The sequence below is a fragment of the Pelagibacterium sp. 26DY04 genome, assembly GCF_031202305.1.
Classification (GTDB): Bacteria; Pseudomonadota; Alphaproteobacteria; order Rhizobiales; family Devosiaceae; genus Pelagibacterium.
This window is the reverse complement of the sequence record NZ_CP101731.1, coordinates 856,704-913,775: the sequence shown is the minus strand read 5'-3', so window position 1 is coordinate 913,775 and position 57,072 is coordinate 856,704. Positions and strand designations below refer to the sequence as shown.

At 63.5% G+C, this 57,072-nt stretch carries 49 protein-coding genes, 1 tRNA gene and 2 pseudogenes (1 of these 52 cut by a window edge); 19 read left to right on the top strand and 33 right to left on the bottom strand.

Annotated features, from left to right (window positions below):
• The first annotated feature begins 133 nt into the window (after nt 1-133).
• Complete coding sequence (locus tag NO932_RS04270; RefSeq protein ID WP_309209845.1) at nt 134-967, top strand: 3'(2'),5'-bisphosphate nucleotidase CysQ; 834 nt, start codon at nt 134-136, stop codon at nt 965-967.
• 10 nt (nt 968-977) lie between these two features.
• Nucleotides 978-1,214, top strand: coding sequence for a DUF4170 domain-containing protein (locus NO932_RS04265; protein ID WP_309162386.1), 237 nt, complete (start codon nt 978-980; stop codon nt 1,212-1,214).
• On the opposite strand, the gene NO932_RS04260 is transcribed toward NO932_RS04265, so the two are convergent.
• Both NO932_RS04260 and xseA read right to left on the bottom strand, forming a co-directional pair.
• Nucleotides 1,215-1,436: a DUF2093 domain-containing protein gene (locus NO932_RS04260; protein ID WP_309209844.1), complete on the bottom strand. Its 222-nt coding sequence runs from the start codon at nt 1,434-1,436 to the stop codon at nt 1,215-1,217.
• Between the two features lie 46 nt (nt 1,437-1,482).
• Nucleotides 1,483-3,033, bottom strand: coding sequence for an exodeoxyribonuclease VII large subunit (xseA, locus tag NO932_RS04255; protein ID WP_309209843.1), 1,551 nt, complete (start codon nt 3,031-3,033; stop codon nt 1,483-1,485).
• A gap of 104 nt (nt 3,034-3,137) precedes the next feature.
• On the opposite strand from xseA, the gene purD reads away from it, so the two are divergent.
• Nucleotides 3,138-4,403, top strand: coding sequence for a phosphoribosylamine--glycine ligase (purD, locus tag NO932_RS04250; protein ID WP_309209842.1), 1,266 nt, complete (start codon nt 3,138-3,140; stop codon nt 4,401-4,403).
• Nucleotides 4,404-4,432: 29 nt separating this feature from the next.
• Here the strand turns inward: purD and NO932_RS04245 are convergent, their stop codons facing one another.
• Nucleotides 4,433-4,798: a hypothetical protein gene (locus NO932_RS04245; RefSeq protein ID WP_309209841.1), complete on the bottom strand. Its 366-nt coding sequence runs from the start codon at nt 4,796-4,798 to the stop codon at nt 4,433-4,435.
• Nucleotides 4,799-5,017: 219 nt separating this feature from the next.
• Between NO932_RS04245 and NO932_RS04240 the strand changes: the two genes are divergently transcribed.
• A complete protein-coding gene (locus tag NO932_RS04240; RefSeq protein WP_309209840.1) occupies nt 5,018-5,881 on the top strand; it encodes a patatin-like phospholipase family protein in 864 nt (287 codons plus the stop codon).
• On the opposite strand, the gene NO932_RS04235 is transcribed toward NO932_RS04240, so the two are convergent.
• Nucleotides 5,853-6,302, bottom strand: a complete 450-nt coding sequence (locus NO932_RS04235; protein ID WP_309209839.1) for a nucleoside deaminase — start codon at nt 6,300-6,302, stop codon at nt 5,853-5,855. The two genes, NO932_RS04240 and NO932_RS04235, sit on opposite strands and share 29 nt — an antisense overlap.
• Before the next feature lie 75 nt (nt 6,303-6,377).
• Between NO932_RS04235 and mutL the strand changes: the two genes are divergently transcribed.
• Together mutL and NO932_RS04225 are read left to right on the top strand one after the other, a co-directional pair.
• Complete coding sequence (mutL, locus tag NO932_RS04230) at nt 6,378-8,201, top strand: DNA mismatch repair endonuclease MutL (RefSeq protein ID WP_309209838.1); 1,824 nt, start codon at nt 6,378-6,380, stop codon at nt 8,199-8,201.
• Nucleotides 8,202-8,217: 16 nt separating this feature from the next.
• Nucleotides 8,218-8,757 (top strand): GNAT family N-acetyltransferase, encoded by a 540-nt coding sequence (locus NO932_RS04225; protein WP_309209837.1) that lies wholly within the window; start codon nt 8,218-8,220, stop codon nt 8,755-8,757.
• A 7-nt stretch (nt 8,758-8,764) separates the two neighbouring features.
• Here the strand turns inward: NO932_RS04225 and NO932_RS04220 are convergent, their stop codons facing one another.
• The 10 genes from NO932_RS04220 to NO932_RS04175 form a co-directional block, all read right to left on the bottom strand.
• Nucleotides 8,765-8,887 (bottom strand): hypothetical protein, encoded by a 123-nt coding sequence (locus NO932_RS04220; RefSeq protein WP_309209836.1) that lies wholly within the window; start codon nt 8,885-8,887, stop codon nt 8,765-8,767.
• Nucleotides 8,888-9,006: 119 nt separating this feature from the next.
• A complete protein-coding gene (gene rsmD / locus NO932_RS04215; protein ID WP_309209834.1) occupies nt 9,007-9,564 on the bottom strand; it encodes a 16S rRNA (guanine(966)-N(2))-methyltransferase RsmD in 558 nt (185 codons plus the stop codon).
• A 5-nt stretch (nt 9,565-9,569) separates the two neighbouring features.
• Nucleotides 9,570-11,150, bottom strand: a complete 1,581-nt coding sequence (locus tag NO932_RS04210; RefSeq protein ID WP_309209833.1) for a pseudouridine synthase — start codon at nt 11,148-11,150, stop codon at nt 9,570-9,572.
• Nucleotides 11,151-11,238: 88 nt separating this feature from the next.
• Complete coding sequence (locus tag NO932_RS04205; RefSeq protein WP_309209832.1) at nt 11,239-11,811, bottom strand: hypothetical protein; 573 nt, start codon at nt 11,809-11,811, stop codon at nt 11,239-11,241.
• Nucleotides 11,812-11,935: 124 nt separating this feature from the next.
• Nucleotides 11,936-12,427, bottom strand: a complete 492-nt coding sequence (gene lspA, locus NO932_RS04200; protein WP_309162401.1) for a signal peptidase II — start codon at nt 12,425-12,427, stop codon at nt 11,936-11,938.
• Nucleotides 12,424-15,534, bottom strand: coding sequence for an isoleucine--tRNA ligase (locus NO932_RS04195; RefSeq protein ID WP_309209831.1), 3,111 nt, complete (start codon nt 15,532-15,534; stop codon nt 12,424-12,426). Before NO932_RS04195 ends, lspA begins: the two co-directional genes overlap by 4 nt.
• A gap of 240 nt (nt 15,535-15,774) precedes the next feature.
• Nucleotides 15,775-16,758, bottom strand: a complete 984-nt coding sequence (locus NO932_RS04190) for a bifunctional riboflavin kinase/FAD synthetase (protein ID WP_309209830.1) — start codon at nt 16,756-16,758, stop codon at nt 15,775-15,777.
• A gap of 17 nt (nt 16,759-16,775) precedes the next feature.
• Nucleotides 16,776-17,465 carry a 50S ribosomal protein L11 methyltransferase gene (locus NO932_RS04185; protein WP_309209829.1) on the bottom strand — a complete coding sequence of 230 codons (690 nt, stop codon included), beginning with the start codon at nt 17,463-17,465 and terminating at the stop codon, nt 16,776-16,778.
• A gap of 168 nt (nt 17,466-17,633) precedes the next feature.
• On the bottom strand, nt 17,634-18,497 hold the full coding sequence (locus tag NO932_RS04180) for a TIGR01459 family HAD-type hydrolase (protein WP_309209828.1): 864 nt from the start codon (nt 18,495-18,497) through the stop codon (nt 17,634-17,636).
• Between the two features lie 11 nt (nt 18,498-18,508).
• Complete coding sequence (locus tag NO932_RS04175) at nt 18,509-19,723, bottom strand: EAL domain-containing protein (RefSeq protein WP_309209826.1); 1,215 nt, start codon at nt 19,721-19,723, stop codon at nt 18,509-18,511.
• Nucleotides 19,724-19,903: 180 nt separating this feature from the next.
• Between NO932_RS04175 and NO932_RS04170 the strand changes: the two genes are divergently transcribed.
• From NO932_RS04170 to NO932_RS04160, 3 genes are all read left to right on the top strand, one after another.
• Nucleotides 19,904-21,286: a sigma-54 dependent transcriptional regulator gene (locus NO932_RS04170; RefSeq protein WP_309209825.1), complete on the top strand. Its 1,383-nt coding sequence runs from the start codon at nt 19,904-19,906 to the stop codon at nt 21,284-21,286.
• 292 nt (nt 21,287-21,578) lie between these two features.
• Complete coding sequence (locus NO932_RS04165; protein ID WP_309209824.1) at nt 21,579-22,787, top strand: hypothetical protein; 1,209 nt, start codon at nt 21,579-21,581, stop codon at nt 22,785-22,787.
• Between the two features lie 276 nt (nt 22,788-23,063).
• On the top strand, nt 23,064-23,600 hold the full coding sequence (locus tag NO932_RS04160) for a DUF805 domain-containing protein (RefSeq protein WP_309209822.1): 537 nt from the start codon (nt 23,064-23,066) through the stop codon (nt 23,598-23,600).
• Between the two features lie 35 nt (nt 23,601-23,635).
• On the opposite strand, the gene NO932_RS04155 is transcribed toward NO932_RS04160, so the two are convergent.
• The 4 genes from NO932_RS04155 to NO932_RS04140 form a co-directional block, all read right to left on the bottom strand.
• Nucleotides 23,636-24,124, bottom strand: coding sequence for an SRPBCC family protein (locus NO932_RS04155; RefSeq protein ID WP_309209820.1), 489 nt, complete (start codon nt 24,122-24,124; stop codon nt 23,636-23,638).
• A 42-nt stretch (nt 24,125-24,166) separates the two neighbouring features.
• Complete coding sequence (locus NO932_RS04150; RefSeq protein ID WP_309209818.1) at nt 24,167-24,316, bottom strand: YetF domain-containing protein; 150 nt, start codon at nt 24,314-24,316, stop codon at nt 24,167-24,169.
• Nucleotides 24,317-24,368: 52 nt separating this feature from the next.
• The gene (locus NO932_RS04145; RefSeq protein ID WP_309209817.1) at nt 24,369-25,901 is read right to left on the bottom strand and encodes a glycosyltransferase family 39 protein; all 1,533 of its coding nucleotides are present in this window, start codon (nt 25,899-25,901) and stop codon (nt 24,369-24,371) included.
• 471 nt (nt 25,902-26,372) lie between these two features.
• Nucleotides 26,373-27,509 carry a glycosyltransferase family 2 protein gene (locus tag NO932_RS04140; protein WP_309162413.1) on the bottom strand — a complete coding sequence of 379 codons (1,137 nt, stop codon included), beginning with the start codon at nt 27,507-27,509 and terminating at the stop codon, nt 26,373-26,375.
• A gap of 260 nt (nt 27,510-27,769) precedes the next feature.
• On the opposite strand from NO932_RS04140, the gene NO932_RS04135 reads away from it, so the two are divergent.
• Both NO932_RS04135 and groL read left to right on the top strand, forming a co-directional pair.
• Nucleotides 27,770-28,060 (top strand): co-chaperone GroES, encoded by a 291-nt coding sequence (locus NO932_RS04135; RefSeq protein ID WP_309162414.1) that lies wholly within the window; start codon nt 27,770-27,772, stop codon nt 28,058-28,060.
• Nucleotides 28,061-28,110: 50 nt separating this feature from the next.
• Nucleotides 28,111-29,751, top strand: coding sequence for a chaperonin GroEL (groL, locus tag NO932_RS04130; protein WP_309209816.1), 1,641 nt, complete (start codon nt 28,111-28,113; stop codon nt 29,749-29,751).
• A gap of 325 nt (nt 29,752-30,076) precedes the next feature.
• On the opposite strand, the gene NO932_RS04125 is transcribed toward groL, so the two are convergent.
• Nucleotides 30,077-30,424, bottom strand: a complete 348-nt coding sequence (locus NO932_RS04125) for a DUF1428 domain-containing protein (RefSeq protein WP_309209815.1) — start codon at nt 30,422-30,424, stop codon at nt 30,077-30,079.
• 511 nt (nt 30,425-30,935) lie between these two features.
• Here NO932_RS04125 and NO932_RS04120 point away from each other — a divergent pair.
• The gene (locus tag NO932_RS04120) at nt 30,936-31,715 is read left to right on the top strand and encodes a sulfite exporter TauE/SafE family protein (protein ID WP_309209814.1); all 780 of its coding nucleotides are present in this window, start codon (nt 30,936-30,938) and stop codon (nt 31,713-31,715) included.
• On the opposite strand, the gene NO932_RS04115 is transcribed toward NO932_RS04120, so the two are convergent.
• The gene (locus NO932_RS04115; protein WP_309209813.1) at nt 31,712-32,461 is read right to left on the bottom strand and encodes a TSUP family transporter; all 750 of its coding nucleotides are present in this window, start codon (nt 32,459-32,461) and stop codon (nt 31,712-31,714) included. The two genes, NO932_RS04120 and NO932_RS04115, sit on opposite strands and share 4 nt — an antisense overlap.
• 244 nt (nt 32,462-32,705) lie before the next feature.
• On the opposite strand from NO932_RS04115, the gene NO932_RS04110 reads away from it, so the two are divergent.
• Complete coding sequence (locus NO932_RS04110; RefSeq protein ID WP_309209812.1) at nt 32,706-33,089, top strand: DoxX family protein; 384 nt, start codon at nt 32,706-32,708, stop codon at nt 33,087-33,089.
• 411 nt (nt 33,090-33,500) lie between these two features.
• Here NO932_RS04110 and hisG read toward each other — a convergent pair whose 3' ends face one another.
• The 3 genes from hisG to hisS all read right to left on the bottom strand — a co-directional run bounded on the left by hisG (nt 33,501) and on the right by hisS (nt 37,575).
• Entirely contained in the window at nt 33,501-34,211 is a 711-nt protein-coding gene (gene hisG / locus NO932_RS04105; protein ID WP_309209811.1) for an ATP phosphoribosyltransferase, read from the bottom strand.
• The gene (locus NO932_RS04100) at nt 34,208-35,281 is read right to left on the bottom strand and encodes an ATP phosphoribosyltransferase regulatory subunit (protein WP_309209810.1); all 1,074 of its coding nucleotides are present in this window, start codon (nt 35,279-35,281) and stop codon (nt 34,208-34,210) included. The genes hisG and NO932_RS04100 overlap by 4 nt, the downstream gene beginning before the upstream one ends.
• A 758-nt stretch (nt 35,282-36,039) precedes the next feature.
• Nucleotides 36,040-37,575 carry a histidine--tRNA ligase gene (gene hisS / locus NO932_RS04095; RefSeq protein ID WP_309209809.1) on the bottom strand — a complete coding sequence of 512 codons (1,536 nt, stop codon included), beginning with the start codon at nt 37,573-37,575 and terminating at the stop codon, nt 36,040-36,042.
• Nucleotides 37,576-38,124: 549 nt separating this feature from the next.
• Between hisS and NO932_RS04090 the strand changes: the two genes are divergently transcribed.
• Complete coding sequence (locus tag NO932_RS04090; RefSeq protein WP_309209808.1) at nt 38,125-38,370, top strand: hypothetical protein; 246 nt, start codon at nt 38,125-38,127, stop codon at nt 38,368-38,370.
• 304 nt (nt 38,371-38,674) lie between these two features.
• On the opposite strand, the gene NO932_RS04085 is transcribed toward NO932_RS04090, so the two are convergent.
• Nucleotides 38,675-39,283 carry a DNA-3-methyladenine glycosylase I gene (locus NO932_RS04085; RefSeq protein ID WP_309209806.1) on the bottom strand — a complete coding sequence of 203 codons (609 nt, stop codon included), beginning with the start codon at nt 39,281-39,283 and terminating at the stop codon, nt 38,675-38,677.
• A gap of 129 nt (nt 39,284-39,412) precedes the next feature.
• On the opposite strand from NO932_RS04085, the gene NO932_RS04080 reads away from it, so the two are divergent.
• Both NO932_RS04080 and NO932_RS04075 read left to right on the top strand, forming a co-directional pair.
• A complete protein-coding gene (locus tag NO932_RS04080) occupies nt 39,413-40,033 on the top strand; it encodes a L,D-transpeptidase (RefSeq protein ID WP_375142840.1) in 621 nt (206 codons plus the stop codon).
• A 98-nt stretch (nt 40,034-40,131) separates the two neighbouring features.
• A complete protein-coding gene (locus NO932_RS04075) occupies nt 40,132-41,625 on the top strand; it encodes an SLC13 family permease (RefSeq protein WP_309209803.1) in 1,494 nt (497 codons plus the stop codon).
• A 91-nt stretch (nt 41,626-41,716) separates the two neighbouring features.
• Here NO932_RS04075 and NO932_RS04070 read toward each other — a convergent pair.
• A pseudogene (locus NO932_RS04070) lies at nt 41,717-41,905 on the bottom strand (helix-turn-helix domain-containing protein); the annotation flags it as partial.
• Nucleotides 41,906-42,054: 149 nt separating this feature from the next.
• Nucleotides 42,055-42,131 (bottom strand) — tRNA-His (locus NO932_RS04065).
• A 261-nt stretch (nt 42,132-42,392) separates the two neighbouring features.
• Here NO932_RS04065 and NO932_RS04060 point away from each other — a divergent pair.
• Complete coding sequence (locus NO932_RS04060) at nt 42,393-44,723, top strand: PAS domain-containing sensor histidine kinase (protein WP_309209801.1); 2,331 nt, start codon at nt 42,393-42,395, stop codon at nt 44,721-44,723.
• A gap of 465 nt (nt 44,724-45,188) precedes the next feature.
• On the opposite strand, the pseudogene NO932_RS04055 reads toward NO932_RS04060, so the two are convergent.
• Together NO932_RS04055 and NO932_RS04050 are read right to left on the bottom strand one after the other, a co-directional pair.
• A pseudogene (locus tag NO932_RS04055) lies at nt 45,189-46,181 on the bottom strand (ABC transporter ATP-binding protein); the annotation flags it as partial.
• Nucleotides 46,182-46,201: 20 nt separating this feature from the next.
• Entirely contained in the window at nt 46,202-47,884 is a 1,683-nt protein-coding gene (locus NO932_RS04050; RefSeq protein WP_309209800.1) for an alpha-glucosidase family protein, read from the bottom strand.
• A gap of 297 nt (nt 47,885-48,181) precedes the next feature.
• Here NO932_RS04050 and NO932_RS04045 point away from each other — a divergent pair, with 297 nt between their 5' ends.
• Nucleotides 48,182-49,270: a substrate-binding domain-containing protein gene (locus NO932_RS04045; protein ID WP_309209798.1), complete on the top strand. Its 1,089-nt coding sequence runs from the start codon at nt 48,182-48,184 to the stop codon at nt 49,268-49,270.
• A 301-nt stretch (nt 49,271-49,571) separates the two neighbouring features.
• Here NO932_RS04045 and NO932_RS04040 read toward each other — a convergent pair whose 3' ends face one another.
• The 4 genes from NO932_RS04040 to NO932_RS04025 all read right to left on the bottom strand — a co-directional run bounded on the left by NO932_RS04040 (nt 49,572) and on the right by NO932_RS04025 (nt 53,895).
• Nucleotides 49,572-50,777 (bottom strand): carbohydrate ABC transporter permease, encoded by a 1,206-nt coding sequence (locus NO932_RS04040; protein ID WP_309209796.1) that lies wholly within the window; start codon nt 50,775-50,777, stop codon nt 49,572-49,574.
• A complete protein-coding gene (locus tag NO932_RS04035) occupies nt 50,777-51,781 on the bottom strand; it encodes a sugar ABC transporter permease (RefSeq protein ID WP_309163646.1) in 1,005 nt (334 codons plus the stop codon). The genes NO932_RS04040 and NO932_RS04035 overlap by 1 nt, the downstream gene beginning before the upstream one ends.
• Nucleotides 51,782-51,926: 145 nt before the next feature.
• A complete protein-coding gene (locus tag NO932_RS04030) occupies nt 51,927-53,297 on the bottom strand; it encodes an ABC transporter substrate-binding protein (protein WP_309210979.1) in 1,371 nt (456 codons plus the stop codon).
• A 220-nt stretch (nt 53,298-53,517) separates the two neighbouring features.
• The gene (locus NO932_RS04025; RefSeq protein WP_309162431.1) at nt 53,518-53,895 is read right to left on the bottom strand and encodes a helix-turn-helix domain-containing protein; all 378 of its coding nucleotides are present in this window, start codon (nt 53,893-53,895) and stop codon (nt 53,518-53,520) included.
• Nucleotides 53,896-53,984: 89 nt separating this feature from the next.
• On the opposite strand from NO932_RS04025, the gene NO932_RS04020 reads away from it, so the two are divergent.
• Entirely contained in the window at nt 53,985-56,234 is a 2,250-nt protein-coding gene (locus NO932_RS04020) for an LLM class flavin-dependent oxidoreductase (RefSeq protein ID WP_309209795.1), read from the top strand.
• A 143-nt stretch (nt 56,235-56,377) separates the two neighbouring features.
• Here NO932_RS04020 and NO932_RS04015 read toward each other — a convergent pair whose 3' ends face one another.
• Nucleotides 56,378-57,072, bottom strand: the 3' portion of a protein-coding gene (locus NO932_RS04015; RefSeq protein WP_309209794.1) for a GH1 family beta-glucosidase. It continues 637 nt past the right edge of the window; 695 of the gene's 1,332 nt are visible here — the last part of the coding sequence; its start codon lies off the right edge, out of view — the gene reads right to left on this strand; the stop codon is at nt 56,378-56,380.

The window sequence follows — 57,072 nt, the reverse complement described above, 5'->3', positions numbered from 1 at the left end:
GCGGAATCTCACCCTCTGTAAGAAGCAATTAACCGCTCGACTTGCGCGGGCCGGGCGAAACGCATAACAAAGGCCGCAATGCTGCCCGGGCGGGGCAGAAGAGGGTCTTTTCCAATAACCGGTCTGGAGTGGCATGCCCGCTGCTATCCCCCAAGGCATAGAGGACGATCTCAAGCTGCTGAAATCGGCGGCCGTCCATGCGGGGATCATTGCGCTCGGTTTTTTCCGCACCGAGTTGCGCACCTGGACCAAGAACGTCACCTCGCCGGTGAGCGAGGCCGATATCGCGGTCGATCATTTCCTCATTGGCGCCCTGAGGGGCGCCCGCCCCGACTATGGCTGGCTGAGCGAGGAGACTGCGGATTCACCAGCCCGGCTCGAGAGCGAACGCGTTTTCATCGTCGACCCCATCGACGGCACGCGCGGCTTCATCAAGGGCGAGGATAGCTGGACCATCTCGCTGGCCGTTGTGGAAGCGGGGCGTCCGATCGCCGGCGTGGTCTATGCCCCGGTGCGCGACGAGATGTATGTGGCCGGCCTGGGCCTCGGCGCCAGCCGCAACGGCGTCCCGATGCGGGTTGAAGGCCCGGCACCGGCCTCCCCCATCATTCCTGCGCCTGCTGCGGTTCACAACGAGCTTGCCGCGCACGGCGTCGACCATGTTGCCGGCCCGGCGTATCCCTCGCTCGCCTATCGGCTGGTGCAGGTGGCGGCGGGAACGCTCGATGCCGCAGTGGCTCGGCGCGGCGCTCAGGATTGGGACATCGCGGGAGCCGACATCATCCTTACCGAAGCGGGCGCGCGGTTCGAGGATGTCTGCCTGGGCACGCCGCTCTATAACGGTTCGGACACGCGCCATGCCGCGCTTGCCGCCACCGCCGACGCCTCGCTATTATCGCCCTTGCGTGACGCCCTGCGCGTCGTCTATGGCTGCCCGCAATCCCAACCCGACGCTCAAAACCGATAGGCTAAAGCTCATGACCGAAACGCCGGCCAAGCAGTTGCTCCACCTCGTGATCGGAGGGGAATTGTCCCAGATCAAGGGTGTCGAGTTCAAGGATCTCGACGCTGTCGATATCGTTGGCGTCTATCCCAACTATGCGGCTGCCTATGCGGTCTGGAAGCAGAAGGCGCAGATGACGGTCGACAATGCCGAGATGCGCTATTTCATAGTGCATCTGCACAAGCTGCTCGACCCGGCGCAGGACGGCTGATCAGGCTTCGCCGATCGAGCGCTTATAAGCGGTAAAGGCCGCCTCGGCATTGGCGTAGGGCTCCTGCCGGTCGACGCTCCAATAGGCCAGATCCTCGATGGGAATGGGTGTGCCTGTGATGGCGCAGCGCACGAAGGTGCCTGGCTTGATCACCACATAGTCGGCATCGAGATAGCGGATCTGGGCTTCGGAGGGGGAAAAGCCTGAATCGAGGATGTTCATGCGCTCTGTTCCTTTGCCCTCAATCTAGTGGCCTTTGCCGGCATCGTCAAAACAGACTCTCCTGCGTGCCGGTTCCCTCCTCCGAGCGAGCTTTGCGCTTAGGGATCGGCGGCGCGCCGGCCACGGTTGCCGCAATCGAGCCCTGCGCCACGTCGATCGTGAGCGCATCGCCGGGTTTGACGTCAGTGGATGTGCGGACGAGATTTCCCTCAGCGTCTTTTACAAGCGCGAAGCCCCGCGCCAAGACTTGCTGATAGCTGACCGAATTGAGGAGCTTGGCGATCCCGTCCAGCCGCGCCCGGCGCGCTTCGACGATGCGGACATAGGCAGGCTCCATGCGCGCCGTTGCGGCCTCGAGGTGCCGGCGCCCCTGGCTGATCGGGGTAGAGAGCAGGCCGGGACGCAAGCGCCCCGCGAGGGGAGAATAGGCCACCCGCGCGCGACCGGCTCGCGTTTGCAGGCCGTGGCGGGCACGCGTGGCGGCGTTTTCGAGCCGGTTCGAGGCCGCTTCGAGACGCCCGCGCAGGAGGCCAATCGCGAGGCGTCCAGCGATCCGCTGGTGATCCATGGCCTTGGCGTGCTGCTCGGCCCTGAGTGCCGACCCCAATCGTGCCGTCGCCATATCGAGACGCTGACGCTGGGTCGAGATCAGATCGCCGGGGCGAGGCATGCCGGCCGAGGCAGCCCGGAAGCGGTCCTTGAGGTTGGCGGCAATGCGCCGCGCCGCCATGCGCTGGCGAGAACCCAGATCCTCGACATAGCCGATGAGTTCGCTGCGTACGGGAACGGCCATTTCCGCCGCGCCAGTGGGCGTCGGGGCGCGTCGGTCGGCGACGTAGTCGATCAGCGTTATGTCGGTTTCGTGCCCCACCGCTGAAATGACCGGAATGGCGCTGCGCGCGACGGCGCGGACAACGCTTTCCTCGTTGAAGCCCCACAAATCCTCGATCGAGCCGCCACCGCGCGCGACGATCAGCAGGTCGGGACGCGGGATCGGGCCATCGGGCGCGAAAGCGTTGAAGCCGTCGATAGCGGCAGTGACTTCGGGCGCGCAGGTATCGCCCTGCACGCGGACAGGCCATACGATCACGTGGGACGGAAAGCGATCATCGAGGCGATGAAGGATATCGCGGATCACCGCGCCAGTGGGCGAGGTAACGACGCCGATGACGCGCGGCAGATAGGGAAGTTGGCGCTTGCGCTCGGGTGCGAACAAACCTTCGGCCAGGAGCTTCCTGCGCCTCTCCTCGAGCAGCGCCATCAACGCCCCGGCGCCGGCGGGCTCGATCTGTTCGATCACGATCTGGTATTTGGACGAGCGCGGATAGGTCGTCAGCCGCCCCGTCGCGATGACTTCGAGCCCTTCCTGGGGTTTGAAGGTCAGTCGGGCATAGCTGGTCTTCCAGACGACGGCATCGATGCAGGCGCCATCGTCCTTCAATGTGAAATAGCTGTGGCCCGAACTGTGCTGCCCGCGAAATCCGGAAATCTCTCCGCGCACTCGCACGTGGCCGAACTGGTCTTCCACGGTGCGTTTGACGGCGCTGGAAATTTCCGAGACCGTGAACTCGTAGGCATTGGTTTGCTGATCGCTCATAACCCGTTGGTGGCCGAGACTCAGGGCTTCGTCAAGGGTAGCGGGCATGGGGCGCGCGTGATATGGGGCGGCCTCAATTGCCGGATATCGAAGGGAAGTGCGTCATGCGGGTTTTGCTGATCGGATCGGGAGGACGCGAGCACGCGCTGGCCTGGAAGATGACTCAGTCCCCGCGACTCGAAAAGCTCTTTGTCGCGCCGGGGAACGGCGGCACGCAAACGATCGCTGAAAATGTCGCGCTCGATATCGCCGATCACGCAAAGGTCGTCGAGTTCTGCATAGCCGAACGCATCGATCTGGTCGTCGTGGGCCCGGAAGTTCCACTGGTCGCCGGCATCGCCGACGATCTGCGGGCGGCCGGCATTGCGGTGTTCGGACCATCAAAGCTGGCGGCACAGCTTGAAGGCTCCAAGGCCTTCACCAAGGAACTCTGCGACGAGATGGGCATCCCCACGGCGTCCTATGCCCGCTTCGGTGCTCTTGAACCGGCGCTCGAACACGCACGGGTGACCGGTGCTCCGATCGTCATCAAGGCCGATGGCCTGGCGGCCGGCAAGGGCGTGACGGTCGCCATGACGCCCGAGGAAGCCGAGTCGGCCCTCAATGACTGCTTCGGCGGTGCGTTTGGGGCGGCGGGCGCGGAGGTGGTGATCGAAGAATTCCTCGAGGGCGAAGAGGCGAGCCTTTTTGCCATCTGCGACGGCGAGCATACGGTGCTTATGCCGCCGGCGCAGGATCACAAGCGTGCCTATGACGGCGACGAAGGGCCGAATACCGGTGGCATGGGCGCCTATGCTCCCGCCCCTGTGATGACCGACGCCCTGATCGAACGCGCCTACCGCGAAATCGTCGCTCCGGCGATCAAGGGGATGGCAGCGCGCGGAACGCCCTTTTCCGGCGTGCTGTTCACCGGCCTGATGATAACGGCTGACGGCCCCAAGCTCATCGAGTTCAACACCCGCTTCGGCGATCCCGAATGCCAGGTGCTGATGATGCTGCTCGAAAGCGATCTCCTCGACATTCTCGAAGCGACCGCGCTCGGGCGGCTCGACACGGTGACGCCGCGCTGGAAGCGCGATGTCGCCATGACAGTGGTGCTGGCGGCCCAGGGTTATCCCGGCGACTACGAGAAGAACACGGAGATCGGCAATATCGATGAGCTTGACAGCGAAGCCGTTCGCATATTCCACGCCGGCACCCGGCGGGAGGGCCACAAGCTGCTGGCCAATGGCGGGCGCGTGCTCAACGTCACCGCGATTGGTGAAACCGTGACGCAGGCCCGCGAGCGGGCTTATGCGGCCGTGGATGCCATCGAATGGCCGGAAGGGTTCTGCCGCCGCGACATCGGCTGGCGCGCTCTGGAGAAATAGGGAGGGCGCAAGCGTCCTCCCCAACGCCCTTAGCGGCTGAACACCATATAAGCGAACATCAGCACGCTGACGGCGACGATAATCGAGCCTAGCGCCACGACCATCTCCAGGCCGGTCGCGCCCTGGAGCAGGAAGTAAAGTGCGGTGACCATGATCACCACGCCCACCATGTGCGTTCCGAACTGGATCATCGCCAATGGCCGTGTGGCCTTGGCCGGTGCCAGCGCGAAATAGGCACCGAACAGCGCGCTCGTCGCCCAGCCCACGAGGTTGAGATGGGCATGGGCGCCCATGGCGCTGTGGTTGCCCGAAATGGACATCAGAATGCCCATCCCGATGCCGACGATCAAAAACAGTATTGCGGCCTTGAAATAGAAGTCGGAAACTTTAGGCATGGTTTTCCCCACCAAAACCGTTTCGCCGAAAGAAAGTGGGAGCCGATCACTTGCCGAAAATTCGTCCTGCAAGTCTAGCATCGGCTTCCACTGGCCAATTATCGCCTTTTTACAATTGTTGCCAAGCAGATTAAGCATCACCGGCAACAAGGAGCGGCAGCACCTTCTCAACCCGCCCACGCTGGGCTAGCTTGGCGATCCAACAGGAGGTCGATAGCTGTGGGGACGATCACCGATCCAAAGATCGGCATTGCCTTGGGCGGCGGCGCAGCGCGCGGACTGGCCCATATCCCGTTCATCGAAGCGATGGACGAAATGGGGCTCGTCCCGCACCGGATCGCAGGCACTTCGATTGGCGCACTGATCGGCTCGGGCTGGGCGGCGGGACTCAAGGGCTCCGAGATCCGTGAGCTCGCCTATGAGATGCTGGGCACGATGAACGGGTTGTTCGGCCGGCTGCTCTCCACCCAAGTCCGCTCCATGGCCAAGATTTTCCGCGAGGGCATCTCGATCCAGCTCGATCCGGTGCATGTGGTGGATCTTTTCACCCCACCGGGCATGGCAGAGGATTTCGCCCAGCTCAAAATTCCCTTCACCTGCATCGCCACCGATTTCCGATCCTGGCATCAGGTGGCGTTTCACGAAGGCCCCCTCGCCCCTGCGGTCGCCGGATCGCTTGCCGTGCCGAGCCTGTTCCGGCCCGTTCACTATCACGACACGCTTCTGGTCGACGGTGGGGTGGTTAATCCGCTGCCGCTCGACCATGCGGCTCCAGGCAGCGACATCCTGATCGCGATCGACGTCAATGGCGATCCACGGCCATGGCCGGAAGGCTATGTGCCCACCCTACTCGATGTGGGGTTCGGTTCGGCTCAGATCATGATGCATCAGCTTATCGCCCACATGCTGGCCGCCTATCCGCCCGACCTTTATTTCAGGCCGCACCACGTCAATATGGGCGCGCATGAATACTGGCGAGTGCGCGAGATCGTCAAAGCCGGCGATGCGGAAAAGGACCGCTTCAAGCGCGAGCTGGAAGCGCGGATCGAGAGCTTCATCGCCGATCAGCGAAAAATTTCCTGAGCATCTCACCGGCGCGGGACGCCGAAACGCCCCCGATGACCTCAGGTATGTGGTGGCAGGTGGGCTGGGCGAAAAAGCGTACGCCATTGTCGACCGCTCCGCCCTTGGAGTCCTCGGCGGCATAATAGAGCCGCCGCAGTTTGACGTGGGCGATAGCGCCGGCGCACATGGTGCAGGGCTCGAGCGTCACATAGAGGTCGCAGTCGGATAGCCGCCCCGTACCATCGGCAGCAAGCGCCGCGCGGATGGCGTTGAATTCGGCATGGGCCGTCGGATCGCCCGTTTCGCGCATCGTGTTGCGCCCGGTGGCGAGCACCTTGCCGTCGCGCACGATCACCGCGCCCACGGGCACCTCTCCATGGTCCGCCGCTTCCTGGGCGAGCGCGAAAGCAATCTCCATGGGATTTTCGGGTGTCGTCATCACGTCGGGGCTCATATCAGCTTTGGCGAGGGCTGTCCGCATCGTTAGGATAGGCGGAAAGGAGAATCAGTGCCCATGGCAATCCGCCAGCTTCCAGACGACCTCGTCAACAAGATCGCCGCTGGCGAAGTCGTCGAACGGCCAGCCAGCGTCGTCAAGGAACTTGTCGAAAACGCTCTGGACGCCGGCGCCAGGCGCATCGCCGTCACCACGGCGGCAGGCGGCAAGAGTTTGATCCGCATCGAGGATGATGGGCACGGCATGGATGCCGACGATCTGATCCTTTCGGTAGAACGGCACGCAACCTCAAAGCTCGCCGACGACGGGCTCGACGATATCCGCACACTGGGGTTCCGTGGCGAAGCGCTGGCTTCGATCGGGTCGGTTTCCGATCTCTCGATCGCCTCGCGCACAGCCCAGGCGGAAACCGGCCTCAAGATCAGCGTCAGACGCGGCGTAAAAGTCGGCCCGGTACCGCATCCGATCAACCGGGGCACCGTCGTCGAGGTCAAGAACCTCTTCGCCGATATCCCGGCGCGGCTGAAGTTTCTGAAATCCGACCGGGCCGAGGCCGGGGCGATCACGGACGTCATCAAACGTCTCGCCATGGCGCATCGTGGCGTTCATTTCGTACTCTCGGGCACCGACCGGCAGCCGATCAACTGGCCGGCACAGACGGGTGAGAACGCAGTCCATGCCCGGCTTGCCCAGATCATAGGCGCCGATTTTCCCGAGAATGCGCAGCAGATCGGCTTTTCGCGCGGCGGCATCGTGGTCGGCGGGCTGGCGGGCCTGCCCACTTTTTCGCGTGCCAATACGCTCAACCAATTCTATTTCGTCAACGGCCGTTCGGTGCGCGACAAGGTGCTGCTGGGCGCAGTGCGTGCGGCCTATGCCGATTTCCTGCATCGCGATCGGTTTCCGGTGATCGCCCTGTTCGTCGCCATCGATCCGGGCGAGGTGGACGTCAACGTCCACCCCACCAAGGCCGAGCTGAGGTTTCGCGACCAGGGCGCGGTGCGCGGGGCGGTGATCCGCGCTATCGGAGAGGCACTGGCGGCCGCCGGTTTCCGGGCGTCGTCAAGCGTGGCCGATGCCGCATTGGCGAGCTTTCGGGCGCCTGCACACGAAACGACCGCTCCCGAGCCGGTCAACAGCTTTGCAGAGCCGGCGGGGGCGGCGCCCCCCTATCGGCCGATGCAGCCCTCCTTTGCGGCGCAGCCCTCGTTGTCGTCCAGCCTGGCCGCCGAGATCCGTCAGTTCGATGCGCCGAGCGCCCGGTTCGAGCCGATCGAGACGCAACCGGCGGAACAGCAGGATTTTCCGCTTGGCGTCGCCAGAACGCAGGTGTTCGAGAACTATATCGTCGCCCAGAATGGCGATGCGCTGGTGCTTATCGATCAGCACGCCGCCCATGAGCGGCTGGTCTATGAAAAGTTCCGCAATCAACTGCGCTCCGGCCCGGTCGTCAGCCAACGTCAGCTTATTCCGGTGGTCATCGACCTGCCTGAGGAAGATTGCGGACGGCTCGAAGACGCCGCACCCGTCCTCGAAAAGCTCGGACTTTATCTCGAACGGTTTGGTCCTGGCGCCATTGCCGTCAATGAGACCCCTGCGCTCCTCGGCCAGACCGATATCGATGGCCTCGTGCGCGACCTTGCCGATGGGTTGGCGGAGTGGGACAATGTAGCCGTGCTCGAAGAACGCATGGACGCCATCATCGCCCGCATGGCCTGCCATGGCTCGGTGCGCTCGGGCCGCCGGCTGCGGCCCGACGAGATGAACGCATTGCTGCGCGAAATGGAGGCAACGCCCCATTCAGGCCAATGCATCCATGGCCGGCCGACCTATATCGAGCTCAAGAAAGGTGATCTGGAGCGCCTGTTCGGCCGGCGGTAGACGAAGGAACCTTCGAATGTCGCGATTGGCGGTCAAGCCCGTCACCAGGGCAAGCTGGAGTGATTTCGAAGCCCTGTTCGAGAGCAAGGGCGCACCGAGCTATTGCTGGTGCATGGCCTGGCGGCCGATCGAAGACCGGACAGAGGCCACCAACGCGGATCGTAAACGAACGCTCAAATCCTTCGTCGATCGGCGCCTCCCCATCGGGATCGTTGGATATCTTGAGAAGGAACCGGTCGCCTGGTGCTCGGTGGCGCCCCGTTCGACCCATGTTTCGCTGTCCAAGCAGCAGAACGACGGCGAAGAGGGCGTTTGGTCGGTGACCTGCTTTTTCGTGCGCAGAGCCCATCGCGGCACGGGTCTATCGGGCCAGATGCTGGATGCAGCGATCGCTTACGCCAAAAAGAAGGGTGCCCGGATCATTGAAAGCTACCCCGTCGATCCGGAGTCTCCAAGCTATCGTTTCATGGGATTTGTGGAGCTATTCGAGAAGAGAGGCTTTGCCGAGATCGGCCGGGCGGGGACGCGTCGCCACATTATGCGGCTGACCCTCTAAGGCTTATTCAGGCGTGCGGATGAGTATCTGTCGCTCGCTCGACTTCCGCCTCGGTCGACATCAGAAGGCCCGTGACTGCGGCGGCCAGGACGACCACCGCGCCGACGACGCCAAGAATGACGATTGCCATGGTTCTGCTCCAGCTTGCGTAACGTGAAGACGCAACAGCCTTGGCGCGCGGGTGGTTCCTGCCGCTTGGCAAAGTGCGGCGTAAGTGTGGCGCGGCTGCGACACTCGAATTTGAGGGTGTCAGCCCGTACGTTCGAGAAAGGTAATGGCCGTGCCGCCATAGTCGCGGCGATCCACGATCTGCGTACCGACGGGTGCCTCGATTGCCACGTCCTTGTCCTCCTCGATGAGGATCAGGGCTTCTGCCGCGACCCAGCCGCCGGCCAGGGCGCTGGCGATTGCCTTTTCTCCCAGGTTCTTGCCATAGGGAGGATCGCAGAAGACCAGATCTGCGGGACGCAGGCGTTCGATGGGGCCGAGATCGGCGGCATCGCGCTTGAGGAGCTTGGTCTGACCGCCCAGGCCGAAGCTCTCGATATGCCCGCGGATCAGACCGCGCGCCTCGATCCCGGTGTCGACGAATACGCAGTGCGCGGCGCCGCGCGAGATCGCCTCAAGCCCCATGGCGCCGGTGCCCGCGAAGAGGTCAAGCACATAGAGGCCATCGAGATTGGGACCGATGCGGCTGCCGATGATCGAGAACACGGCTTCACGAACGCGATCGGAAGTCGGACGAATATCGTCCGACTTCGGGGTGTCGAGCTGTTTGCCGCGGAATTTGCCGGCAACGATACGCATTGCGGCTATTCGTCCTCGCTCCGGCGGGGACGCCGCGGCCGTTCAGGACGCGGGCCGGACGGCTTGCCGCCGCGTGGCGGCCCCTTACGCTCGCCACCTTCGCGGCGGGGACCTTTTGAAAACGGCCTATCGTCATCGCGACGCGGCCCTCGGGCCGGGCGCACCTGGTCTCCGCCCTCACGACGCGGGCCCTTGGAGAACGGACGATCCCCATCACGGCGCGGACCGCGTGAAGGCCGGCCTTCCTCGCCTTCACGGCGTGGCCCTTTGGAGAATGGACGGTCTCCACCACGGCGCGGCGGACGATCACCGAAAGCCTTGTCGCTCTTGCCCGGCGCGGTGCGCCGCGCCAGCGGGCGATCGGTATCCTTGCGCTTGGGCCGATCACCCCAATCTCCGCCTTCGCGGCGAGGGCCGCGTGCGGGACGGGTTTCACCGCCGCGGTCGGGCCGCGGACCCTTATTGAATGGGCGCTCGCCATCTTCGTCGCGATCACGAACCGGCTTGGAAAAATTCTTGCGCGGCCGGTCGCTGAAAGCCTTATCGTCCTTGAAGCGGCGCGGCTTGTCGCCATCGCGGCCACGGCGGTCGAAGGGCCTATCCTCGCCCTTGCCCCGGCGTTCGGCGGGCATCTGCACGATTTGCGAAGGGCGACCGTCATCGAAATGGACGGTACGCGCCTCGGTTTCCCTCATCGGTTTACCGCGCGACTCGGGCCGCTTGCGCAGGCCGCCGAAGCGGTCGCGCTCGGTGGCGCGGCTTTCCGGCTTTTGCGGCGAACGGCGGCGCGGCTGTGTGGGGTCTTCGTCGGATTCGGAATCGAAATCGGCGCCCGAGCTCTCGGTGAGGCGTTTGCCGAGCTGATCCTTGAGCACACGGGTCTTGACCTTTTCGACGCTTCCGGCAGGCAGATCGCCGAGTTGGAACGGGCCATAGGATAGGCGGATCAGGCGGTTGACCTCAAGCCCGAGCGCGCCGAGAACATTGCGGACCTCGCGGTTCTTGCCCTCGCGCAGCGACACGGTAAGCCAGACGTTGGAGCCGGTCGAGCTGTCTAGGACCGCTTCGATCGGGCCGTAGTCGACCCCTTCCACGGTGATGCCTTTGGCCAGGCCATCGAGCTGTTCCTGTGTGATCGAGCCGAAGGCGCGGACGCGGTAGCGCCGTACCCAGCCGGTGGCAGGGAGTTCGAGCGTACGCTTCAAGCCGCCATCATTGGTGAGCAGCAAAAGGCCTTCGGTGTTGAAATCAAGGCGGCCGACGGTCAAAACGCGCGGCAAGCCGAGCTTGTCGAATTCGGCAAACACGGTGGGCCGGCCCTCGGGGTCTTTTTCCGTGACCATCAGCCCGGCGGGCTTGTGGTAGAGCCAGAGCTGGGTGGGCTGACGACGGGCAATGGGCTTGCCGTCGACGGCGATCGTGTCGCTTTCGATGACGTTGAAGGCCGGGGTCTTGACCGGGCTGCCGTTGACCGAGATGCGGCCCGCGGTGATCCAGCTCTCGGCATCGCGGCGCGAGCACACACCGGCGCGCGCGATGACCTTGGCGAGGCGTTCGCCAGCGGGGGGTTGAGGTTTATCGCTCATTTGGAGCGGTCTTTCTTCTTTAGATACCAAAACAAAGCGAGGCCCCTAGGCCTCGCCGGAAAACCAAAAGCGTAAACCTTACAAAGGCTTACTGCTGAGCCGCAAGCGCAGCGCGCACATCGGGCGGACAGCTCGGGTCGGTCGGAGCGACAAGCGCGCCATTGGCCGCCTGGCAGATCGTTTGTTGGCCACCGACCGTCTGAAAGTAACTCTCGGGCGGCAGGTAGATGCTGCGCTCACCCGCCCCTTGCGCATTGCGATAGGACGCCATGCGGGCGGCGAGCTGGCGCGCCTCGGCCTCGGTCAGAGGCCGTCCGGAGGTTGCGCCCGAGGAAACGACACGTCCACCGCGCAGGGCGTCGAGATCGGCAGTGGTCAATCCCGAAGTATCGAGAGTAACCGAACTGGAGTCCTCGGGGATAACTGCGGCCGATTGGCTTGGCGGGGGCGGGGTTGCACCCGATCCGGGGATGACCAGCGGGCTGCGTTCGCCCGAAATCATTGGCTTTTCCTCAGTGGGAACGACGCCGACGCCCTGAAGGGTGGTGCGCATCACCTCGCGCTCGAATGTCAAAGGATCGACCATCGCATTGGTGCCTTCGACAGTGGTGCACGCGGCGAGCGCCGTCGTGGCGATCGCGGCGAGAAATGTCAGGCGCAACAGAGCTTTACCCCTGCCATCACTGTTTACAACCATACGCATCGGCGCCTCAAAGCCCTGATTATCTTGTCTGTTCCGGCGGGTTATAGCCTATCGGCGGACCTAAGGCCAGAATTTGGCCGATTTACGATTTCGCCTCGATAGCCCGTTTTGGGCGCAAGACGTCGACGATCATCATCACGACCCCGACGCTGATGGCGACATCGGCGATGTTGAAGACGTAAAACGACCAAGTGCCTAAAAAGAAATGGAAAAAATCGGCCACCGCGCCCCAGACGATTCGATCGATTGCATTCGAGAGGGCCCCACCGATGGCGAGGGCGATGCCGATGCGGGTCAAAAGAGAGTCTTCCTTGACCCACCACCAAGCCAGCGCGACCATGGCTAAGGCCATGACAAGCAACAACATTTCAGGCGTCAGGCCACCGAGCAGACCGTAGGAAATGCCGGTGTTCCAGACCAGGGTGTAATTGAAGAACGGGGTCAGCGGGACGATCTCGCCGCCGGTCCAGCCGGCGAGATCGACCTGAAGATATTTGTGCAGGCGGTCCAGAACAAGGACCGCCAGCGCTGGGACAAGGCTCCAGATGACCGATGGTTTCGTCAGCCAGTTCATGCCCTTAACCCCGCCGCAGCGCGTTCGCGCATGGCCTGGGCGTCGCGGGGGGTGAGGTCGGGATATTCAGGGTCCGAACCCACCTCAGGGGTGATTTTCCACGAGCGGGCGCAGCGGGAGCCCTCGGCCCTTTCAAAGCTCACATGAACCGGCACAGAGGGGTCGAGATCAGCCTTTGTGCCGATGATCGACGGGTCTAGGTGCCAGTTTAGTGCACTGGTTATGCAGATCTCGGCCAAATCCTGCCCTTCGAGGGCTTTTGCAAGCTCGGGATCGCCGATCGTGACCGCTGGGGCCGCCTCGAGCGAGGAACCGATCACCTTGTTCTTGCGCTCGATTTCGAGCGCCGCAGTCACGGCGCGGCGGACGGTTCTGATCTTGGCCCATTTGTCGGCCAGCGCATCGTTGCGCCATTCAGCCGGCACATTTGGGAAAACCCGTGCGTGGACGCTCGAGGTGTCGCCCGGGTTCCGCTCAAGCCAGACTTCTTCCATCGTGAAGACCAGCACCGGAGCGAGCCAGGCGGTCAAACAGGAATAGAGCTGATCGAGAACCGTCAACGCGGCCTTGCGCTTGATCGAGGAGATCGGGTCGCAATAGAGCGCGTCCTTGCGGATATCGAAATAAAAGGCCGAAAGCTCGAGGTTCATGAAATTGGCGATCGTGGTCACCACGCGCTTGTAGTCATAGGCGCGGTAGCCGGCGCGAACTTCCTCATCCAGCACCGCGAGGCGGTGCAGGATGAGCTGCTCGAGTTCGGGCATGTCGGCGAAGGCGATGGCTTCCTCGGGCTTGAAATGGGCGAGATTGCCCAACAGCCAGCGGAAGGAGTTGCGCATCTTGCGATACATCTCGACGGTGTTGGCAAGGATTTCATCGCCGATGCGGTGATCCTCGGCATAGTCGATGGTCGCCGCCCAAAGGCGCAGGATATCGGCGCCGAACTTCTTGATGATGTCCTGGGGCGCGATGGTGTTGCCCAAGGATTTGCTCATCTTGAAGCCGTTCTTGTCCATGGTGAAGCCATGGGTCAGAACGGATTCATAGGGCGCGAACCCATTGGTGGCGCAGCTTTCGAGCAGCGAGGAGTGGAACCAGCCGCGATGCTGGTCCGAGCCTTCGAGATACATGGACGCGGGGAACTTCAGATCCGGCCATTTCTGCTTGTTGCGCAGCACAAAGGCGTGGGTGGAGCCGGAATCGAACCACACGTCGAGAATGTCGGTGACCTGGGTCCAGTTCTCGTGATCGGAAACGTCATTGCCCAGGAAGCGGGCCTTGGCACCCTCGGCGAACCAGGCGTCGGCGCCTTCATCCATGAAGGCTTCGACGATGCGGTGATTGACCTTCTCGTTCTTGAGGATTTCGCCACTGTCCTTGTGGACGAACACGGTGATGGGAACGCCCCATGCGCGCTGGCGCGAGAGGACCCAATCGGGGCGATCGGCGATCATCGAGCGGAGCCGATTCTGGCCTTGCGGGGGGACGAATCTGGTGGCGTCGATGGCGGCAAGGGCGCGGGTGCGCAGGGTATCTGTGCCCGTAGCCAAGGCCCCCTCACCCGGCGCATTCGCGCCGACCTCTCCCCCGAAGGGAGAGGTAAGGTTGGTCGCGGAGGCGGAGCCTGTGGCTCCCCCCTCATCCGCCCTTCGGGCACCTTCTCCCCCGAGGGGAGAAGGAGTCCCTGCGGTGAGCGTTTTGCCCTCGAGGTCCTTGTCCATATAGACGAACCATTGGGGAGTATTGCGGAAAATGATGGGCTTTTTCGAGCGCCAGGAATGGGGGTACTGGTGCTTCAACCGCCCCCGGGCGAAGAGGTTATTGGCGGCGATCAGGGCCTTGATGACGCGGTCATTGGCATCGCCCTTCTTGCCCTTGTCGTCGATGACGCGCGCAGCGCCACCTTCGGCGTCGGGGCCGAAGCCGGGGGCGGCGCTGGTGTAAAAGCCGGCGTCGTCGACGGTGAAGGGGATGGCAGGATCGATGCCGCGGGCCTGCAGATCGCGGGCGTTTTCCTGCCAGACATCAAAGTCGTCGGCGCCGTGGGAAGGGGCGGTATGGACGAAGCCGGTGCCCGCATCGTCGGTGACGTGCTCGCCATCGAGGAGCGGCACGAGGAACTCGTAGCCGCCGGCGAGGCCGCGCAGCGGGTGGTGGAGGGTCATCGCGGCGAGGTCGTCGGCCGTCACATCGGCAAGGCGCTTGAAGGTGAGCTTGGCCTTCCTGGCGCTTTCCTCGGCCAGCTTGTCGGCGAAGATCAGCTTTTCGCCCGGCTGCGGGCCGAAATCGTTCTCCGCGGTTTCGACCTCGTAGAGGCCGTAGTCGATGCGCGAGGAATAGGAGACGGCGCGGTTGCCAGGAATGGTCCAGGGGGTGGTGGTCCAGATGACGACATGAGCGTTGGTATGGGCACCTTCGGTCACCGGAAATTTCACCCAGATCGCGTCGGACTCGTAGTCCTGGTACTCGATCTCGGCTTCGGCCAGTGCCGTCCGTTCCACCACCGACCACATCACGGGCTTCGATCCGCGATAGAGCTGGCCGCTCATGGCGACTTTCATCAGTTCCGAAGCGATGGTGGCTTCGGCGTCGTAGCTCATGGTGAGATACGGGTTGGCCCAATCGCCCATGACACCAAGACGCTTGAATTCCTCGCGCTGGATGTCGATCCACTGTTCGGCGAAGGTGCGGCATTCGGCGCGGAATTCGTTGATCGGCACCTCGTCCTTGTTCTTGCCCTTGGCGCGGTATTGTTCCTCGACCTTCCACTCGATGGGCAGGCCGTGGCAGTCCCAGCCCGGCACATAGGCCGAGTTGTAACCCAGCATCTGCATGGAACGCGAGACGAGATCCTTGAGGGTCTTGTTGAGCGCGTGGCCGATATGGATGTTGCCATTTGCGTAAGGGGGGCCGTCGTGAAGGGTGAATTTTTCACGATCCCGGCTCTGCTCACGCAGGAGCTTATAGAGGTCCATATCCTCCCAGCGCTTGAGCCATTCGGGCTCGCGCTGGGGCAGACCGGCCCGCATGGGGAAATCGGTCTGCGGCAGGAACAGGGTGTCGGAATAGTCGCGCTCGGTTGTCGCGCCCGGTTGCGTGTCGGTCATTAGAACTCGCACAAATTTTCAGTCGGTCTGAATGTTGGTGCCGCTTTTAACAGCGGCGGCGAAGGATTGCCAATGGGTTTGGGTTTCAGCCTTGCGGCTGAGACATCGGCGCTGCCGATGCCGCACCCCTCATCCGACCGCTTCGCGGCCTTCTCCCCTCCAATCGTGCCACGGGCACGATTGGAGGGGAGAAGGGTAACCGTGGCAATGTTTCGGCAGGAACGCCGTGCTGTCTATTGGCTAAGAAACAAAGCCCAGGGCGGCGTCGAACTCGGAGAGCGGGGCCGCCTGGGCGGTGGTAATTCGAGCGGCTTTGGTGTCGCGGCCCATTTCGGCGATCAGCGCGTCGAGATCGGCAAAGGTCATCTGGCCGCGCACATGAGAGATGAGCGCGACTTCGAGGGTCTTGCCGTAGATATCGCGGTCGAAATCGAAGATGAAGGTTTCGAAAGGCGGCTTGGTGTTGTCGAACATGGGCTTGCCGTAGGCGGCGACACCGTCGAACACTTCGTCATCCAGCCGGACCTTGACCGCATAGACGCCTTGGGCCAGCCCGAAGGTTTCGGGAACGGCCATGTTGGCGGTGGGATAACCCAATTCGCGGCCGCGCTTGTCGCCCTCGATCACGGTGCCGGAAAAGAAATAGTGATACCCCAGAAGCGCGTTGGCGGCGGCGACATCGCCGGCGGCGAGCGCATCGCGGACGCGTGAGGAGGAGACGGGCTCTTCTCCTTCATCGAGCATGTCGCAGATTTTGACCGAGAAGCCCTTTTCCTCGCCCTGGCCGAGAAGGAATTCGGGAGTGCCCGCCCTGCCCTTGCCGAAATGGAAATCGGCGCCGACCACAACGCCGGAAACCTCAAGCGCTTCGATGAGGAACCGCGAAACGAAATCGGCCGCCTCGACCGAAGCCAGATCGCGGGAAAACTCAAGGAACGCTACGGCATCGAAGCCCAGCGCCTCGACAAGCCGCGCCTTGGCGTCGGCATAGGTGAGGCGAAAGAGGAAGGGCTGGGGCGCAAAGACATCGCGCGGATGCGGCTCGAATGTGAGGACCAGGGCCGGAACGCCCTTTTGCTCCGCCATCTCACGCGCGGCGGCGAAGACCTGCTGGTGCCCGCGATGGCAGCCATCGAAATTGCCGATCGCGATGACGCCGCCGCGAAGCGCGGAGGGAACGTCGGCAAGGCCGTCGAGACGATGAAAATTGGTGCCAGCGGTCATAACTTGGATGGAGAGGTCTACAGGAGAGGCGGAACCTGCCTTTTTGTCGGCTCGATTGCAAGAGCGGCTTGCGTGCCGAGGGTTTGAAAGCGGTAGGCGCATGCGGGGCGCGGGGTGGCGGTGGGCGGCTCGCCGAAATCGAGGAGCGGGTAAAATCCTAGCGGAATCAGTCTGTTGCGCGGCAGGGGATCGCGGCCGATATCGCCCACATAGACCTCCGCGCCGGCGGCAAGGCAGCGGTCCAGAAAGGCCGTGACGCGGAGGGCGAGGGCGGGATCGTAGAAGAGATCACCTACGAGGATTACCTCGGTATCGGGGGGTGAACCATCGAGAATATCGGCCTGTAAAGCGGTTATGGTGACGGTGTTGAGCGTGGCATTGAGTTTGAGGTTGGCGATGGCGTTGAAATCGGGGTCGGCGGCGGTGACCGAAGACGCTCCGGCGAGCGCGGCGGCGATGGCGAGGAGGCCCGAACCGGTGCCCAGATCGAGGACGGATTTGCCGGCGACAAGCTCGGGATGGGCGGCGAGGTGATGGGCGAGCGCGAGGCCGCCGGGCCAGGGCCATGCCCAGTAGGGCGGCACCCCATCGGCGGCGAGGCGCCAGACGCCGCTGGTGGGGGTGGCGGTGTGGAGGCGGATATGGGGGAGGCCCGGAACGGGGGTTACGGGGAGATTGGCGGTGATGAAGGCTGTGGGGTCGGGCATGGCGAGGTGCCTAGAGTCGGGATAAAGGCCCGTGGCCATCACATCTTCTGGAGCCAGCGGAAGCCTTGCGGGTCTCCGGGTCAAGCCCGAAGACGACGAGGGGGAGTAGGGAACCTTCCGTGTGGTTCGGCAACGCTCTTCCGGTTCGTCATCGTCGGGGCCCCTACCCTACCGCGCCAAACGGGGCATGAAGCCGACCATGTTGGCGCGGGAGACCGAGACGAGGTCGGCCACGCGCTTTGGGGGCGGGTTGTTGAAGGCGTCGAGCTCGGCGGCGTGGATGGAGCCGGTGATGAACAGGAGGTCGATGCCGAACTGGGCTGCGCCGACGGAGTCGGTGCGGACCGAATCGCCGATGGCGAGGATGTCGCGCTTGTCGAACCGGCGGCCGGCGGCCTCGTCGAGCATGGCCTTGGCCTGCTCGTAGATGGGATTATAGGGCTTGCCGGCCATCATCACGCGGCCGCCGATATCCTCATAGGCATCGGCCAGGGCGCCGCCGCAATAGACGATCCGCTCGCCCTCCTCGACCACCTTGTCTGGATTGGCGCAGATCAGCGGCAGGTCGCGCGATTTCCAGATCTTCATGCGCTCTGCATAGTCGGCGGGGGTGTCGTCATCGGTATCGAGGTCGGTGACCGCGACGGCGGTGGCCTGCTCATCGGAACCGAAGGTCAAATCGAGCCCTTCGAACAGAACGTCGTCAGTAGCGGGGCCGACGCGGGCGACGGTGCGGCCGCGCCAGTTTTCGAGCAGCGCGCGCGTGGCATCGCCCGAGGAGATGAGCGCATCATAGGCCTCGCGCGGGATATCCATGGCGTCGAGCTGGGCGATGATGGAACTGCCGGGGCGCGGGGCGTTGGTGATGAGCACGACGCGGCCGCCCTGCTCGCGATAGGCGACCAGCGCCTCCACCGCGCTCCAGTGCGGCGTGATGCCGTTGTGAACCACGCCCCAGACATCGGAAAGGATGCCGGGATAGCGCGGGGCGAGGCTGGAAAGGCCGGGTGTGGGGCCGGTGAGAGCGGGCATAAAGAAACTCCTTAGCGCGAGGCGGCGCGGCGCAGGGAGTCGTCGCCATCGTCGCGCAGGTCGGGGCGCAGCGGCGCGATATCACCCAATACCCGCCCCTGGGCGAGGCGGATGCCGTCATCGAGCAGCGCGAGGATTTCGCTCTCCGCCTCGAGGCCGGTGAGGACAAGGTTGATGCCGAACCGCTTGATGTAATCGTTGATGTCGGAGGAATGGAAATCGGTCAAGGCGGAGGTGTTGGCGATAAAGCCGCCGCCCGAGGTCGAGATGTGGCGCACGCCCTTTTCGGCGAGGCCGGCGAAATCGAGGCGCAGGGTGGTGGCATTGCGCAGAGCGAGGGTGACGCCCTGCTGGACCAGGCTGGCGAGACCATCGGCTTGCGGGCGCGAGAGGGCGGTCCAATCCTGGTAATCGAGCGCGAAGGCGATATCGGAATTGACGGCACGGTTGGCGGCGAGCAGCGCCAGAAGGCGTTCGAGAGCGGGCTTGTCGTCCAGCGTCGCGGGAGAGAGATCGACCAGCAGACGCACCGGATCGCCGCCCAGCCGGGCGCGGCGGACGATGCGGACGGCCTCCTCGGCGCTCAGCAGATCGATGCGGCGCAGGATGACGGTGCCCTCCCCCGTGGGGACGGGCAGGAACTGGGGCGGGTCGATCAGCTCGCCGTCGAGTTCGAGGCGCGGCACGAGATCGAGCGCATGCAGCTTGCGCTGGGGGAGCGTGAGGACCGGCTGGACGTGGTGGACGATGCGGCCATCATCGAGGGCGCGGCGGACATCGTCGAGCGGGACGATGGGGCGGCGGGGCCTGGGCTCGGGATTTGCGGCGCGGTCGCTAGAGGCGGGCGCGAGCGAAGCCTGGGCGGTTTCGAGCTCGGAGACGGCCTCGGCCACCTGGCGGACGACGGTGCCCAGCACGCTCATATCGGCCTCCACGACATCGAGGCGCGGGCCGAGATCGAGATCGACGATGGCGTTGACGCGCTGGGAGAGCACCTGGCCGGCCTTGGCGTCGGTGGCAAGCAGGCGGCCCATTTCCTCGACGCCGGCTTCGAGGCGGGCGAAGGCGCGGCGGCGGGCGGCACGCTCCTCGATCAGCGCGCCGCCGAGGATGATCACCAGCGCCAAAAGCCCGGCTTCGATGGGGGTGAAGCCGAGCGCGAAATAGGCCGCGGCGCCCAGAGCGGCACCGCACAGGCCAATGAAGATAAAGACCAAGCCCTGCACGCGGCTCCAGCCCCCAAGGGAATCAACTCGGCTTTTCTCATAAAGCTCTAGCATTTGGCGGGAAGGCGAAAAAGCACAACCGCCAACCCTTTGTTTACCCTAACGGATTGATAGTGGCCTTGAGCCCCTACCGTAAGGAGAGATGGCCGGATGCGTGATGGAAACCCATCGGACGCAGATATGAAGCTGTTGCTCATCGAGCGTTCGGGAGAGCGGGCGCGGGTGACGATGGCGGCGATATTTGCCCATTGGGGCAATGCGGTGGCGCTCGTTCACTGCACGAGCGGGCAACAGGCGCTGCGCAGCCTCAAGACCGGGCGGTTCGACGTGATCCTGGCCGAGACCGGGAGCCTGGAAGGGCTGGGCTGCGACGAAGAAGCCGCATTCGGAATGCTGGCGGGCGCCTCGGGCGGCGCGCTGATCATCGCGCTTTCCGATGGCGGATCGGTGTCGATGGCTGTCGCGGCGATGCGGGCCGGCGCGCACGACTACCTGGCGCTGCCGATCTCGGGGCCGGTGCTGGCGGCGCGGCTGGGCGAACTGGGCCAGCGGCACGGCAAGGCGCGGGCGATCGTTTGCGAGGCAGCCGAGGAGCGGCACGCCGACTTCGAAGGGTTCGTGGGGACGACGCCGCAGATGCGGGCGATCTACGACCAGATCCTGCGCATTGCCCCGTCGGCGGCGCCGGTGTTCATCACCGGCGAAAGCGGCACGGGCAAGGAAGTTTCGGCCGAGGCGCTGCACAAGCGCGGCCCGCGCGCCAAAAAGCCGTTCATCGCCATCAATGCCGGGGCGATCCCGCGCGAATTGATGGAGGCCGAGGTGTTCGGCGCGGTTAAGGGCGCCTATACCGGTGCCCATGAGGACCGCAAGGGCGCCATTGAAATGGCCGATGGCGGCACGCTGTTTCTCGACGAGATCGGCGAGATGGACCTGGCGCTGCAGGCCAAGCTTTTGCGCTTTCTCCAGACCGGGACGATCACCCGTGTCGGGGAATCGGTATCCCGGCCGGTGGATGTGCGGGTGATCTGCGCCACCAACCGCAACCCGATGCAATTGGTGAGCGAAAAGAAATTCCGCGAGGACCTTTTCTACCGCCTGCACGTTCTGCCCATCCACCTGCCGCCCCTGCGGCAGCGGCCGGGGGACATCATGCCGCTGGCACAGAGCTTTCTTGCCCGGTTCGGCAAGGAAGAAGGCAAGAGCTTTGCCGGCTTTGCGCCCGATGTCGCCGACCTGTTCGTGGCGCGGGAATGGCCGGGCAATGTGCGCCAGCTCCAGAACCTGGTGCGCCGGATCGTCGTGATGTTCGACGGCGGGGTGGTGAGCGCGCAGATGGCGCTGGCCGCCGATATCGAATCGCGCGACGCCTATTGCGCCGAGCAGGCGGCAAGCGGGGCCCAGCCTTCGGTGCTGCCCATGTGGCAGCAGGAGCAAAGGATCATCGAAGAGGCGCTCGACGCCTTCGGCGGCAACATCGCCCGCGCGGCGGCGGCGCTCGAAATCAGCCCTTCGACGATCTATCGCAAGCGCCTGGGCTGGGAACGCGCCGGGGCGGCTTAGGGGATGGAAAGCGGCCGGTCCGATTTTAGCCGGCGATAGCACAAAGCCGCTATCGCGTGATATCAGCAATGATCTGAGTTTTGGCTGTGGGAGGCAAACATTGGCACCGAGTGTACTCGCTGTCGACGGCACAGCTTTGATCGACGCAAGCTGCCAGGAGTTGCAGAGCGCTTGGAGCGGTCGCCTTACCCTCTCTAGTGGCACAATCAGCGCGTCCTTATTTCGATTCGATCGCAACGCGCCTGACCGGGACAGAAGGGAGACTGCTAAGCTCGCCTTAGAGACCGGCGAAATGGCGACATTGCTGGGCTGTTCGCCGATATCAACAGGCTCTCGCAATCATCAATTTAAGGCAAGCTACCTTCTTCTCGGGGGTCGGGAATGGCGTGAGGTGGACAGGGTATCAATCTTCGAATTTTGCCTTCCGGCGGCGACAGGGTCGCTCTCGTACGGGGACCATAAGGAGTATGATTTCGAAGAAGACGGTGACGCGGTTGTATATGTCAATCGTACCATTCCAACACGCAGCGAAATCATGCGTGTGCGCGGCGAAGGATACGAGGTGGTCATTTCCAAAATCCCCGCAATCTCGGTAGCCAGACTAGAGGACATAAACGACGACCCGACTTGGATTTCTGTCCGCTATGACAAAGCGGTCTCTCTCGAGGAATCCCTTCAGGTGCCGTTTCACATCCAGACCCTATTCGCGCTCTCAGAGGGCAGGCCGCTGAGAGAAACAGGACTGGCAGTGCAATCAGAAGGCGACGGCAAAGTTGAAGCGCCCAGCGCCTTTGCTCTCTATCGAAACTGGCGGCCGGCAGACTATGAACAGGTTGAACGCATTGGTGTCGAGCAGATATTTCGCGTGTTCAATCGCTCTGACAGAGAAATTACCGAGAAAGCCCTTGCTATCTGGCTTGCTCGTCAAAAGCAGTGGGAGGTCACTTACTGGCTGGCCTCTCAGTTCGTGCAGGCGGGAGAGGTAACCGACCGCAGCAAGCTCATGAAGGTGATGGCCTGGTTCGAGTCCATCCCGGACTACAAGCTCGACAGTGGTCTAACCCAAACTGCGCTCACGCGCTTTAGAAGAGATGCCCGCAACCTGGATTCCTTCGAAAGACTAGGCGTCCCTTCAGAGCGCCTGTCCCAGGTGCTCAACGAGCTAGTCAGGCTTCCATTGGCCGAACGCTTCAATCAGGCGATCAGGGACGTTCGGACCACATTCGGGGAAGACGTACTCGGCGCGAGCATCGAACAAGACTGTAGGCTGGCCATCAAGCTTCGGAACGATGCAGCCCACGGTTCTCACGGCGCCATTGAAGAGAATTTTCGCGAGTTTGTCATCGCAACTTCAGCAGTCGAGACGCTGGCGGTTTTGGCAACGCTCCGCGAGTTAGGAGTAGATCGTAAGCGAATACGCGATGTTACGAACAGGTTCACTCCCCACCCTTATGCGAGTTACCAAATGTGGGCAGACAGCCGTCTCTTGGGAACCGCATAATTTCTCGCAAGGGAAGCCGCGCAAAATACTCGCGGAGACTACCGTAGCGGACAGCTTACCTTGAGCGCCGGGGCTGCAGCCGGGCAGCAACTTGCCTGGATTTGCCACGCGTTGGCACTGCAACGACCGGCAGGTATCGCGCGGTCATTTAACCGCGCCAAACGACCGCTTTGGGGCCCACTAACAGTCACACGCGACAAACGCGGCAAAACCGTTCATAACTTCCGCAGCCTGTGTCGCGGGGGGTGATGTGGCATGGGTAGAGCACAAGCAGACATGGCATCGAAGGCACAGATGGGCATAGTGGATGCGGTCAAAACTTGCTTCCGCAAGTATGCTGATTTTTCCGGGCGAGCCAGCAGGCCGGAGTACTGGTGGTTTTTTCTGTTCACCGTAATCGTCACGGCAATTCTCGGAATTCTGGACGCGGCCATCTTTGGTTCCGGTGCGGAAATCGAGGAGGCGCCGCGTATTCTCAGTGGGATTTTTCAATTGGCGGTCCTGCTTCCGATGCTCGCTGTCGCGTGGCGTCGAATGCATGACACGGGGCGCCCCGGCTGGTACGTCCTGCTGCCCATGTTGCTATCGTTTGCCTTCCTTGCCGCTGCTCTTGCAGGCGTGGTGACTTTCTCGGCTGTCGAGACAAGGTTGGATGATCCAAGCGTCTTAATCGCTCCGGCAGCGTGGTTCGGAGGCTTCGGCGTGGCGCTCACGGTCTTGGTACAGCTTGTTCTCGCCCTTCTGATGCTATGGTGGTTGACCCGACCGTCCCAGCCTGGCGCAAACCAGTATGGACCTGCCCCGGCAAAATAGCTGCGCGGACGGAGTGCCTCGCTGTTGGATTACGGTCAGGCTTCCGCTTTGCGGACGTCCGTTCCGTGCTCGGCGAAGGATTTGAAATCCTCCATCACCTGCCGCGACTGCTTGATGAAGAAAGGACGCATCAGGGGAGCCGCCAATCGCATAAAACCGTTGAACCGGTATTCGTTCTCGCTCACCCAGAGCGTACTCTGGGGGCTCGTTTCAGACAGATGCTCGCGTGCGGCGCTCCACATCCCGTCCGCGACGATCTCGCGCTCATAATGGACGACGCGGTCTGACGGGATGCCGTGCAGGTCGACCGGCTCGCGGCGCGTGATGGTTTCGGTGAGTTCCATGGTCTTCCGGCCCGACTGGAACACGACCTTCGACACGGTACCAACTTGCCCCTCCACACCGCTTCGCGGCTCGTGCGACACCAGGCCCCGCAGCCATTTCGGGCGCTGCGCGGGGTGCTGGAGGAGTTGGATAACCCTCTCCCGTGGCAGCGCGATCTCGATCGAGACGGTGTACTTCATGGTGGCTTCTCCGGTTCCTCAGCGCACGGTTATTGGCAGAGGTTAGGGAAGGTGCGTTGCAGTGTTGCGAAGCGCGGCGCTTATCGTACCGTCGCTCTCAAGAAACAGGTACCGAACGCTTGAAATGTCCTGTCCTCCGGCTGCACGCACCGCACTGAGCGCCTCGTCATGGGTGACCCGCTCCCGTTTCATTGCCTGCTCGCAAAAGACGCCGTCGCGGGCGAGCAGGGCTGGCCGCGCAGCGCTACCGACCGGCGAAACCCTCGGCGTAGAAAAGCTGGATGTCGGTCAACTCCACAACGCCGTTGCGGGAGACGGTGAGGGTTTCGAGGTGCTCGATGGTTTCGAAGCGGTCGCCATAGGCTTCGATGACGCGATCGGGGCCGCCGGTCTGGTCGACGATGTAGGCGTTCCAGCCGGTATGGGCGCCGGGGTCGAAATTGAAGCCGAGATTGCGGGTGTCGTCGCCAAAGCAGGCGAAGGGGAGACGGCCGGCGACTTGCGTGTCGACATAGCCGCAATCGATCCAGTTGATGCCGGCGACGAACAACTCGCCCTGGCCGAAGGCGCCGCGATCGGCAAGGGTTTCGCCCAGCTCGGTCCAGGGGAGCTGGAGGGCGGTAGGGTCTTCCCAATCGCCGGGGAAGACGGTGCGCGCCCACCCGGTGGCGGCGTGGGAGACCAGAAGCGTGAGGATAGCGAGGGTGACGACCGCCGAGCCATAGAGCCAGATGCGCACACCCCTGCCCTCACGGTTGGCCGCCCAGGCGCCCATCAGCATGAAGAGCATGAGATAGCCCGGAGCCTGCCAGTGGAAGTGGAACTGAGTATCGCTCCAGAGCGCGACGAGGGTGAAAAAGACGATGGGTGGCCAGCCGATATAGGCGAACAGCGCGGCCGCGCCCGGCACGGTGCCCGAGGGGAACTGGCCGCGCGGGCCGGCGGCGAGCGCCTTGCCGCCGATATAGAGGGCGGGGATGGCGAGCCAGGGGACCATATAGAGGAGCTGGCCCCAGATCATGCGGATGAGCCCGTTCCAGCGCAATTCGGATTCGGCGAGGGCGCGGCCGCCCTGGAAGCCGAAGGACGCCCAATCGTTCTGGGCGTTCCAAATGATCACGGGGGAGAAGATCACCAGCGCGATGGCGAGGGCAAGCCAGGGGGCGCCGTGGGTGAGCCAGCGGCGCTGGGTGGAGTTGGAGAGGATGAACAGGCCGGTGCCGGCGACGAGGAAGGCTGCGTGGTATTTGGAAAGGAAGGTGAGGCCGAGGAAGAGGCCGGCGAGGCCCCAATAAAGGTAGGGACGTTTGGCGCCGGCGCCGAAGAAGATTTCGACCAGCACGCGGGTCGTGGCGAGCCAGAACAGCAGCATGGGCGCGTCGGGCTGGGTCCAGGAGCCGATCGAGAGCGAGAACAGCACGCAGGCATTGACGATCAGCGCCGCATAGAACCCGGCGAGCGGGGTGTGGATGCGGCGGGTGATGTCGAACACGAGCCAGGTGGAGACCGCGAACATGGCAACGAACGGCAGGCGGATGACCAGCAGGCTTTCCGAACCGGTCAATTGCAGCGTTGCCCAGATGGTCCAGAGCGAGAGAGGGGGCTGGTCGAAATAGGAGAGGTGGAACTGGCGTGCCGACGCCAGGTAGTAGGCCTCGCCCGTGCCCCAGCCGATCAGCGCCGCGCCAATGAGGCGGAGGACGAAGGTGACGGCGATGAGGATGAGGGTTGCCTGGAAGGGGGTGAAGGGGCCGATGCGGGGGTTAGTGGGCATCATGGGCTCCTGTGGGTCGGGCCGAGGCTGCGCCCCCCCTCATCCGCCCCTTCGGGGCACCTTCTCCCACCAGGGGAGAAGGGTAAGAGGGTAGACGTCGGGTTGGGAGTCATAGGGCGGCCGGGCATGTGTCTGGATAAGCTCTGTTGCCGGATTCCGGGAGCACATCCCGAAATGACAGGTGGCTTGTTTGCAGCGGCGCCCTGCCCCACTCGGTCGTCATTGTCGGGCTTGACCCGGCGACCCGCAACGCTGCCAGAGGTGCGGGAGCGGTGTGGGGCATTATCGCGAGAACCAATACGCTTGGCCATCGCCGCGTCCCCCTCATCCGTCCGCTTCGCGGCCACCTTCTCCCCCAGGGAGGCGAAGGACAGGACGCCAAGGGCGCTCTGGCACAAAAGCCCCTCGCCCGGTTGGGGAGAGCAGACGGGGGCCAGGGGCTGACCAAAGGCGCGGGAGGCGGCAATCATCTTGCTACCGCCATGTGAAGACGCGGGTGACGGCGTAGTTGAAGACGACGCTCATCACCACCCCCGCGATGCCGGCGATGAAGAAATTGGCGAGGTTGGCTTCGAACAGGACGCTGGCGACCGAGATGTTGGCGATCGCGCCGAAGCTGCACACGACGTAGAAGCTCAAAAGCCCGGTCCAGAAGCGGGCGCCGCGCAGCTTCTTGTCGGCGTAGGTCAGTTCGTTGTTGAGCACATAATTGGTGGTCATGGCGATGAGGGTCGCCACCAACTGGCTGTTGGCGAAGTTGAAATCGAGCCCTTCGAAAACGAAGGTCAAAACCGCCATGTGCACGACGACCCCGGACGCGCCCACCAGGGCGAACAGCAGGAAGCTGGTGGGGAGAAAGCCGCGCGAGATCTGGGAGACGATCAGCCCGAGGAACTGGGCAACGATCAGGGGACTCATCTTGCTTTCGCCCGCATGGCGCGGACGGAAGCTGTAGGGCACTTCGGCGATCGCCAGCTTACCGCCCAAGGTGCGGTTGGCGGTGGCGATGATGTCGAGCAGGATCTTGAAGCCTTCCCGCGACAGGGAGGGCACGATCCGGCTGAACAGGGAGCGGCGGAGGAGGAAAAAGCCGCTCATGGGATCGGACAGCGACTTGCCCGTGAGGATGCCCGAAAGGCGCGTGGCGATGCTCGAGCCCATCTGGCGGCCGGCGGAAAAGCCCGATTGCGAACTCCCCTCGCCCGTATAGCGCGAGCCCACGGCGATATCGGCGCCCTCGCGGACCTTTTGCAGCATCTGGGGCAGGATGGTTTCGTCATGCTGGTGGTCGGCATCGATGACGGCGACGAATTCGGCGGCCGAGGAAGCCATGCCTTCGATGCAGGCCGAGGAAAGGCCGCGGCGCCCGACACGGTGGATGCAGCGCACATGCGGTTTTTCCAGCGCGATGGACTTGGCGAGTTCGGCGGTGCCGTCGGGGCTGTCGTCGTCGACGACGATCACCTCGAAGGCGATGCCGGCGAGGGCGGCCTCGAGCTTTTCGATCAGCGGGCCGATATTGTCGCGCTCGTTGAAAGTGGGAACGACCACCGAAAGGGTCGGCGCCGTCCACTGGGCGGCAAGCGAATCGTGGGGGGCAAGAGCAGTCATTGTATCGTCTTCTTTTGTCCCCAGGATAGCCGGGATGTGCAAATGCAGGGGCGCCGCCTGGATGCGGGTTTCGATCTCGCGCCGTCGCGGTGCACCTCGCATAGCAAGCCCGGCAGGGCGATGCAAAATTTTTTGCCCTCGGCGCGCTTGACTCCCCTTCAGCGTCTCCCTATCTCGTCGGCCATGCTGTTGGCACTCTCTTCCAAAGAGTGCTAACAGCGGAGGAAATCGATCTCAACACTACGTTCCAAGGAGCGACCATGAGCTTCCGTCCCCTGCATGACCGCGTTGTGGTCCGGCGCGTCGACAGCGAGGAAAAGACCGCTGGCGGCATCATCATCCCCGACACCGCAAAGGAAAAGCCCTCAGAGGGCGTGATCGTTTCGGTTGGCCCGGGCGCCCGCGACGAAAGCGGCAAGGTGACCCCGCTTGACGTGAAGGCCGGCGACCGCGTGCTGTTCGGCAAGTGGAGCGGCACCGAAGTCAAGATCGGCGGCGAAGACCTGCTGATCATGAAAGAGTCCGACATCATGGGCGTGATCGAAGCCTGATTTTCAGCGTTTCTCACGTCTTTTTCTTATTTCATTCGGAGTAAACTCGCATGTCCGCCAAAGACGTAAAGTTCTCGACCGACGCCCGCGACAAGATGGTGCGCGGCGTCAACATCCTGGCCAATGCGGTCAAGGTGACCCTGGGCCCCAAGGGCCGCAACGTGGTGATTGAAAAGAGCTTCGGCGCTCCGCGCATCACCAAGGACGGCGTGACGGTTGCCAAGGAAATCGAACTTGAAGACAAGTTCGAGAACATGGGCGCGCAGATGCTGCGCACCGTCGCTTCCAAGACCAACGACATCGCCGGTGACGGCACCACCACCTCCACGGTTCTGGCCCAGGCCATCGTCAACGAAGGCGTCAAGGCCGTCGCTGCCGGCATGAACCCGATGGATCTCAAGCGCGGCATCGACCTGGCCGTGGGCGAAGTTGTCGAAAAGCTCGCTTCGAAAGCCGTCAAGATCTCGAACTCCTCGGAAGTCGCACAGGTCGGCACCATTTCCGCCAATGGCGAAAAGGAAATCGGCGAGATGATCGCCAACGCCATGCAGAAGGTCGGCAATGAAGGCGTCATCACCGTCGAGGAAGCCAAGACTGCCGAGACCGAACTCGACGTCGTCGAAGGCATGCAGTTCGACCGTGGGTACCTCTCGCCCTATTTCGTGACCAACACCGAAAAGATGGTCGCCCAGCTCGATGATCCGCTCATCCTGCTGCACGAAAAGAAGCTCTCCAACCTCCAGGCCCTGCTGCCGGTTCTCGAAGCCGTGGTGCAGAGCCAGCGTCCGCTGCTGATCATCGCCGAGGACGTTGAAGGCGAAGCGCTGGCGACCCTGGTGGTCAACCGTCTGCGCGGTGGTCTCAAGGTTGCCGCCGTCAAGGCTCCGGGCTTCGGCGATCGCCGCAAGGCCATGCTCGAGGACATCGCGATCCTCACCGGTGGCCAGGTGATCTCGGAAGACCTCGGCATCAAGCTCGAAAACGTCACCCTCGACATGCTCGGCACCGCAAAGCGCGTCGAGATCTCCAAGGAAAACACCACCATCGTCGATGGCGCTGGCTCCAAGGACGACATCGAAGGCCGCGTGAACCAGATCAAGGCGCAGATCGAGGAAACCACCTCGGACTACGACCGCGAAAAGCTCCAGGAACGCCTGGCCAAGCTCGCTGGCGGCGTTGCCGTGATCCGCGTCGGCGGTGCCACGGAAGTGGAAGTGAAGGAACGCAAGGACCGCGTCGACGACGCGCTCAACGCGACCCGCGCTGCCGTTGAAGAAGGCATCGTTCCGGGCGGCGGCGTCGCCCTGCTGCGCGCTTCGTCCAACCTCGCCGCCAAGGGCGCCAACGCCGATCAGGAAGCCGGTATCGCCATCGTGCGCCGCGCGCTTCAGGAGCCGGTCCGTCAGATCGCCAACAATGCCGGCGACGAAGGCTCGGTGGTCGTGGGCAAGATCCTCGACAACGGCGACGACAAGTATGGTTACGACGCCCAGACCGGCGAATATGGCGACCTGATCCAGATGGGCATCATCGACCCCGTCAAGGTGGTCCGCACCGCTCTGCAGGACGCCGCCTCGGTTGCCGGCCTTCTGGTCACCACCGAAGCCATGGTTGCCGAACTGCCCAAGGAAGCTGCTCCGGCAATGCCGGCCGGCGGCGGAATGGGCGGCATGGGCGGCATGGATTTCTAAGTCGCTGACGCGACTTAGAGTCTATTTCGCTCACGGGCCGTACCGCGTTCGGCCCGACGCGCTAAATCCGCGCTGGGCCGAACGCTGGCCCTGCGCGGGCGCGGCCGACGACGGCCGGGCGCTCTTCGCGCCTTAAGAATACGGGATTGGGACCTCTCCGGGTCTCGAACGGGAAGGGCAGCGTTTCGGCGCTGCCCTTTTCGTTTGCCAGCTTCCCGTTCGCATCCTTGGTGGCACAGCTTTGACGGCGCCAGCCAAGGCTGGCTTGCACGCTGTGCGCGGGAAGGGCAGCGTTTCGGCGCTGCCCTTTTCGTTTGCAGGCTCGCTACTCGTCCATGAGGACGGTGAACCCGCCCCAGATCATGCGTTTGCCATCGAACGGCATGTCCGTGCCGGTCATGTTGGGATCTTCCGACATCTTCTGGTTGGCGGCATCCCGGGTGGCCTTGTCGGGATATTCGACCCAACTGAACACGACTGTCTCGTCATCCCTGGCCTTCACGGCGCCAAAGAAATCGGTGACCTCGCCTTTGGGGACATCGTCTCCCCAGCATTCGACGTGCCGGGTAGCGCCGAGCTTTTTAAAGTACTCGGCGGCTTCCCTTGAGTGCTTGAGATAGACGTCCTTATTTGCCGTGGGAACTGCGGCAACAAATCCTTCGATATAGGGCATGATCAATCTCCTCTGCTGCCCGCGACGTGTGCGGGAGTGCAGAGTAAAGACGCACAATGGGGCGCCGAGCCGACATCCGCGCGGGATTTTTCGCTGGCGGAGACAGCCGGCTGTCGGCAGGAGAGGCGCCACGGTTTGGAGGGGCAGATCAATATGAACGTGAACTTGGCGAGTGCTGCCTGTAGTGCCGGAGGAGTTGGACAACACTCCTGCCGAGCGACGCGGAAACCATGCGGGTCTCCGGGTCAAGCTGCGGGATGAAGACGACGAGAGGGGCGGGCCAGGTGCTGTGCCTTACCTGCCCCTTTTCAGCTGGACGGCCGGCTCGGCGGCAGCTCTCCCGTAAGCGTGCTGTCGACCGCAGGTTGCATCGCCATGCCAACTTTGAACCGTGAGCGCGCAAATCCATTCTATGTTGCTCGGGCTCGGCGGTGACATTTTTCTCGTTATTACACTACTTGTTTGGTCGACTATTCGATAGCATTTCTCCACACACCGGAGGAGGACATTGATGAGTGGGGATTTCATACTGTTCGCGGTGGTCGGCTTTCTGGCCCAGCTCATCGATGGGGCGCTGGGGATGGCCTATGGGGTGATCAGTTCGACGGTGCTGCTGAGTCTCGGCGTGTCGCCCGCCTATGCCTCGGCGACGGCGCATGCGGCAGAGGTGTTTACCACGGCGGCTTCGGCCACCAGCCATGTGGCGCATCGCAATATCGACTGGAGATTGTTCTGGCGCCTGGCACCGGCTGGTGTTTTGGGCGGCGTGCTGGGGGCGTATCTGTTGACCAGCGTCGATGGCAGCGTGGCGCGGCCGTTCGTTACCGCCTATCTGACCATCATGGGGTGCTTCATCCTCTATCGCGCGTTCCGAGGCGTATCGCCAGGGCTCGACCCCAAGACCCATTTCGTTGCGCCGCTGGGCGTTGTCGGCGGATTTGCCGACGCGGCGGGCGGAGGCGGATGGGGACCGGTGGTGACCTCCACCTTGGTGGGCTCGGGCGGCAAGCCGCGCTATGTGATCGGGACTGTCAACGCCGCCGAGTTCCTGCTGGCCTCGTCCATTTCGGCGGCGTTTCTGTTCGCGCTGCTTTCGGGCCACTGGGAGGAAGCGGGCGAACTCGTCGATCATGCATGGTCGGTGGCAGGGCTCGTCGTGGGCGGGCTGATGGCCGCGCCGCTGGCCGGGCTGGTGGTCAAGCGCGTGCCCACGCGCGGGCTGATGTATGCGGTGGGCATATTGGTGATCTGTCTCGCCGGATATCAGACCTGGGAGATGCTGGCCGGTTAGGGAAAGAACAAGAGCTTGATGGCCAGGGCGATGGAGACCACGACCACCAGTGGGCGGATGACTTTCGCGCCGAAGCGGATGCCGGTGATGGCGCCGAGATAGCCGCCCAGCACCTGGCCGGCGGCCATGACGGCGGCAACCGGCCACATGACATCGCCCGCAAAGACGAAAAAGCTCAGCGCCGCGAAATTGGACGTGACGTTGAGCACCTTCGTGTGCGCCGAGGCGCGCGCAGCCGAGAGGCCGAACAGGGCGACGAAGGCCAGGATGAAGAACGAGCCGGTGCCCGGACCGAAAATGCCATCGTAAAAGCCGATCACGAAGGCAAAGACGGGCACGAAGGTGGAAAAATCGAGCCGCGCCGCGCCGTCGATATCCTTGATCGAGGGCGAGAGGGTGAAATAGAGCGCCACGGCGATGATGGCCACCGGAACGGCGATTTCGAGCGCCGAGGTATCGACCTGCTTGAGAACGATGGCCCCGAGGAACGAGCCGGCGAAGGCGGCGGCCATGGAGGGCACCAGCGACAGCAGGGAGACATAGCCTTTGCGCCAGTAGGTGTAGGCGGCCATAGTGGTGCCGACGATGGACTGGGCCTTGTTGGTGGCCAGCGCCGTGACGGGCGGCAGGCCGGCCGAAATCAGGGCGGGAATGGTGATCATGCCCCCGCCGCCCGCCACGGCATCGACGAAACCGGCGACGACGCCAACGCCGCCCAGGGCGAGAAGGACCCAGATATCGAACACGGAAAGCTTTACTCCACGAGGCGCCGAGCGCGCCGGTCGCCCCGGCCTTTCGCGCGAAACGCCGGGATGATACCTTTATTTATCTGCCGCGCTTGCTGGCATGAACCGCGACGGTTTGCAACTCAATCGGAGGTGGCGATTGGTGCGAAAATAACGAACAATCTGTCGGGAGCGGGCGGATTTTACACATGAGTGGTTTGAGGCAGTGTCTCGTCATCGCAAATCAAGACGGACGCTGACAATCATGACGTCGCTTCAGACCTATCTTCCGACCGCCGGGCGCATTCTGCTCGCGGTTATCTTCATTCTTGCCGGGTTCAACAAGATCCCCGCCATCGAGGGCAATGTGGGCTATATGGAAGCCTATGGCGTGCCCGGCATTCTGATCTGGCCCACCATCATCGTCGAAATCGTCGGCGGGCTGATGCTGGCCTTTGGCTTTAAGGCCCGTTGGGCGGCAGCGGCGCTGGCCGCCTTCACGCTGCTTTCGGCGCTGATCTTCCACACCGACTTTGCCGATGCCAACCAGATGACCGCGTTCATGAAGAACCTCGCGATCACCGGCGGCATGCTCTACGTCATCGCGTTTGGCGCGGGTGCGCTGTCGGTGGACGAGCGCAGGGGGTGATACGGGCACCAGGGTGCTTGGTAGCTCAGCGCCTGCTTGAAGGTCTTTCCGGAACTGAGGTGGGTGCGGAGACTCAGCGCACCCCTCATCCGACCGCCTCGCGGCCACCTTCTCCCACCAGGGGAGAAGGGTAACGGGATAAACGCGAGCGCAGAGTTGCTGGCTTTCTCAGGAGCATGTCTCAAGAGCCCTCTTCTCCCCTGGTGGAGAAGGGCCGGGGATGAGGGGGCTCAGCATCTCAAGCGCCACGGTGGTGTTTGCTGAAGCTCAGCGCACCCCTCATCCGTCTCGCCCGGCGGGCGATCCACCTTCTCCTTCAAGGGGAGAAGGGTAGCCGGTGGCAGGTCCTCGGCAGAAACGTAAGCGCTGCATCAGAAGTTCGAAATGGCCGCGCGCCGAGGTGTCCCTTCCTTAGGAGAACGCGGCGGCGCCGAGGGGTTGGAGGAGCATGTTCAGGGTGGCCAGCTTGCCGGCGTGCCATTCGGCATTGCGGGCGACGACCAGCAGGGATTCGCTTTTGAGCATCACGCCATCCTCGAGCACGCGCAGGCCGTTGGCGCGCAGGGTCGAGCCGGTGGTGGTGATATCGACGATGAGATCGGCCGCGCCGGAAGCGGGGGCGGCTTCAGTGGCGCCCAGGCTTTCCACGATCCGGTATTCGGCGATGCCGTGGCGGGCGAAATGCCGGCGGGTCAAGTTGACGAATTTGGTCGCCACCTTCAGCCAGCGGCCATGGCGGGCGCGGAAATCGGCGGCGACGTCGGAGAGGTCGGCCATCGCCGTGACGTCGATCCAGCTATCGGGAACGGCCACCACCGCATCGGCGCGGCCGAAGCCGAGGCGCTTGACGATTTCCACCTGTTGCGGGCCGGTCTCGGCGGATTCGTGGATCAGATCCTCGCCGGTGATGCCGATATCAATGGTGCCGCGAATGAGTTCGCGGGCGATCTCGGAGGCCGAGAGGAAACGGACGACCACGTCGGGCATGGCGGCCATTTCGCCCAGATAGGAGCGCGCGCCGCCGGGGCGTTCGATGGGAAGGCCGGCCTTTTCGAAGACGGCGATGGCTTCTTCCTGGATGCGGCCCTTGGAGGGTAGCGCGAGCATGATGGTGCTCATCATTGCACCTCCGCTTCGAGACGATCGGCCCAGACGGCGCAGCCGACGGCGGGGATATCTTCGGGCGCGCCGAGGCGGCGCAGCAGGCGGTCATATTGCCCGCCCGAGACCAGAACCAGCCCCCCTGCCCCGGTCACCTCGAAGGTGATGCCGGTGTAATAATCGAGGCGCGGGGAGAAGCCGGCATCGAACAGCACATGGCCCGAGAGACCATCGCGAAGCTGGGCCAAGCGGCGGCGGGTGGTCGCGAGGGCTGCCGCAAGATTTATCCCGGTGGCCGAGGCGAGGCTTTCGATAGCGGCGAGCGCTTTATCGGCCGGGCCGGATATGGCGAGATAATTGCGCAAGAGGTCGATGGTTTGGCCGGGGACATGGGCGGCTTCGAGCGCCTGCTTTTCGAGGTAGCGCTGGGCGATCTCCTCGGGGCTGCGGCTTTCGGTGAGGCTGAGCCCATTGGTGAGCATCAGCTCGCGCACCCACTCGGCGATGTCGCCTTCGGGCAGGCCGGCGGGACCGGCGGCGGGGGGTTTTGGATCGGCCAGGCGATCGAGCAGGCCGGTCATGGCCTCGGGGTGGCCATAGCGGGCGCGGATGCGCGGGCGCCAGACATCGGGCATGTCGCAGGCGGCAAGGATGGTTTCGAAGAGATCGATATCGCCCATGCGGATGATGGGGGCGGTGACGTCGTAGATGTCGATCACGGCGCGGGCGAAGGCGATGACTCGGCCGAGCGCGGCGTCGGCATCGGGGAGCGCCAGGAGTTCGAGGCCGCCCTGGTCGAATTCGGCGGGGCCGTCGGCGCGCTGGCGGAAGACCGGCCCGAGATAACCGTAGGCGGCGGGGGTGGCCGCGCCGGTCGCGATGTGCTCGATGGCGATGGGCAGGGTGAAATCGGGGCGCAGGCAGAATTCCGAGCCGTCCGGGCCCTGGGTCAGGATCATGCGCGCGCCAAGTTCCTCGCCGGCGAGGTCGAAATAAGCAGCGGGCGGGATGAGGATGGGCGGGGTGGAGACCGTGACGCCAGGGGCGGAGATGAGGGCGTGGAGGGCGGCGCGGCGGGTGTTAGCGGACATTGCGGTTTCCCAAGACAGATACACGCAAGCTCTGGCGCAGCGTTGAAAGGCTGCCCCCCCTCATCCGACCGCTTCGCGGCCACCTTCTCCCACCAGGGGAGAAGGGTGATGGGGCACAAACTATCGTAGAGTGTTTGGCAAGCGCTGCAGGCCCCTCATCCGCCCCTTCGGGGCACCTTCTCCCCGGCGGGGAGAAGGGGAATGGGGCAAACGAACGTTCAGAGTTCCTGGCCGGTGCTGCAGGCCCCTCATCCGCCCCTTCGGGGCACCTTCTCCCCGGCGGGGAGAAGGGGAATGGGGCAAACGCAAGTTCAGAGTTCCTGGCCGGTGCTGCAGGCCCCTCATCCGCCCCTTCGGGGCACCTTCTCTCCGACGGGGAGAAGGGGAATGGGACAAACGCAAGTTCAGAGTTCCTGGCCGGTGCTGCAGGCCCCTCATCCGCCCCTTCGGGACACCTTCTCCCCAGCGGGGAGAAGGGGAATGGGGCAAACGCAAGTTCAGAGTTCCTGGCCAGTGCTGCAGGCCCCTCATCCGCCCCTTCGGGGCACCTTCTCCCTGGCGGGGAGAAGGAAGGCTGGGCGCTGCGGCGAGAGCTCCCCTCGCCCCGCTGGGGAGAGGGGATGGGGGTGAGGGGCCGGCCAAGGGAAACAAGGTTGGCGATCATTATCGCACCGCCGTGCGTTTGGCGGGCATTGGGCTGGATTCCGGGAACACGTCCCGGAATGACAAGGTGAGTTTGAAGGCGCGGGAGGCGGCCATCACCCGTTTGCCTTCATCCAGGCGGCGACGGCGGGGATCTGTTTGACGAAATCGACCATCTGGGCGCGCGGGACCGAATATTGGCCGGGGCGTTCGGTTTTCCAGGCGGCGTTGTCGATGATGGAAGCGGCGGCTTCGGCGCCTTCGGCCAAATCCTTGATCTGGACGATGCCCTGCGCGCGCTCGTCCGAGCCCTGGATGATGACGGCCGGAGCGTTGCGCTTGTCGGCGTATTTCATCTGCTTGCCCATGTTCTTGGAGGAACCCAGGAACAGTTCGGCGCGGATGCCGGCGTTGCGGAGATCGGCGACCATTTTCTGGTAGTCGGCGATGCGATCCTTTTCCATCACGGTGACGACCACGGGGCCGGTTACGGGCCGGTCCTCAAGGTTGCCGGTGAGTTTCAGCGCCGAAGCGAGACGGGAGACGCCGATGGAAAAGCCGGTGGCCGGGGTTTCCTCATTGCGGAAGCGCGAGACGAGGCCGTCGTAACGGCCACCGCCGCCAACCGAGCCGAAGACGACATCCTGGCCCTTTTCGTTCTGGACCTTGAAGGTGAGTTCGATTTCGAAGACAGGGCCAGTGTAATATTCGAGGCCGCGGACGACGGAGGGGTCGATCTTGATACGGTCGGGGCCGTAGCCGGCAGAGGCGAACAGCGCGGCCATGGCTTGCAGTTCGGAGAACCCTTCAGCAAAGGCCGGGGTAATCTTGAATTTCGATAGCGATGGCGTCCTGAACTCGGCATCGAGGAAACCATCGGGGCCTGCATCATCCTCGAGATCGACGAGATCGTCGAGGCGTGCCGCGCTCATCATCTCGATGATGGCTTCGGACTGATCAGCGTCGAGCTTGGCGCCTTCGGTGAAGTCGCCGCTCTCATCCTTGCGGCCCTCACCGAGGAGAAGGCGGACGCCTTCGGGGCCGAATTTGTCGAGCTTATCGATGGCGCGGAGGACGGTGAGCTTCTGGGCTTCGTCAATGACGCCGATGGCCTGCATCACGCCATCGAGCACCTTGCGGTTGTTGACCCGCACGACGTACTTCCCCGCCAATCCCAAGGCATCCATCGTATCGGCCATCATCATGCAGATTTCCGCATCGGCTTCGGGGCCGGCGGCGCCTACAGTGTCGGCGTCGAACTGCATGAACTGGCGGAAGCGGCCGGGGCCCGGCTTTTCGTTGCGGAACACCCAGCCCTGGCGGTAGGAGCGGAACGGCTTGGGGAGGTCCTGATAGTTCTGAGCGAAATAGCGGGCGAGCGGGGCGGTGAGATCGTAGCGCAGGCTCATCCATTGCTCGTCATCGTCCTGCACCGAGAAGACGCCGGCGTTGGGACGGTCGGTATCGGGCAGGAATTTTCCGAGCGTTTCGGTGTATTCCAAAAACGGGGTCTGGAGGGGATCGAAGCCGTAGCGCTCATACACATGCCGGATTTTCGCGACCATCTGCTCGATGGCGGCGAGATCGGCCGGTTCGGAATCGACGAAGCCGCGCGGCAGGCGCGGTTCGATGAGCGCAGTGTTCTTAGCCATGTGAAAAGTCCCTGACCCCGGCGGAAACCGGAGGGTTTTGCGTTACGGGGAGTTCCTAAACGATAAGGCCAATCGAGACAAGGCGAGCGGGCGGTGTTGCTCAAGCGCCACAGGCTGCGATCAAGTGCGACATCCCGCCACATCAGGGGTTGGCGGTCACGGATTCGTGAGCTAAGAGGTTGGCACCTTCAACCGGTGCCTGCAATGGGCGCCAAAGCCTTCGGGAGACGTCATATGACAGCATACGCTCACGTCCTCACCCGTGGTGTTGAAGGTCGCGGCTGGGTCATGACCCGCTGCCTCACCCGCAACGGTTTTAACGGCCTCAAAGCCTGACATAACCTCGCGGTGATCGGGTCGCTCGCTTAGGCTCGATCTTCCAAAACACCTCCAGAAACCAGCAATCCTGACGACAGCACATTTGCGTCCTGCCGCCCGGATTCCAACCAAACCTCAACCCTTGGTCGCGTCCGGGGACGGCTGATCGTCCCTCCTTTCGCGTCCAGCAACATGGAGCCAGTGCGCCCTGTGGCGGCTGGACGAAAAGTTATGTCGCATATTCAGATTTCAAACGAACACGCGGTGCTGCGGATTTCCGTGGATACCCTGATTGCCGAACACGGTAAGTGGCGGGTGGTGCTGGCGGCCATCAAGGCGATGGTGCGCGGCAAGCGCCGGGTGCAAACGATCCGCCCGATCGACCTGCCCAACTCGATCCGCCGTGACATTGGGCTGCCCACTGTGGTGGACCCGCCAAGTATGCCCACGGTGATGATGGTCTATGCCAGGCCGTAGTCACCTTATGAGCTCGGCGCTCTTGGCTGAGGCCGCTGCTGGATTCCGGGAACAAGTCCCGGAATGACGAGGGGGCGTTGGGGTACGTTACCCCCGCGTGTCACCCCGGGATTTATTCCCGGGGTCCAGCAGTCGCCTTGCGCGGAGGCAACGCGCTTGCAACGTTTAAACCGTCGCTTTTCGCTTGGTGTCGAGAAAGAACCGACAACGGCGCGCATACCTTGCCCCGGGTCAAGCCCGGGGTGACACCGTTGGTGGGTGGGTGATTCTGGTGGACCGCTCGCCCCCCTGTCCCTGTTTCATTTTATGGCCTCACGAAATCGGTCCGCAGGGCTTCGATGGGGGCGTGGCAGTGGCAGGTTTCCATGTGGTCGTTGACGAGCCCCATGGCCTGCATGAAGGCGTAGCAGGTGGTGGGGCCGACGAAGGTGAAGCCGCGCTTTTTGAGGTCTTTGGAAAGCCGCACCGAAGCCGGCGTGGTGGCGATGGTGCGCAGGGTTTCCCAGGAATGGTCGGCGGGGCGCTCATCGGCGGGGGGCTCGAAGCGCCAGAAATAAGCGGCGAGCGTGCCGAATTCATCACGCAGGGCCTGGGCACGGCGGGCGTTGTTGATGGTCGAAACGATCTTGCCGCGATGGCGGACGATGCCGGCATCGGCCAACAGGCGCTCGATGTCGGGTTCGTCGAAGGCGGCGACTTTGTCGATATCGAAACCGGCAAAGGCGGCGCGGAAATTTTCGCGCTTGCGCAGGATGGTGAGCCAGGACAGGCCCGACTGGAACCCCTCGAGGCAGAGCTTTTCGAAAAGCCTGGTATCGCTGGTGACCGGGAAGCCCCATTCGGTGTCGTGATAGGCCTGATAGAGTGGATCGCTGCCGGCCCAGGGGCAGCGGACGGGCGCGGTGTCGGTCATGGAATCGGCTCCCTGCAAAAGTCGGGTAACCATAGCGGTGAGTACCCGATTAACCACCCCGTTTGACGCAATCTTTGCCGCTGGGCGGGCAAAAATCGGGTTCCCTTGTCGCTGCAATCCGAGTCGCCGATGATCCGCATCGCCCCTGCCCTTCTGGCCTCTCTCCTGCTTATTGCCCCCGCGCAGGCGCAATCGGGCTATCGCGGCTATCGCGGCTATCTCGATGCCATGTTCGGGGCGCCAGCGGCAACGCAGACGCCGCAAACGCCCGAGCATCTGCGCCCCTACCAGGCCGGCCAGACGATCAACCCTGCCTATCTGCGCCAGGTGGTGAGCTACGCAACAAGCGAAGCGCCGGGAACGCTGGTGGTCGATACCGAGCAGCACTTCCTGTTTCTGGTGCTCGATGGAGGCAAGGCGATGCGCTATGGCATTGGCGTGGCGCGGGTCGGGTTCGAGTGGAGCGGTACGCATCGGGTGACGCGCAAGGCCGAATGGCCGAGCTGGACACCGCCGGCCGAAATGCATGCGCGCCAGCCGGGACTGCCGCGATTCATGGAGGGCGGCCCCAACAACCCGATGGGCGCGCGGGCGCTATATCTGGGTTCGACGCTCTATCGTATCCACGGAACCAACGAGCCCTGGACCATCGGGCGCTCCGTCTCCTCGGGGTGCATCCGGATGACCAATGAGGACGTGATCGACCTCTATGAGCGTGTGCCGGTGGGCACAAAAGTGATCGTCATCTAGAGGCGTCCGCACCTGGGGCAAAAGTCGGTCAAGGCATTGACGCAAGCGTCAGCATCCGCAAAGGGAGGCGCCATTCCCTTAAGCTGACGAGATTCTTGATGACCCAGACGGATACCAAAGTCAGCGACCGCTTTCCCATGCGCCCGATTCCGATCGGCCTTGGGTTGGTCGTTTTTCTTGCCCTGCTGCTTCTTCCCGCCCCCGACGGCCTTTCGACCGAAGGGTGGCGCGTGGTGGCCATTGCGAGCCTCATGATCATCTGGTGGATCACCGAGGCGGTCCCCATTCCCGCCACTGCGCTGATCCCCATTGCGGCCATGCCCATACTGGGCGCCACCTCGCAAGGGGCGGCGACTTCCCCCTATGGCGACCCGATCATTTTCCTGTTCATGGGCGGCTTTCTTCTGGCGCTTGCCATGGAACGTTCGGGTCTGCACCGGCGCGTGGCGCTCAACATCGTTCTGCGCACCGGATCGGGGCAGCGCCAGATCGTTGGCGGCTTCATGATCGCCACCGCGTTCTGCTCGATGTGGGTTTCCAACACGGCGACGGCGGTGATGATGCTGCCGGTGGCGCTTTCGGTGGCCGAGTTGATCAAGGAGCGCGGCGGATCGTCCCGGTTCCCGCTGGCTTTGCTGCTTTCGATTGCCTATGCGGCCTCGATCGGCGGCGTTGCGACCCTGATCGGCACCCCGCCCAATGCGCTTCTGGCCGGCGCGCTCAACCAGAGCTATGGCTATGACCTGGGCTTTGCCCAATGGATGATGGTGGGCGTGCCGGTGGCCGTTGTGGTGCTGTTTGGCACCTGGCTGGTGCTGACCCGATTCTCGATCCGGCTGGAGAAGGGAAAGCTCGAAGGCGCCGAGGAATTGTTCCGCGCCCAGCTCGCCGAGATCGGCCCATGGACCCAGGCCGAGATCCGCGTCGGCATCGTGTTCGTGGTGACGGCGCTGGCCTGGATTTTCCGCACGGTGCTGGACGACTTCATTCCGGGGCTCACCGACACCTCCATCGCCATTCTCGCCGGGCTGGTGCTGTTCGTTGCCCCTTCGGGCGACCGGGAGGGCGGCGCGCTGCTGGAATGGCATGACGCGCGCAAGTTGCCATGGGACGTGCTGATCCTGTTCGGCGGCGGGCTCAGCCTTGCCGCCGCCGTGACGGCCACGGGGCTGGATGTGTGGATCGGCGACCTGCTTGGCGCTTCGGCCAGTGCGCTGCCGCTGATCGCCGTGGTGTTCGTCGTGGCGCTGGTGATCCTGGCTTTGACCGAGTTCACCTCCAACACGGCGACGGCTGCGGCGTTCATCCCGCTGCTGGCGGCACTGGCCGTCAGCCTGGGCGAAAATCCGCTGCTACTGACCGTTCCCGCCGCGCTCGCCTCGTCCATGGCGTTCATGCTGCCGGTGGCCACTCCGCCCAACGCGCTGGTTTTCGCTTCGGGCCATGTGACAATTCCGCAGATGGCGCGGCAGGGCCTGTGGCTCAACCTGCTCTCGGTGGTGGTGATCACCACGCTGGCCTATGGGCTGATGATCGCCCTGATGGGCGTCACGCCCGGCGAATTGCCCGGCTGGGTGAACGCAGCCCAATAGCAGAACGAAAATTGGTCCGGCGACCTCGTCGCCGGGCCAGAGCTATTGTTCGATCATCTCCGGGGTCATTGGATCGCCCCGGCTGAGACGGTCATGCCGCATGCGGGATGTCGAAACCCCTATCGGCATAGTCCTTGAGCTTGTTGCGAATGGTCCGGACCGAAATCCCCAGGATTTCGGCGGCATGAGTGCGGTTGCCATTGGTTTGCCGCAGCGTTGCGAGAATCAGATCCCGTTCCACATCGGCAACCGGCAGCCCCACAAGGGCCTCGGCCAGTTCAGCGTTTGGAGCAAAGTCGTACACGGCACGTCCTTTCTGAGCCCCCAAACTGCTCACATCACAAATAGTTTACCGATAGGATTAACAAAAGGTTAACGCGGCGGAAGCAGGCGCGTTTGCGGCGGCGGGAGTGCGGGTGGCGGGAAAGGTGGTACCGTCGCCCCGGATCGAACGGGGGACCTCTAGATCCACAATCTAGCGCTCTAACCAACTGAGCTACGACGGCATGGGCGTTGGGGACAATCAAGGACGCTTGTGGCGGCGTCGTCCCGAAACGCGGCGGAACATAGGGCGAGATGAAAGCAAAGACAAGAGCGGTTTGTCCGTGGGGAAAAGGTTTTTTGTCCCCGCGCGCGTCTTAACCATTCGAGGGGTTTGACGGGGGTGAAGGCACGCAAGGCGTGGACCGGGGCGCGGAGTCCCTATATTTAAGTTTTCGTCAACCATGGGCGCTTTGCGCCCTTGGGTTGGACAAGACGGACAGGACATGACGCTCGACCGGACCAGCGCAGAACAGGCCCAAATCCTGGAGCGGCTCGAAAACGACCCGCACCCGGCCTGGCTGTGGCCAGCCGAGGGGGAACGGCCGGCCTGGACCAACAGGGCGGCCGGATTGTTCGGCGCCCGGATGGCGGACGGCGAAGTCAAAAGACGCGAGCCGGCGGTTCCGGTCAAAGGGCAGATCGCGCGAATCCTGCGGCTTGGCCTCGTCGGGCAACCCACGCTTTCGCGCATGCACTTTCTGGCCGGACGCAAACCGCTTTCGGCCACCTGCCGCTGCACGGTGATGCGGCTGGACGATGACGCTCCATACCTGCTGATGGTGGGGGTGGACCCGATCGCGGCCGAGATCTTCGATGCGGCGCTGCAAAGCGAGCCGGCAGTCGAGACGACCGAGCCCGAGAGCGTTGCGCCGGCCACCGAAGAGGATGGCGATAGCCCGGACGCGGCGCCCACGCTGGAGGGCTTGTCCGCACTGGTCGATAAGCTTGCCCAGCACCAGACGCTTTTCGAGCCGCTTGAAGCCGACGATGACGGGTCCTTCCCCGGCCCGGTTCCCGGCCGAGACTATGCGGCCATCGCCTATGACGCTGAGGTCGAAGCGAACAGCGGCGCGGGGCAATCCGATTGGGGCAATGACGATCCGCTGGCGCAGGAGGAAGCCGCCTTTGCCGCCGATGGCCAGCAAGACCGGGGAGCGGAACGGGCTGGTCTCTGGCAGGTGACCGGGCGCGGGCTCGTGCTGCCCAAAACCGAATACCAGGAGCCGCTCGAGACGGGTGGCGAGGAGCCGGACGCGGCCTCGGAGGCGGTGGAACAGACGTCGCGCTATAATTTCGAGGAGCTCTCGCGCATCCTCACCGACCGGATCGGCCGCGAGGAGCCGAGGGAGGAAGCGCCCACTCCCCTGCCCCGGCAAACGAGCGCGCGCGGGGCGCTTGTGCCGCTTTCGGAAGAAGCATTGGTGCTCAATCGGTTGCCGATCGGCATCCTGATCTTCCGCGACCAGGATATCCTTTTCGCCAACCGGGCGCTTGTTGACCTGACGGGCTATGAGAACGCCACGACACTGCGTGGCCTGGGGCTGGCGGCGGTCTTTCCCACCATCGATGCGGGCGAACCTGCCGGACCGGTGAGCCATCTTGTGCGCCGGGATGGCGCCAAGGTGCCGGTCAATGCGCGGCTTAACGCCGTGACCTGGCAAGGCAAGCCGAGCTTCATGCTTTCGGCGCGGGCGAGCGAGATCGAGCCGCTGCGCGAGGCGGAAGTGAGCCAGTTTGCCCAGCTTTGGGCCAAGGTGGCCGGGTTCGACTTCGTCACCGCCGACCGGGCGGGCATCGTCACCTCATTCGTCAAGGGAACTGCGAACGGGCTCGATGTGAGCGAGGGCGCGCCGCTCACCGTGCTGGTGGCGCGGGCCGAGCAATCGGCGCTGCGCCAATTCCTGGGCCTGCCGGCGCGCTATGCTGGCGGAGTGCGGCCCGCGATCGCGCTCAAGGGCACACGGGCGGGGCAGACGCTGACGCTGTTTGCGGAAGGTCGGGCGGGGATCGTTTCAGGCTATTTCGGGCTCCTCGGCGGCGCGGCGACCTCTGGCGCAACCACCGGCAAGGGCGCATTGCCCGCCGCGACGCTGGGCCGGATCACGCGCGGGCTGCGCCGGCCGCTCAACACCATCGCGGGATTTTCCGAGTTGATCGCTTCGGAATCCTTCGGACCGCTCGCCAATCCGCGCTATCTCGAATATGCCCGCGACATCCGTTCAGCGAGCGCGGAGATCGGCGACCTTGCCGACGAGCTCGACGATTTCGTGCGGCTGGCCGAGGGCGAGATGCAGGTTTCGCCGGCCGATGTGGATATCGCCACGCTTCTGGCCGAATGCCTGGTGCGGGTGCGCGGACAGGCCAGCAAGGAGCGCGTGCTGCTGCGCAGCGCGATCAGCGAGCGGCTGCCCATGGCGCGGGTGGACGCGGCAACGCTGAAACAGGCCGTGCTCAACATGCTGGCGAGCGCCATAAGCGAAGCGGGCGAAGGCAGCCGCGTGGTGCTTTCAGGGCAGGTCGAGGACGACCGCTCGATCTCCATCCATGTGCGCGATGGCGCCAAGGCGCCCGGGGCGCTGGCCGAGCGGTTCGTGGTGTTCCGCGATGGGGTGGCGGCGGACGGCACGCAGCGCAAGCCCAGCCAATCGAGCATCGGGCTGACGCTCACGCGCTCGCTGGTGGCGGTCAATGCCTGTTCGTTGAGCCTCGATCCGGCGAGCGAGAGCGGGACGCTGATGACGCTGACGATTCCGGCGAGCCTGGTGGTGCGATAGGGTTTATCAGGCGCTGGTTGTCGCCACTGCGCTGCGCACCCCTCATCCGACCTTTCGCGGCAACCTTCTCCCTCAAGGGGAGAAGGGCGCCCCGTGGCAACGTCCGGCCAAACATCGACCCTGGCTGGGCTGTAAACGCTGCGCCCCCTCATCCGTCTCGCTTCGCGAGCCACCTTCTTCCACCAAGGGAGAAGGGTAGGAAGTGGCAGCCCTGCGGTAGCCGCGTCGGGCTTACGCCTTGGGCTTGGCAGGAGTCTTTCGGGCGGTGGTGGTCTTCACCGTGCCGGCCTTGGATGTCGCCGATTTGGTCGCCGAGCTGGCGCGCGCCGGTTTAGCGGGGGTAGCGACGGCGCCGGCTGAGCCGACGATTCCGGCGTCGGGCGTGCCCTCTTCCATCGGGTTGGCGGGCTCGGCTGACGCGGAAGATGCCACCGTGGGCGTAGCAACGCCGCCGTTCAATGGGGCGCCGGACGCATCGAAGAGGTGGTAGAGATCACCCTTGGGGCGGAACGAGACGGTATCGCCGGAACGATAGGGAGCCTTGCCGTCCTGGCGGATGATCACCGCTTCCTCTTCGCCGATATCGACATAGATGTAGCTGTCCGAGCCCAGGTCTTCGGAATAGATCACCTTGCCCGACCAATTGCCCGTGCCGTTGGGGGCGATTTCCATGTGTTCGGGGCGGACGCCGACCGTGGCGGCCTTATAGACCTCGGCATATTTGCCGTGCAGGAAATTCATCTTGGGGCTGCCGATGAAGCCGGCGACGAACAGGGACTGGGGGTGGTCGTAAAGCTCCATGGGCGTGCCGACCTGCATGACCTTGCCGTCCTTCAAGACCACGATGCGATCGGCCAGCGTCATGGCTTCGACCTGATCGTGGGTGACGTAGATCATGGTGGTGTCGGGCAGCGATTCCTTGAGCTTGGCGATCTCCATGCGGGTCGCGACGCGCAGGGCGGCATCGAGGTTGGAGAGCGGTTCGTCGAACAGGAACACCTGTGGGTTGCGCACGATGGCGCGGCCGATGGCGACGCGCTGGCGCTGACCGCCCGAGAGCGCCTTGGGCAGGCGATCGAGGTACGGGCGGAGCTGGAGCATGTCGGCGGCGGCTTCGACCTTCTGGCGGATTTCGTCCTTGGGCGTGCGGGTGAGTTTTAAGGAATAGGCCATGTTGTCGAAGACCGTCATATGCGGATAGAGCGCATAGGACTGGAACACCATGGCGATGCCGCGCTTGGACGGCGCCACGTCGTTGACGACGCGCCCGCCGATCTCCAGCTTGCCCGAGGATATGGTCTCGAGCCCTGAAATGGTGCGCAAAAGCGTGGACTTGCCGCAGCCGGAGGGACCAACGAAGACTATGAACTCGCCCGACTTGATGTCGAGATTGATGTCTTTCAACACCTCGACATGGCCATAGCGCTTGTAAAGATTGGTAATCTTCAAGTCAGACATGGTCCCCTCCCAGTTTCCTTTTAGCTTATGCTTGCAATATAGGCCCCGAACGGGCCGAAACTCAACCGAGTGCCGGTGAGCTGACCATCCGAGCCGGGCGCGCCGGCATCGGTGGGGGACAGCCCTTCGGGCAGATCGTAGTCGACCGGTTCGGTGGACATGTTGAAGGCGCAGAACAGGGTGCGCCCGTCCAGCGAGCGGGTGAAGGCCAATACCCCTTCGGGGGTTCCCTCGATCACCTCGATATCGCCCTTGACCAGCTCCGGATGCTCCTTACGGAAGCGCAGCACGGCACGGTAGAACGAGAGCGTCGAGTTGGCGACATTGTCCTGCTGGTCGACGGCATACGCCAGGTGCTGGGCGGGAACCGGCAGCCATGTGCGATCGGCGGCGGAAAAGCCGCCATTGCGGACATGGGCGTGCCAGACCATGGGGGTGCGGCAGCCGTCGCGGCCCTTGAATTCGGGCCAGAATTCGATGCCGTAAGGATCGACGAGATCGTCATAGGCGATCTCGGCTTCAGTGAGCCCCAGCTCCTCGCCCTGGTAAAGGCAGACCGAACCGCGCATGGTCATCAGGAGCAGCGCGGCCTGATTGGTGAGGCGCCCCTCATGACCGTGCGGCGCCCAGCGCGAGACGTGGCGGACGACGTCGTGGTTGGAAAAGGCAAGGCAGATCCAGCCTTCGGGCGCCTTTTCCTTTGTCATCCTCAGCGCTTCGGCGAAATGGCGGGCAGTGTATTCGCCGCCCAGATAATCGAAGGTGTAACACATATGGAGCTTGTCATTGCCTGAGGTGTATTGGGCCATGACTTCAAGCTGATGCTGGGCGTCGCCGATCTCGCCTACGGTGGTCGAGCCGGGATATTCATCGAGCAGGGCGCGTACGCGCTTTAAAAACTCGACGTTTTCGGGTTGGCTCTTGTCGTAGAGATGTTCCTGCAGATTGTAGGGATTGACCGCCGGCGCCGTCGAGGCGCTGTAATCCTCGGGCCGCACGGGCGGGTTGGATTGCAGCGTCTGGGAGTGGAAATAAAAGTTCACGGTATCGAGGCGGAAACCGTCCACGCCGCGCTCGAGCCAGAAGCGCATCTCGCCCAAAAGCGCGTCCTGCACCGCCGGGTTGTGGAAGTTGAGGTCCGGCTGGGCGGTGAGAAAGTTGTGCAGGTAATACTGCATGCGCCGCCCGTCCCAGTGCCAGGCCGAGCCGCCGAAGATCGAAAGCCAGTTGTTGGGGGGGCTGCCATCGGGCTTGGGATCGGCCCAGACATACCAATCAGCCTTTTCATTGGTGCGGGACAGCCGGCTTTCAGCAAACCAGGGATGGCGATCCGAGGAGTGGGAGATCACCTGGTCGATGATGACCTTGAGACCAAGGGAATGGGCCTTTTCCACGAGGCGATCGAAATCTTCCAGCGTGCCGAAGGTGGGATCGATGTCGCGATAGTTCGAGACGTCGTAGCCGAAATCCTTCATCGGCGAGGTAAAGACCGGCGACAGCCAGACGGCATCCACCCCGAGATCGGCGACATATTCGAGGCGCGAGGTGATGCCGACGAGATCGCCCACACCGTCATTGTTGTGGTCCTGAAAGGAACGCGGATAGATCTGGTAGATCACCGCGCCGCGCCACCAATCACGGGCTGCGGGCGAGATGTCTTCCGGGTGGACATACTGCCTGGACTCGGGCGCAAAATAACTCATCGCCGAGCGAACTCCCCTAAGCGAAGAACGGCCGGACCGGGCCGGCGCGCGTTCAAAAATTCAAGACCCTGACGGAGACCGGCCTCGTGCGGCGGGCCAGCTCTCCATTATGCCTTACGACTTGTTTCCAAAACGTTTTGGCTTTGCGTGCTTACGCCGGCCGTCGTGCCGCCGTCAATCGGGACTTGCGCTCGGGCGCGCAATGTTGTGCATGTGTGACAAGCCCAGTGTGACCGATCCATGACAAGGATTGCCGGGCGTTGGCCCCGCGGGTCGGAGGAGCCCGGAAAAACGACGATGACCACTCCACCCCGCCGCTCGCGCAAGCAGGGCGGCTCAACAAGCAGAAACGTCACGATCAAGGATCTGGCGGCCGAGCTGGACGTTTCGATCACCACGATCTCGCGGGCGCTCAACGGCTATACCGATGTGGGCGAAAAGACGCGCGAGAAGATCGTGGATGCGGCGCGGCGGCTGGGATATACGCCTAACCGCAATGCGCAGCGGCTGGTGACGCAGCGCTCCCACTCGATCGCCTGGGTGCAATCGGACGACGACAACAAATTCGTCGATCCGCATTTCGTGGAGGTGATGGCTGGCGTTTTGCGCGAGGCGCGCATCGATCACTACGATATCGTGATGACTTCGGAGACGCCGGGGCGCCAGCTTGCCACCTATGAGCGCTATGTACGCGACGGGAGCGTGGACGGGTTCATCGTCGACCTGCCCCGCCCCAACGATCCGCGCATCAGCTTCCTGCTCGAAGCGGGGGTGCCGTTCGTGGTGCATGGGCGCGAGGAGCGGCAGGGCCAATATGGCTGGGTGGATGTCGACAATTACGGCAATTTCTACAATCTCACCAAGCTGATGATCGCCAATGGGCACAGGCGGATCGCCTTCATCAATGGCGACGAGCGGTTCCTTTATGCAACGACGCGCCGGCAGGCGGTTTACGATGCGCTGGCCGACCATGGCCTGCCGCCCGAAACGGTGACCTATTTCGAGGGCACCCACCCCATGGTGGAGGCGGGGTTCCAGTTGACCGAGCTGGCGCTGGCCGATCCGTCAATCACCGCCTTCATGTATTCGTCGATCCTGATGGCGGTGGAAGGGGTTTCGGCGGTGACGCGGGCAGGACGCATGCCGGGGCGCGACGTGATGATCGCCTCGATGAATGACGAGCTGCAATATCTCAACCTCGCGCCCATCGAGGGGCAGATCACCTATGTGCGCTCATCGCTGCGGGCGGCTGGACGGGCGCTGGTGGCCGAGGTGATCCGGCAGTGCGAACGGAAGACTGTGTCGGGGACGTTGATTCCGTCCGTGTTCGATCTGGGGGATGGGGTTGATGGCGGGGCGATCGCGGAGAGTGTGGAGGTAGCTTGAAGGCCAACTTTTGGCCTGGTCGCCCGTTGACGCTCAGCGCACCCCTCATCCGACCTTTCGCTTTCAGCGAAAGCCCACCTTCTCCCTCAAGGGGAGAAGGGTAGCTCGTGGTGACGTTTCGGCAAGAACTCCGACGTTGACCAAAGAGCCTCCCTCTCCCCTTGAGGGAGAGGGTCGGGGGTGAGGGGTGCGCTGAGTCACTGCATCAGCCAAGGTGCGCATGGAACCTCAGCGCACCCTCATCCGCCCCTCCGGGGCACCTTCTCCCCTTCAAAGGGAGAAGGAAAGATTGGCGCTGGCGCTATCCCCCCTTGACCGAACCGGCGAGCAGGCCACGGACGAAGTAGCGTTGGAGGGAGAAGAAGACGACCAGCGGCACGATCATCGAAATGAAGGCGCCGGCGGTCAAAAGTTCCCAATTGTTGCCGCGGCTGCCGAGCAGATTGATGAGGCGGCCGGTCAATACCAGTTCGGTGTTTTGCGAACCGAGGAAGATCAGCGCGACGAGCAGATCGTTCCAGACCCAGAGGAACTGGAAGATGGCGAAGGAGGCCAGCGCCGGAAAGCTCAGGGGCAGCACCATTGTGGTGAAGATCTGGAAGTGGCTGGCGCCATCCATGCGCGCGCTCTCCATGATCTCGCGCGGCAGGCCGACCATGTAGTTGCGCAAAAGAAATATGGCGAGTGGCAGGCCGAAAGCCGTATGCGCCAACCAGACCCCGAGATAGCCCTTGGCCTCGCCGCCGAAGACATCCGCAACGCCATTGTAGAAGCGCAGGATCGGGATCAGCGACATCTGCAGCGGCACGACGAGGAGGCCGACGATAATGGCGACCAGCACGCCGCGCCCCGGAAAGCTCATCCAGGCCAGGGCATAGGCGGCGAAGGCGGCGATGAGGATCGGGACGACGGTGGCGGGGATGGCGACAGTCAATGAATTGAGGAAGGACTGGCCAATGCCGTTGGCGGTGAGGACCGACCAATAGTTGTCGAGGGTGAAGCGCGGCGGCTCGCTGGCGCGGTAATAGACGCGCGGGCCGCGTTCGTGCTCGAACGGCGTCGCCGAGGTCCAGCGATAGGCGCCGTCGGGCTCGACAACCATCTGCCCGCCATCGCGCATTTCCACCGGTTGACCGACTTCGAAGGCTCCGGGTTCGCGGCTGGTGATGCCCACCGCGCTGACGGTCAGCCCCGATGATTCGTCCAGAATATCTCCGGATATGACGTATTGCCCGTTTTCCTCGACCTGTTCCTCGGCCCTACCCAGTGCGGCGGCACCGGTGGTTTGGGAGGTGGTGAGCGAGGTCCACCAGCCTGACAGAGCGAGTTGGTCGGCATCGCGGACCGAGGAGATCAAAAGGCCGGCGGTCGGGAAGGTCCAGAGCGCGACGATCAGCAACAGTGCGATATTGGCGACAAGCCGCCCCACCTTGATGCGGGACCAGATCGAAGCCCGATATTGCTCCTCGGCCGCCTCGGTGGCGGGGGCTGTGGTGGCGGTGCTCATCAGCGTGTCCCCTGCTCGCGGTTGGCGTTACGGATGTTCCAGATCATGATCGGGAGGACGGCGATAAGGATGACCACGGCGATGGTCGAACCGCGCCCGAAATCGCCCGAGCGGAACATCCACGAATACATGAGGTTGGCCAGAACCTCGGTCTGGAACTGACCGCCGGTCATGGCGAAGACGATATCGAAGACCTTGAGCACGGTAATGGTGATGGTGGTCCAGACCACGATCAGCGTGCCGGTGATCTGCGGGATCATGATGGTGAAGAAAATCTGAATGTCGTTGGCGCCGTCGATACGCGCCGCCTCGATGGTTTCTTCCGGGATGCCGCGCAGGGCGGCCGAGAGGATGACCATGGCAAAGCCGGTCTGAATCCAGATGAGGATGACCATCAGGAGGAAGGAGTTCCAGGGAATGATGGTGAGCCAGTTTTGCGGCGGATTGCCGAGGCCAGTGGCGATGGCGTTGAGGACGCCGATCTGCGGTTGGTCGGGGCCGCGATAGGCATAGACGAACCGCCAGATGACCGAGGCACCGACAAATGAAATCGCCATGGGCATGAAGATCAGCGATTTGGCGATGTTACCCCACCAGACGCGATCGGCCAGCACGGCGATGACCAGGCCGAAGGCGGTGGAGAGCGCCGGCACGATCAGCAGCCAGAGGAAATTGTTGAGCAGCGACTGGCGGAAATTGGCGTCGTTTATCGCCCAGATATAGTTGGAAAAACCCACGAAGCGCGAGCCATTGGCGTTGAACAGGCTCAGCCGGATGGTTTCGAAAACCGGGTAGACGAGATAGAGCGACAGGAACAACAGCGCCGGGGCGAGAAACAGCCAGGGCCGGATCGAGGTGCGCAGCCGATCCTGCCGCACCGAGCCTTCGGCGGACGCATCGCCGACAAGGAACTTGTCGAGCAGCCAATTGCTGCCCCAGAAATAGGCCACTGCCGCGGCAAGGGCCACGATCACCGCCAGGACGGCACCAAGAACCTGTTCTATCATCCCCCGCCTGCCCCCCTCACTGGCCGCTGATGCGGCTATTGTTGTTCCTCCATCGGAAAGCCCGATGGAAAAAGATTAATCCGAGGCGCGAGCCGCGCCAAGCCGGAAAGGCTGCGGGGTTAGCCCCGCAGCCGATGCTTGATCAGAGATTGTCCCAGGCGGCCTGGATCTGGTCGGCCGCTTCCTGCGCGGAAGCGCCATTCACGAAATCGACCATGCCGGTCCAGAACGCGCCAGCACCGATGGCGCCGGGCATCATGTCCGATCCGTCGAAGCGGAAGGTGGTCGCTTCGAGCAGGATTTCGCCCTGTGCGCGCAGCGCGTCGGACGAATAGACATCGACATTGGCGCCGGTATGGGCGGTCAGGAAGCTCGAATTGTCCTGCGCCATCCAGATTTCATGCGCGATCGGGGTCTTGAGATATTCGATGAAGGCGCGAGCCGCATCGGAATCCGAGGTGATCGACACGAGCGTGCCCGAACCCAGGACCGGACGGCCCAGATCGGCTTCGGCTTCATAGGGCGGCATGTAGAAGAAGTCGTAGTCGGTGCCCGCTTCGGTTCCTTCCGGGAAAAAGGACGCGATGAAGGAAGCCTGCTTGTGCAGGTAGCACTGGGGCGGGATGGTGAAGAGGCCCAGCGGGCTGTCACCAAACGCCGTGGTGGCCACGGCAGCCGTGCCGCCGGCGACATTGGCATCGTCCTTGACGATGGAGCCGAAAATCTCGATGGCCTCGACCACCTTGGGATCGTTGAAGGGCAGCTCGTTGGACACCCAGGCGTCATAATCTTCCGGGGTCTGGGTGCGCAGCATCAGGTCTTCGATCCAGTCGGTCGCCGGCCAGCCGGTGGCGCCGCCCGATTCAAGACCCACGCACCAGGGCACGCCGCCATCGGCCTTGATCTGTTCCTGCAGCTCGAAAAGCTGCTCCATGGTTTCGGGAACTTCATAGCCCATTTCATCGAAATTGATGGGCGAGTACCAGATCAGGGATTTGACTTCCTGCTTGAAGGGGAAGGCATATTGGGCCACCTCGCCGCCTTCGCCTTCGAACTGGCCAAGGGCCGACCAGGATTCCCCGGCGGCATAGTTTTCATCGATCCAGCTGGTGGTTTCCTCGCCCAGATCGACGAGCGCGCCCTGGCCCGCAAATTCGGCGAGAAGGCCGGGCTGGGGCAGAATGGTGATGTTGGCGGGCGAACCGGCTGCGATATCGATGCGGGCCTGTTCCTCGTAATTGGGCGAAGAGCCGAGCTGGGCGGTGACGCCGGTGGCTTCCTCAAAGAACGAGACGACGGCGCGCCACTGGGAGGCGTCACCCGGATCGTCCCGCCAGGGGGTCCAGAAGCTCAATTGCTGACCCTCAAGCGAGTCGCCATATTCGGCTTCGAAAGCGTCGAGCGAATCCCAGCTGAAATCGCCCTCGCCGCGGACGATATCCTGAGCGAAGCCGGACGTCGCGACAAGGGAAAGAGCCAGAGCGGACACTCCGGCCAAAAGGGTTTTGTGCATGTAGTCCTCCCATAGCACATGGCGACGCGAAGACGCGTCAAGCTGCCGCATACGACACTCCAAAACGTTTTGGCAACCAAAACGTTTTTGCCGGCCCAATTGAGGATGCGGGCTCTGACGTGCGGCACTTCGAGGGTTGCATAAAGTGTGTTGATTGCCAAGCATGTAACGCGGTTGCGATCCGGCCTGGAACCGCAGCCGGCAACTAAATGCGCAAACGTTAACCGGGTTCCCGATCGTAACTGGCTCGGGCTGCGTCGATGGCCGAAAGATTCTCGGCCGCCCAGGTGCTCAGGACCGTCACCGGCCCCTGCAGGGACCTGCCCAATTCGGTCAATTCGTACTCCACGCGCGGCGGCAGCGAGGGGATGACGGTGCGCTGGACGAGGCCGTCGCGCTCAAGGCCGCGCAGGGTGCGCGTGAGCATGCGTTGGGAGATATCCTCGATCGAGCGCAGCAATTGGCCGAACCGCAAGGGGCCCTCACCCAAGCGGGTGACGATCAGAAGGCTCCATTTGTCGCCGATGCGGGCAAGAACCTGGCTGACCTTGAGGCATTCGGCCGTGGGATGGGTCTGTTCCGAAGTCGTTACATTCATGTGCCTTACCTAACATCGAAGTGCCGTCTTGCGGGCTTTGAACGTGATCTTCATATACTGCAGGAACAAACAGTAACAAGGGGCAAGGTATGCCTGACTTTGGACACGAGCTTCTGTTCGGCACCTTCACCACCCCGTCAGCAAAAGATCCGCAGCACGCCGTTTCGGTGGCCCAGGCCGCCGAGGCGGCGGGGCTCGATGCGGTGACGATCCAGGACCATCCCTACAACTCGGATTTTCTGGACACCTACACGCTTCTGACCTGGATCGCGGCCACGACCAGCCGGATCAGGGTGGCGGCCAATGTGAGCAATTTGCCGCTGCGCCCGCCGGTCGTTCTGGCCAAGGCAGCGGCCAGCATCGACCTGCTGTCGGGCGGACGCTTCGAGATGGGGTTGGGCGCCGGCGGGTTCGGCGACGCGATCAAGGCGGCCGGCGGGCCGGACCTCACCGCAGGCCAGCGCGTGGACGCGCTTAAGGAGGCGATCGAGGTAATGCGCGGGGTGTGGGACACCAGCCGTGCCGGTTTGAAGCATGAGGGCGAGCACTACAAGATTGCCGGGCTGCGGCGCGGGCCGAGGCCTGCCCATGAGATCGGCATCTGGCTGGGCGCCTACAAGCCGCGCATGCTGGCGCTGACCGGGGCCAAGGCCGACGGCTGGCTGCCTTCGCTCGACTACATCAAATCGCCCACGATCGCTGAATCGAACGCCATGATCGACGAGGCGGCCCTCGCGGCGGGGCGGCAGCCTTCGGACATAAAGCGGCTGCTCAACATCATGCGGCTGTCCGGGGAAACGGCTGGGGAGTGGATCGAGCAGTTGACGGGGCTGGTGCTCGAGCACGGGTTTTCGGGTTTCTTCTTCGGTGGCGACGATCCGGAGATGATCCGCACGCTCGGCGAGGAGATCGCGCCTGCCGTCCGCGCGGCTGTGAGCCAGGCGCGGGCGCAGACCGGGACGGCTGCGCCGAAATCGAACCGGGCGCTGTCCAAACGCGTCGAGGGGATCGACTATGACGCCCTGCCCGCTGCTCTTTCCGACCGGGCGATCGAGCCGGGGGATTTCCGCTATGACGGGGTGCGTCATTCCTATGTCTGGTCGGGGCGGCCGGGCCTGGTGATCAAGCCGCAAAACGCCGGGGAAGTTTCCGAGGCGGTGCTTTACGCCCGCGCGCAAGACGTGCCGCTTTCAGTGCGGAGTGGCGGGCATGGGATCAGCGGACGGTCCACCAATCGGGGCGGCATCGTCATCGACCTGGGGGCGATGAACGGGATCGAGGTGTTCGATGCCGAACGCGGGCTGGTGCGATTGGGGCCAGGGGCACGCTGGAGCGAGGTCGCCGCCAAGCTTGCCGAGCATGGGCTTGCGATGAGTTCGGGCGATTATGGCGGCGTCGGCGTGGGCGGCCTCGCGACGGCGGGCGGGCTTGGCTATCTGGCGCGCAAGTTCGGGCTGACCATCGACCATGTGGTGGCGGCGGAAATCGTTCTGGCCGATGGGCGGCTCGTGCGTGCCGATGCGGAAAACGAGCCGGACCTGTTCTGGGCCATTCGAGGCGCGGGCGGCAATTTCGGGATCGTCACGGCGTTCGAACTCGAAGCCTATCGGTTGGGCAATATCGTGCAGGCGATCCAGGTGTTCGATGGCAGCGACATGGCGGGCGTTCTGGAGCGCTGGGGCGGACTGGTCGAAGCCTCGCCGCGCGAGGTCACCAGCTTCCTGATGGCGGTGGGACGGCGCGGCGACCAGCCGCCCGTGGCGCAGGCGATCACGGTTTATGCCGGCGAGGATACCGACGCGGCGGCCGAAGCCATCAACGCATTGTCCGAAGCCGGGCCGATCATCGAGCAGAGGGCCTATCTCGTGCCCTACCCTGCGATCATTGCGCAACCGGGTGGGGAGCACCGTGGTGGGGGCGCGGTGATCCGCTCGGGGCTGGTGGAGCATTTCACGCCCGAGATTGCCGGACGGGCAAGCGCCCTGCTCTCCTCCGGAGCGGCCAATCTGCTGCAGGTCCGCTCGGTGGGCGGAGCGGTCAACGACGTGCCGAGCGATGCGATGGCCTATCCGCACCGGACGCAGAATTTCTCGCTGATCGCGGCAGGCAGTCGGGGAAGCGCGGACGTGCTCGACGCGCTTTGGAACCAATTGCGGCCGTTGCTCGACGGAATGTATCTCAACTTCGAGACCGATACGCATCCCGATCGGCTGGCCGAGGCCTTTCCCGAGCCGGCCTTGTCCCGACTGCGGGCGCTCAAGCGGCGCTACGATCCGGACAATGTGTTCAACCAGAACTTTGCCATTCCGCCGGCGGAGGAATTGCGGGAGGTGGGATAGCAGCCGCGAGAGTGCTTTTGGCAGACTCAGCGCCCACCGTGGTGATTGCTTAAACTCGCCGCACCCTCGTCCGCCCCTTCGAGTTCCCTTGTCCCTCAAGGCCTCGAAGACCACACAAGGCCCCGAGGCAACGGCTGCCTCGGCTACGCCACCTGCGAACGGTTGGCGCCGGTCAGGAGCGTCTGGAAGGCGCGGTAGGAGGATTTGGGGGTGCGCTTCTGGGTCTTGTAATCGACGTGAACCAGGCCGAAGCGCTTGTTATAGCCTTCGGCCCATTCGTAGTTGTCGAGCAGCGACCAGCCGAAATAGCCGCGCACGTCGGCGCCGCGCTTTTTGGCCGCCAGTACCGAACCCAGATGGGCATCGTAATAGGCGACGCGGCGGGGATCGTCGGTGCCTTCCACCTCGGCCATGCCGTTTTCGGTGACGTAGAGCGGCAGATCGGTGTAGTCGGCCGAGATGCGGGTCAGGATTTCCTCAAGGCCCTCGGGGAAGATTTCCCAGCCGATATCGGTCTTTTCAAGTGGGCCATCGACCTTGCGCAGTGGGAAGGCGCCGCGCTCGGGGTCGTGCTCGTAAAGGCCGCGGGTATAGTAATTGACGCCCAGCCAGTCGATCGGGGTGGAAACGACGTCCATGTCGTCCGCGTATTCGTCGGGCATGTGCGGATTGAAATGGGAAACGACATCGGCCGGATATTTGCCCTTGAACAGGCCGTCGAGATACCAGCGATTGAAAATGCCATCCCAGAGGCGCGCGGCGCCCATGTCCTCGGGCTTGCCGGTTGCGGCCTGGGCGATCTCGAAATTGCACACGATGCCGAGATTTTTCCCGCCCT

Coding starts and splice junctions, on each gene's coding strand:
- NO932_RS04270 (WP_309209845.1), top strand. CDS start 134: ATGCCCGCTGCTATCCCCCAAGGCATAGAGGACGATCTCAAGCTGCTG.
- NO932_RS04265 (WP_309162386.1), top strand. CDS start 978: ATGACCGAAACGCCGGCCAAGCAGTTGCTCCACCTCGTGATCGGAGGG.
- NO932_RS04260 (WP_309209844.1), bottom strand. CDS start 1,436: ATGAACATCCTCGATTCAGGCTTTTCCCCCTCCGAAGCCCAGATCCGC.
- xseA (WP_309209843.1), bottom strand. CDS start 3,033: ATGAGCGATCAGCAAACCAATGCCTACGAGTTCACGGTCTCGGAAATT.
- purD (WP_309209842.1), top strand. CDS start 3,138: ATGCGGGTTTTGCTGATCGGATCGGGAGGACGCGAGCACGCGCTGGCC.
- NO932_RS04245 (WP_309209841.1), bottom strand. CDS start 4,798: ATGCCTAAAGTTTCCGACTTCTATTTCAAGGCCGCAATACTGTTTTTG.
- NO932_RS04235 (WP_309209839.1), bottom strand. CDS start 6,302: ATGACGACACCCGAAAATCCCATGGAGATTGCTTTCGCGCTCGCCCAG.
- mutL (WP_309209838.1), top strand. CDS start 6,378: ATGGCAATCCGCCAGCTTCCAGACGACCTCGTCAACAAGATCGCCGCT.
- NO932_RS04225 (WP_309209837.1), top strand. CDS start 8,218: ATGTCGCGATTGGCGGTCAAGCCCGTCACCAGGGCAAGCTGGAGTGAT.
- NO932_RS04220 (WP_309209836.1), bottom strand. CDS start 8,887: ATGGCAATCGTCATTCTTGGCGTCGTCGGCGCGGTGGTCGTCCTGGCC.
- rsmD (WP_309209834.1), bottom strand. CDS start 9,564: ATGCGTATCGTTGCCGGCAAATTCCGCGGCAAACAGCTCGACACCCCG.
- NO932_RS04210 (WP_309209833.1), bottom strand. CDS start 11,150: ATGAGCGATAAACCTCAACCCCCCGCTGGCGAACGCCTCGCCAAGGTC.
- lspA (WP_309162401.1), bottom strand. CDS start 12,427: ATGAACTGGCTGACGAAACCATCGGTCATCTGGAGCCTTGTCCCAGCG.
- NO932_RS04195 (WP_309209831.1), bottom strand. CDS start 15,534: ATGACCGACACGCAACCGGGCGCGACAACCGAGCGCGACTATTCCGAC.
- NO932_RS04190 (WP_309209830.1), bottom strand. CDS start 16,758: ATGACCGCTGGCACCAATTTTCATCGTCTCGACGGCCTTGCCGACGTT.
- NO932_RS04185 (WP_309209829.1), bottom strand. CDS start 17,465: ATGCCCGACCCCACAGCCTTCATCACCGCCAATCTCCCCGTAACCCCC.
- NO932_RS04180 (WP_309209828.1), bottom strand. CDS start 18,497: ATGCCCGCTCTCACCGGCCCCACACCCGGCCTTTCCAGCCTCGCCCCG.
- NO932_RS04170 (WP_309209825.1), top strand. CDS start 19,904: ATGAAGCTGTTGCTCATCGAGCGTTCGGGAGAGCGGGCGCGGGTGACG.
- NO932_RS04165 (WP_309209824.1), top strand. CDS start 21,579: ATGGCGACATTGCTGGGCTGTTCGCCGATATCAACAGGCTCTCGCAAT.
- NO932_RS04160 (WP_309209822.1), top strand. CDS start 23,064: ATGGCATCGAAGGCACAGATGGGCATAGTGGATGCGGTCAAAACTTGC.
- NO932_RS04155 (WP_309209820.1), bottom strand. CDS start 24,124: ATGAAGTACACCGTCTCGATCGAGATCGCGCTGCCACGGGAGAGGGTT.
- NO932_RS04150 (WP_309209818.1), bottom strand. CDS start 24,316: ATGAAACGGGAGCGGGTCACCCATGACGAGGCGCTCAGTGCGGTGCGT.
- NO932_RS04145 (WP_309209817.1), bottom strand. CDS start 25,901: ATGATGCCCACTAACCCCCGCATCGGCCCCTTCACCCCCTTCCAGGCA.
- NO932_RS04140 (WP_309162413.1), bottom strand. CDS start 27,509: ATGACTGCTCTTGCCCCCCACGATTCGCTTGCCGCCCAGTGGACGGCG.
- NO932_RS04135 (WP_309162414.1), top strand. CDS start 27,770: ATGAGCTTCCGTCCCCTGCATGACCGCGTTGTGGTCCGGCGCGTCGAC.
- groL (WP_309209816.1), top strand. CDS start 28,111: ATGTCCGCCAAAGACGTAAAGTTCTCGACCGACGCCCGCGACAAGATG.
- NO932_RS04125 (WP_309209815.1), bottom strand. CDS start 30,424: ATGCCCTATATCGAAGGATTTGTTGCCGCAGTTCCCACGGCAAATAAG.
- NO932_RS04120 (WP_309209814.1), top strand. CDS start 30,936: ATGAGTGGGGATTTCATACTGTTCGCGGTGGTCGGCTTTCTGGCCCAG.
- NO932_RS04110 (WP_309209812.1), top strand. CDS start 32,706: ATGACGTCGCTTCAGACCTATCTTCCGACCGCCGGGCGCATTCTGCTC.
- hisG (WP_309209811.1), bottom strand. CDS start 34,211: ATGATGAGCACCATCATGCTCGCGCTACCCTCCAAGGGCCGCATCCAG.
- NO932_RS04100 (WP_309209810.1), bottom strand. CDS start 35,281: ATGTCCGCTAACACCCGCCGCGCCGCCCTCCACGCCCTCATCTCCGCC.
- hisS (WP_309209809.1), bottom strand. CDS start 37,575: ATGGCTAAGAACACTGCGCTCATCGAACCGCGCCTGCCGCGCGGCTTC.
- NO932_RS04090 (WP_309209808.1), top strand. CDS start 38,125: ATGTCGCATATTCAGATTTCAAACGAACACGCGGTGCTGCGGATTTCC.
- NO932_RS04085 (WP_309209806.1), bottom strand. CDS start 39,283: ATGACCGACACCGCGCCCGTCCGCTGCCCCTGGGCCGGCAGCGATCCA.
- NO932_RS04080 (WP_375142840.1), top strand. CDS start 39,413: ATGATCCGCATCGCCCCTGCCCTTCTGGCCTCTCTCCTGCTTATTGCC.
- NO932_RS04075 (WP_309209803.1), top strand. CDS start 40,132: ATGACCCAGACGGATACCAAAGTCAGCGACCGCTTTCCCATGCGCCCG.
- NO932_RS04060 (WP_309209801.1), top strand. CDS start 42,393: ATGACGCTCGACCGGACCAGCGCAGAACAGGCCCAAATCCTGGAGCGG.
- NO932_RS04050 (WP_309209800.1), bottom strand. CDS start 47,884: ATGAGTTATTTTGCGCCCGAGTCCAGGCAGTATGTCCACCCGGAAGAC.
- NO932_RS04045 (WP_309209798.1), top strand. CDS start 48,182: ATGACCACTCCACCCCGCCGCTCGCGCAAGCAGGGCGGCTCAACAAGC.
- NO932_RS04040 (WP_309209796.1), bottom strand. CDS start 50,777: ATGAGCACCGCCACCACAGCCCCCGCCACCGAGGCGGCCGAGGAGCAA.
- NO932_RS04030 (WP_309210979.1), bottom strand. CDS start 53,297: ATGCACAAAACCCTTTTGGCCGGAGTGTCCGCTCTGGCTCTTTCCCTT.
- NO932_RS04025 (WP_309162431.1), bottom strand. CDS start 53,895: ATGAATGTAACGACTTCGGAACAGACCCATCCCACGGCCGAATGCCTC.
- NO932_RS04020 (WP_309209795.1), top strand. CDS start 53,985: ATGCCTGACTTTGGACACGAGCTTCTGTTCGGCACCTTCACCACCCCG.